The organism is Enterobacter sp. KB-221C9 (assembly GCF_041320715.1).
Taxonomy (GTDB): Bacteria; Pseudomonadota; Gammaproteobacteria; order Enterobacterales; family Enterobacteriaceae; genus Enterobacter; species Enterobacter asburiae_D.
Genome location: NZ_JBGIWG010000004.1, coordinates 56,109 through 112,514, shown reverse-complemented (window position 1 = coordinate 112,514; position 56,406 = coordinate 56,109). Strand labels below are relative to the sequence as shown.

Genomic DNA, 56,406 nt, shown 5'->3' with positions numbered 1-56,406 from the left:
TGCCGCTGTCACAGCTGGATGTGCTGATTACGCCGCTGGTGGCGTTTGATGAGCAGGGCCAGCGTTTAGGGATGGGCGGCGGCTTTTACGACAGGACGCTGCAAAACTGGCAGCAGTACGGGTTGCAGCCGGTGGGTTACGCGCATGATTGTCAGGGCGTGGAGGCGTTGCCGGTGGAGAAGTGGGATGTGCCGTTACCGGCGGTAGTGACGCCATCGAAGTTGTGGGAGTGGTGAAACAGGCGTGCAGCCTGATGCCCTCACCCCAGCCCTCTCCCACAGGGAGAGGGTGAAAACATAAAAAACGGTAACTATCGTTACCGTTTTGCATTTACCTCGCACCATCAGTACAGCAGACGCGCGCGAATCGTCCCCGCAATAGACTTCATGCTCAGCAACGCTTTCTCGGCCACATCGTCATCCGCTTCGATATCAATGACCACATAGCCCATCTGCGAGTTCGTTTGCAGATACTGCGCGGCAATGTTGACGCCCTGCTCGGCAAAGATCTGGTTGATCGCGGTCAGCACGCCCGGACGGTTTTCGTGGATGTGCAGCAGACGACGACCACCGTGCAGCGGTAGAGACACTTCCGGGAAGTTGACGGCAGAGAGCGTAGAACCGTTGTCGGAGTATTTACTCAGCTTACCCGCCACTTCCAGACCGATATTCTCCTGCGCTTCCTGGGTAGAACCGCCGATGTGTGGCGTCAGGATCACGTTGTCAAACTCGCACAGCGGAGAGGTAAACGGATCGCTGTTGGTGGCTGGCTCCGTCGGGAACACGTCGATGGCCGCGCCCGCCAGATGCTTACGCTTCAGCGCATCCGCCAGCGCCGGGATATCGACAACCGTGCCGCGCGCGGCGTTAATCAGCAGTGAACCCGGCTTCATCAGCGCCAGCTCTTCCGCGCCCATCATGTTTTTGGTGGACGCATTTTCCGGCACGTGCAGGCTCACCACGTCGCTCATGTTCAGCAGGTCAGACAGGTGTTGAACCTGGGTCGCATTGCCCAGCGGCAGCTTGCTTTCGATATCGTAGAAAAACACGTGCATACCCAGAGATTCCGCCAGAATACCGAGCTGCGTACCGATGTGACCGTAGCCGATAATCCCCAGTTTTTTACCACGTGCTTCGAAAGAGCCGGACGCCAGCTTGTTCCACACGCCGCGGTGCGCCTTGGCGTTCGCTTCTGGAATGCCGCGCAGCAGTAGCAGAAGTTCGCCAATCACCAGCTCCGCCACGGAACGGGTGTTGGAGAACGGGGCGTTGAAGACGGGAATACCGCGTTTGGCGGCGGCGTTCAGGTCAACCTGGTTGGTACCAATGCAGAAGCAGCCAATAGCCACCAGCTTTTCCGCCGCGGCAATAACGTCTTCAGTCAGATGAGTACGGGATCGCAGGCCAATGAAGTGGGCATCACGGATGGACGCTTTCAGCTCTTCGGTATCGAGCGCGCCTTTGTGAAATTCGATGTTGGTGTAACCTGCCGCACGAAGGCTATCGATTGCTTTTTGATGCACGCCCTCGACCAGCAGGAATTTAATCTTGTCTTTCTCCAGTGATACCTTTGCCATTTACCCGACCCTGTTTTTGTCTGAACTGATGTTGTGCTGGATATGAATCCGCTGTAGCCAACATATCAAAAAAAACTATTGCAGCAATATGAACGTTTGCGTCGGCACTCTGAAGAAAAGTCATCCAGGGCAAAATGTCAGAGGAAAATGCTATGGAAATTTACAAACTCGGCAGGATCGGCAAAAGAGGCGGAAAAACGTGACACAAGTCACCGAATTTAGCTTTTCAAAAATTTTTTAGCGGGGGGAGGAGTCCCCCCGTCAGATCATTTTACGATGGTTTTCACGCCGTCAGCGGTGCCGATCAGCGCCACATCCGCGCCACGGTTGGCGAATAGCCCTACGGTCACTACGCCTGGGATAGAGTTGATGGCATTTTCCAGCGCAATTGCGTCGAGAATTTCCAGACCGTGAACGTCGAGGATCACGTTACCGTTGTCGGTGACGACGCCCTGACGATATTCCGGACGACCGCCCAGCTTCACCAGCTGACGGGCAACCGCGCTACGCGCCATCGGGATCACTTCGACCGGCAGCGGGAAATTACCCAGAATGTCGACCTGCTTGGAGGCGTCCGCGATGCAGATTAACTTGTCCGCAACGGAGGCGATGATTTTTTCGCGCGTCAGCGCAGCGCCGCCGCCTTTGATCATCTGCATGTGGCCGTTGATTTCATCCGCACCATCAACGTAAATCCCCAGACGATCCACTTCGTTGAGATCGAAAACGGTAATGCCGAGGCTTTTCAGCTTTTCCGTGGAAGCATCAGAGCTGGAAACCGCGCCCTCGATTTGCCCCTTCATCGTGCCCAGCGCATCGATAAAGTGTGCCGCGGTTGATCCCGTACCGACACCGACAATGGTACCCGGCTGCACGTACTGGAGAGCGGCCCATCCTACTGCTTTTTTCAGTTCATCCTGCGTCATGATCGTTTTGCCTGTGGTGTGAAAACTCAGGGCGCATTATAGAACACGTCGAATGGAATTCGTCTGCCACAAAGGGAAAATTGTGTCATAGTGCAGAATAAGCAAAATTAAGGAGCCAGCCAGAGCAATGAAACGTCCGGACTACAGAACACTACAGGCACTTGATGCAGTTATTCGTGAACGCGGTTTTGAGCGCGCGGCGCAAAAGCTTTGCATCACCCAGTCCGCCGTATCACAGCGTATCAAACAGCTTGAAAACATGTTCGGCCAGCCGCTGCTGGTGCGTACCGTGCCGCCACGTCCAACCGAGCAGGGACAAAAGCTCCTCGCCCTGCTGCGCCAGGTTGAACTGCTGGAAGACGAGTGGCTGGGTGACGAACAAACGGGCTCTACCCCGCTGCTGCTCTCTCTGGCGGTCAACGCCGACAGTCTGGCGACCTGGCTGCTGCCGGCCCTTGCGCCGGTATTAGCGGATTCCCCTATTCGCCTGAACTTACAGGTTGAAGATGAAACCCGTACCCAGGAACGCCTGCGTCGCGGGGAAGTGGTTGGGGCGGTCAGTATCCAGCCTCAGGCGCTGCCAAGCTGTCTTGTCGATCAGCTGGGCGCCCTGGACTACCTGTTTGTGGGGTCAAAAGCCTTCGCCGAGCGCTACTTCCCGAACGGCGTCACCCGCGCCGCGCTGCTGAAAGCCCCCGCCGTCGCGTTCGACCATCTGGACGATATGCATCAGGCGTTCCTGCAGCAAAACTTCGATCTGCCGCCGGGCAGCGTGCCGTGCCATATCGTTAACTCGTCAGAAGCCTTTGTGCAGCTTGCGCGTCAGGGCACCACCTGCTGCATGATCCCGCATCTGCAGATTGAGAAAGAGTTGAAAAGCGGTGAGCTGATTGACCTAACGCCGGGGCTGTATCAGCGTCGGATGCTCTACTGGCACCGTTTTGCGCCGGAAAGCCGCATGATGCGCAACGTCACCGACGCGCTGCTGGCGTTTGGGCACAAGGTGTTGAGACAGGATTAAAAAATAAGCCGGGTGGCGGCTTCGCCTTACCCGGCCTACAGATTACTGAGCCGGTTTCGGCTGTGCTGCAACAGGCTCCAGCTGGAAGACCACATCCACCTGATCGTCGAACTGAATGGTTGGCTGCTCGTAAGTTTCCTGAGCGGACACCGGGGCTGCATCAGCCTTCATCATCCGTACCATCGGGCTTGGCTGGTAGTTAGAGACGTGGTAACGCACGCTGTAAACCGGGCCGAGCTTGCTCTTAAAGCCAGAAGCCAGCTGTTCCGCCTGGTGAATGGCATCATCAATCGCCGCTTTACGCGCTTCGTCTTTGTATTTCTCCGGTTGCGCAACGCCCAGCGACACGGAACGAATTTCGTTCAGACCCGCCTTCAGCGCGCCATCCAGCAGCGCGTTAAGCTTATCCAGCTGACGCACGGTCACTTCGACGGTACGCACGGCGCGGTAGCCTTTCAGGATGCTTTTACCATTCTGGTAGTCGTAATCGGGTTGAGTACGCAGGTTCGCGGAGTTGATATCTTTTTTACCAACACCGTTCTGCTCGAGGAAAGAGAGGTATTGCGCAACGCGATCGTCAGCCTGCTTCTTGGCAGATGCCGCATCCTTCGCAGCGACATTGACTTCAATTGCCAGCGTTGCAACATCGGGTACCGCGTCCACGCTTGCAGTGCCTGAAGTGACGATGTGCGGGCCATCCGGCAGTTCACTTGCCTGCACCGACACCGCACCAAAACTTACTAATGCCGCCAGGGCCATCACCTTAAACTTCACTGTTATTCCTCCATGTTGCGAAGAGTGCCCATTAACAGGGCGCATGCCAGCAAGCTTAGCGGGTCGTGTTCAGTTGTCCATAAGACAAGGATTAGTTGAACAATTCCTGAACGTGGTGAATCCCCTCTTTTGCCAGCTGAAAAGCAATAAACCACATCACCAGCCCCACCAGAGTGTTGATGATGCGCTGGGCTTTGGCCGTACGCAGACGAGGTGCCAGCCATGCCGCCAGAATGGCAAGACCGAAGAACCAGAGGAAAGAGGCGCTGACCGTGCCAAGCGCAAACCAGCGTTTCGGCTCAACGTCCAGCTGCCCGCCCAGGCTGCCCAGCACCACGAAGGTGTCCAGATAAACATGCGGATTAAGCCAGGTGACCGCCAGCATGGTGACGATAATCTTCCAGCGGCCCTGCTTCATGACTTCCGCGCTCGCCAGTTCGAGGTTGCTGCTCATCGCGGTTTTCAGGGCACCAAAACCGTACCAGAGCAGAAACGCCACGCCGCCCCAGGTGACCAGCGCCAGCAGCCAAGGAGACTGCATCAGCAATGCGCTGCCGCCAAAAATCCCGGCACAGATCAGCAGTAAATCGCTTACCGCGCACAGCAGGGCAATCATCAGATGATACTGGCGGCGGATGCCCTGGTTCATCACGAATGCATTTTGCGGGCCGAGGGGAAGGATCATAGCTGCACCTAAGGCAAGCCCTTGAAAGTAATAGGATAACATGACGAAATTCTCACAGTATTGTTCTGGAAGGTGACTATACTGCGCGAATCACATTAGAGGAAATGGATAATATTAATTGGGGATTAGCGGCGCTTATAAAAGTAAAGCCCGGTGGCGCTAGCGCTTACCGGGCCTGCGGGTGACGTTATTCTGCTTCTTTGACTTTTTTGACGTTTACGTCCATCTGCGGGTACGGGAAGCTGATGCCGTTGGCGTCGAAGTCGCGCTTAATGCGTTCCAGCACGTCCCAGTACACGTTTTGCAGATCGCTGCTCTTGCTCCAGATACGCACCACGAAGTTAATCGAGGACGCGCCCAGCTCGTTCAGGCGAACCGTCTGCTCTTTGTCTTTCAGAATGCGATCGTCTGAAGCAATGATGTTGCTAATCAGCGACTTCACCTGATCGATGTCGGAGTCGTACGCCACGCTGATAATCAGTTCGTTACGACGCACCGGTTCACGGGAGAAGTTAATGATGTTGCCCGCGATGATTTTCCCGTTCGGGACGACTACGATGCGGCCATCGACGGTACGCAGGGTCGTTGAGAAAATCTGCACCTGCAGCACGGTTCCGGCAATGCCGCCAAGGTCAACGTATTCGCCGGAACGGAACGGACGGAAGGTGACCAGCAGAACGCCTGCCGCCAGGTTTGAAAGCGAGCCCTGCAGCGCCAGACCAATAGCCAGACCGGCGGCACCGAGAACGGCAATGACGGAGGCGGTCTGCACGCCCACACGGCCCAGCGCCGCAATCAGCGTAAAGGCGATAATACCGTAGCGCACCAGTGCGGAGAGGAAGTCCGCCACCGTGGCGTCAATGTGACGGGCCAGCATCACGCGGTTTACCGCGTTCGATACAATTCGCGCCACGATCATCCCGACGATGATGATGGCAATCGCCGCGACGATGTTCACGGCATAGCTCAGCAGCAGCGCCTGGTTGCGCACCAGCCAGTTACCGGCGTTATTGATGCTGTCTACAACATCGAGTTGTTCCATTTATTCTTCCTTTTGTTAAACCAAAACACAAAATCCATCCCCCATGGAGACAGGCAGGTCCGTAAAGGGTAAACAAAAAGCGCAAGTATTGCCAAACAGATCACAAAAACCGGCCTGGCAGGGTATTGAAAAAGCATAAAAAAAGGCCCGCATTTGCGGGCCTTCTGATGCTGTCAGCAGCTCAAATTACAGAACGTCTACCGCGTTCAGCTCTTTGAATGCCTGCTCCAGACGAGTAATCATAGAAGTCTGGGCAGCGCGCAGCCATACGCGTGGATCGTAGTATTTCTTGTTCGGCTGGTCTTCGCCTTTCGGGTTGCCCAGCTGACCTTGCAGGTAAGCTTCGTTGGTTTTGTAGTACTGCAGGATACCGTCCCATGTTGCCCACTGGGTGTCGGTATCGATGTTCATTTTCACTACGCCGTAGCTTACGGAGTCTTTGATTTCCTGAGCAGAAGAACCGGAACCGCCGTGGAAGACGAAGTTCAGGCTGTTGTGCGGCAGGTTGTGTTTCTTAGAAACGTATTCCTGAGAATCACGCAGGATAGTCGGGGTCAGAACCACGTTACCTGGTTTGTAAACGCCGTGTACGTTACCGAAGGACGCTGCAATGGTGAAGCGTGGGCTGATTTTGCTCAGCTCGGTGTAAGCGTAATCAACGTCTTCTGGCTGGGTGTACAGTGCAGAAGCGTCCATGTGGCTGTTGTCCACGCCGTCTTCTTCACCGCCGGTGCAACCCAGTTCGATTTCCAGGGTCATGCCCATTTTGGCCATGCGCGCCAGGTATTTGGAGCAGATTTCGATGTTTTCGTGCAGTGACTCTTCAGACAGGTCGATCATGTGAGAAGAGAACAGTGGCTTACCGGTTGCCGCAAAGTGTTTTTCACCCGCGTCCAGCAGACCGTCGATCCACGGCAGCAGTTTCTTGGCGCAGTGGTCAGTATGCAGGATAACTGGAACACCGTAGTGTTCAGCCATCTGGTGTACGTGGTGCGCACCAGAGATAGCACCCAGGATTGCAGCACCCTGAGGAACGTCAGTTTTCACGCCTTTACCTGCGATGAACGCAGCGCCGCCGTTAGAGAACTGAACGATAACTGGAGCTTTAACTTTAGCAGCAGTCTCCAGTACGGCGTTGATGGAGTCGGTACCCACGCAGTTAACTGCTGGCAGAGCGAAGTTGTTTTCTTTAGCTACCTGGAACACTTTCTGTACGTCATCACCAGTGATAACGCCAGGTTTTACGAAATCAAAAATTTTAGACATGTTGCTTAGTCCTGTATCTTCGGCCGTTAGAAAAGGTGCGAGCTCTTATAAGCGCGCTGAAAATTGGGCAGGTTTCCCCTGCCCTTGAATGGCTTACTTCTTAGCGCGCTCTTCGAGCATTGCTACTGCTGGCAGTACTTTGCCTTCCACGAATTCGAGGAATGCGCCGCCACCAGTGGAGATGTAGGAGATTTTGTCAGCGATACCGAACAGGTCGATTGCTGCCAGGGTGTCACCACCGCCTGCGATAGAGAACGCTTCGCTGTCTGCGATAGCGTTAGCAACGATTTCAGTACCTTTGCGGAAGTTCGGGAATTCGAACACGCCAACAGGACCGTTCCACAGGATAGTTTTTGCGTTTTTGAGGATTTCAGCCAGTTTCTGTGCAGAAACGTCGCCCAGGTCCAGAATCTGCTCTTCATCTTTGATGTCGTTTACAGATTTCAGGGTCGCGGTTGCGGTTTCGGAGAACTCAGTCGCAACGCGAACGTCAGTTGGAACCGGGATATCACAGGTGGTCAGCAGGCGTTTGGCTTCGTCAACCAGGTCTGCTTCGTACAGGGATTTACCCACGTTGTGGCCCTGAGCGGCAACGAAGGTGTTCGCGATACCACCGCCAACGATCAGCTGGTCAGCGATTTTAGACAGGGAATCCAGAACGGTCAGTTTGGTAGAAACTTTAGAACCACCAACAATAGCCACCATTGGACGAGCAGGTTCTTTCAGTGCTTTACCCAGCGCTTCCAGTTCGTCAGCCAGCAGAGGACCGGCGCAAGCAACATCTGCGAATTTACCAATACCGTGGGTTGACGCCTGTGCACGGTGAGCCGTACCGAAGGCATCCATTACGAATACGTCGCACAGTGCAGCGTATTTTTTAGACAGGGTTTCGTCGTCTTTCTTTTCGCCTTTGTTGAAGCGAACGTTTTCCAGAACAACCAGTTCACCGGCAGCAACTTCAACGCCGTCCAGGTAATCTTTCACCAGGCGAACCGGGCTGGACAGTTTGTCTTTCAGGTAATTAACCACTGGCAGCAGAGAGAACTCTTCGTTGTACTCGCCTTCAGTTGGACGACCCAGGTGGGAGGTGACCATCACTTTCGCGCCCTGCTTCAGAGCCAGTTCGATGGTTGGCAGAGATGCACGGATACGCGCGTCGCTGGTCACTTTGCCATCTTTAACCGGTACGTTCAGATCGGCACGGATGAAAACGCGTTTACCAGCCAGATCCAGATCGGTCATCTTAATTACAGACATGGTGAATCCTCTCGTTGATTCTTAAAGTTTTGCAGACGCACAATGCGTCTTACCTGAAACCTTGAGCGGCCATTGCTAACGTGGTGTCGAGCATTCGGTTAGCAAAGCCCCATTCGTTATCACACCAGACCAGCGTCTTGATAAGGTGTGCGCCACTGACTCTCGTTTGCGTGCCATCGACAATGGCGCTGTGCGGGTCGTGGTTAAAATCTACTGAGACCAACGGTAATTCCGTATAGTCAACTATACCATGAAATGCTCCCTGTGCCGCTTTTTGCAGCAACAGGTTGACTTCACAGGCTTTTACCGGTTTTTTCACCGTCACGCTGAGGTCGATCGCGGTCACGTTAATCGTCGGAACACGCACGGCAATCGCTTCAAACCGGTCATTAAACTGCGGAAAAATTCGGGTGATCCCTGCCGCCAGTTTCGTATCCACCGGAATGATTGACTGGCTCGCCGCGCGAGTGCGTCGTAAATCCGGATGGTAGGCGTCGATAACCTGCTGATCGTGCATGGCGGAATGAATCGTGGTCACGGTGCCGGATTCAATGCCATACGCATCGTCTAACAGTTTGATGACCGGAATAATGCAGTTGGTGGTACAGGAGGCGTTGGAAACAATGCGGTGTTCGGCCTGCAGCTCATGCTGGTTGACGCCAAACACGACGGTCGCGTCGAGGTCGTTACTGCCGGGATGAGAAAACAGGACTTTTTTCGCGCCGGCAGCCAGATGCGCTTCGCCATGTTCGCGGTTGCCGTAGACACCGGTACAGTCAAGCACCACATCCACACCCAGTTCACGCCAGGGTAGCCCGGAGATGCTGTTCTCATGCAGCACACGAATAGCGTCGTCACCCACAAACAGCCGATCTCTTTCCTGGCGAACATCCCAGGCAAAGCGTCCGTGGCTGGTGTCATATTTCAACAAATGCGCCATGCCCGTAGCATCCGCCAGTTCATTGATTGCCACCACGGTTATTTCCGCCCGACGTCCGGATTCATACAAAGCACGAACCACATTACGTCCGATGCGACCGAAGCCATTAATCGCTACGCGTACGGTCATAGATCTCCTGCAAAGCAATCCCTGAGTTTGAGGTGGCTGAAAGAGTAATCCAGCTACGCCCGAAGGGGAATCCTTGCTGTCACAAACTGCGATTGATTGGTCAATTGTCGAACATTTAATCGACTGAAACGCTTCAGCAAGAATAAGCGAATCGGGGAATAAAAGGAATGTCTGTCCAGATGAATAAGCGAGCTATATGACTTGCGTCACATTTCTGGTGGAATAATTTACGCCGAGGTAAAAGCAAAACGGTAACCTCTCGGTTACCGTTTTTAGTGTTTGCACCCTCTCCCCGTGGGAGAGGGTCGGGGTGAGGGCATCAGCCCGCACCGTACAAACGATTACAGCAGTTCTTTCGCTTTCGCGACAACGTTCTCAACGGTGAAGCCGAACTCTTCGAACAGCAGCTCTGCCGGAGCAGACTCACCGAAGGTGGTCATACCGACGATGGCACCGTTCAGGCCCACGTATTTGAACCAGTAGTCAGCGATACCCGCTTCCACTGCCACGCGAGCGGAAACCGCTTTAGGCAGAACGGATTCACGGTAAGCGGCATCCTGCTTGTCGAACGCGTCGGTAGACGGCATGGAAACCACGCGCGCTTTCACGCCTTCGGCAGTCAGTTTTTCCCACGCTGCCACAGCCAGTTCAACTTCAGAACCGGTGGCGATGAAGATCAGCTCTGGCTGGCCCGCGCAATCTTTCAGCACGTAACCACCGCGAGCGATGTTCGCCAGCTGCTCTGGCGTACGCTCCTGCTGTGCCAGGTTCTGACGGGAGAGGATCAGCGCGGTTGGACCGTCCTGACGCTCAACGCCGTATTTCCACGCCACCGCGGATTCAACCTGGTCACATGGACGCCATGTGCTCATGTTCGGGGTCACGCGCAGGGAAGCCACCTGCTCTACCGGCTGGTGAGTTGGGCCATCTTCGCCCAGACCGATGGAGTCGTGGGTGTAGACCATCACCTGACGCTGTTTCATCAGCGCAGCCATACGCACGGCGTTACGTGCATATTCAACGAACATCAGGAAGGTAGAGGTGTACGGCAGGAAACCACCGTGCAGGGAGATACCGTTGGCAATCGCAGTCATACCGAATTCACGTACACCGTAATGGATGTAGTTACCGGCAGTGTCTTCGTTGATCGCTTTAGAACCGGACCAGATAGTCAGGTTAGAAGGCGCGAGGTCAGCGGAGCCGCCGAGGAATTCAGGCAGCAGAGGACCGAACGCTTCAATCGCATTCTGAGACGCTTTACGGCTCGCGATTTTAGACGGGTTCGCCTGCAGCTTAGCGATGAACTCGTTCGCTTTCGCGTCGAAGTCAGACGGCATGTCACCTTTCATACGACGGGTGAATTCAGCCGCTTCCTGCGGGAACGCTTTCGCATAGGCAGCGAACTTCTCGTTCCAGGCCGCTTCTTTCGCCTGGCCCACTTCTTTTGCATCCCACTGAGCGTAGATCTCAGATGGGATTTCGAATGCAGGGTGTTTCCAGCCCAGCGCTTCACGGGTCAGTGCGATTTCCGCATCGCCCAGCGGTGCGCCGTGGGAGTCGTGAGTACCCGCTTTGTTCGGTGAACCGAAGCCAATGATGGTTTTGCACATCAGCAGGGACGGTTTGTCCGTCACAGCGCGCGCTTCTTCCACTGCACGTTTAATCGAGTCAGCATCGTGGCCATCAACGCCACGCACAACGTGCCAGCCGTAGGCTTCGAAACGTGCTGCGGTGTCGTCGGTGAACCAGCCTTCAACGTGACCGTCGATGGAGATACCGTTGTCGTCATAGAACGCAACCAGTTTGCCCAGCTTCAGGGTACCAGCCAGGGAGCACACTTCGTGAGAAATGCCTTCCATCATGCAGCCGTCGCCCATGAACGCGTAGGTGAAGTGGTCTACGATATCGTGACCAGGGCGGTTGAACTGCGCCGCCAGCGTCTTCTCAGCAATCGCCATACCCACAGCGTTAGCAATACCCTGACCCAGCGGGCCGGTGGTGGTTTCTACGCCAGCGGTGTAACCCACTTCCGGGTGACCTGGAGTTTTAGAGTGCAGCTGACGGAAGTTTTTCAGCTCTTCAATTGGCAGATCGTAGCCGGTGAGGTGCAGCAGGCTATAGATCAGCATTGAGCCGTGGCCGTTGGACAGCACAAAGCGGTCGCGGTCAGCCCATGACGGGTTCTGCGGGTTGTGGTTCAGGAAGTCACGCCACAGGACTTCGGCGATATCAGCCATACCCATAGGGGCCCCTGGGTGGCCGGATTTGGCTTTCTGTACTGCATCCATGCTCAGCGCACGAATAGCATTAGCAAGCTCTTTACGTGAGGACATTTTAACTCCAGATCGGACTGTTAAAGGCCATGCCCTTGACGACAGCGCGTTTTGGGCTACGCCGGAAAAAAGTGCCAACAATGTAACCCAAGCCGCAAGTCATGTACATGGAGCATTCTTTTGCTTGTTAAGAAATCTCTGGATCATGCTCGCATGTTGCGCAATCTACTCGCCCGCCTCTGTCGATATTCCTTATACTTAGCCCGACACCGGCTTCGCTGACGGTGCATTTTTCGGATTTTATTCAGATTAACGAGTACGGAAGCAACCTCATGAAAATGCGTGCAATAGTGCTGGCCCTGGGTACAACGCTCCTGCTGAGCGGCTGTCAGAATATGGATTCTAACGGTCTGATGACGTCAGGCGCAGAGGCCTTTCAGGCCTATTCCCTGAGCGATGCGCAGGTGAAAGCGCTGAGCGACCAGGCCTGTAAAGATATGGACGGAAAAGCCACGCTTGCGCCGGCTAGCAGTACCTACACGCAGCGTCTGAATAAGATTGCTTCCGCGCTGGGCGACAACATCAACGGCCAGCCGGTGAACTACAAGGTGTACATGGCGAAAGACGTGAACGCCTTCGCGATGGCGAACGGCTGTATCCGCGTCTATAGCGGGCTGATGGACATGATGACCGACAACGAAGTGGAAGCGGTCATCGGCCATGAAATGGGCCACGTTGCCCTGGGCCACGTGAAGAAAGGGATGCAGGTTGCCCTGGGCACCAATGCCATCCGCGCAGCAGCGGCCTCAGCGGGCGGTATAGTTGGCAGCCTGTCGCAGTCACAGCTTGGCGACGTGGGTGAAAAGCTGGTTAACTCTCAGTTCTCACAGCGTCAGGAGTCCGAGGCGGATGACTACTCCTACGATCTGTTGCGCAAACGCGGCATTAATCCATCAGGTTTAGCCACCAGCTTTGAAAAACTGGCCAAGCTGGAAGCGGGACGCCAAAGCTCCATGTTTGACGATCACCCTGCCTCAGAAGAACGCGCACAGCATATTCGCGACCGCATGGCCGCAGACGGAATTAAATAATTTTACCGGGAGGCAGTTTTGCCTCCCTTTTATTTCGCATGAATTGTTAACTTAACAGCACGTATCGATAACACCCCTGAAAGCCCCGCCAAATCTGCCCTATCGCATTGAAATGTCTGGTCACATAATTATTGCAAAGGTTACTTTTTCCGGTAATTATCACCCCGCAGTTATTCAAATTAATATATCCAGACAGAGACGTTCCCTCCGTGAAAAAAGAATTATCATTAATTGCTTTAAGTTTATTTGCCGCATTACCAGCCGCTGCAAGCCAGCAATCCGACAGCCAGGGTTTTATTGACGACAGCCATCTGGATCTGTTTTTACGCAATGCGTATATCAGCCGCGACTACCATCAGGGCCAGCAGGACAAAGCCGAATGGGGTCAGGGGATCATCACCACGTTTGCATCCGGCTATACCGAAGGGCTGGTGGGCTTTGGTGTGGACGGTATTGCTCAATACGGCGTGCGCCTTGACGGCGGCCGTGGCAAAAGCGGCGCAGGCGGCATCGACTTCTTTAAGCAGGAAGACGACGGTCGGGCAAAATCCGATCTGGCAAAGTTTGGCGCAACCGCCAAAATGCGCATATCAAACACCGTACTGAGCTACGGAAATCAGCGTCCTGAGCTGCCTATCATCAATGCCGACAGCTCCCGCCTGCTGTTTGAAAGCTACACGGGCACCATGCTGACCTCGAAAGAGATCGACGGTCTGGAAGTCAACGCCGGTTACTTCACCGACGAGCAGCGTAAAAGCGATGACCGCCACGACAGCGGACTGAAGAGCCTCTCCTTCGGCGGCGCGAGCTATCAGTTTAACGACCAGTTCAGCGGCGCGCTGTACGCCTCTCATAATGAAGAGGTGATGAACAAGCAGTACCTGGGCATGAACTTCAAACAGCCGTTCAGCACCGGGCAGCAGCTGGTGCTCGACTTCAACGGCTATAACTCCCGTCTGGACCAGGGTTACGCGGACAGCCTCGACACGGGCCGCAGCAACACCATCTGGAGCCTGGCGGCGAGCTATATCTGGGACATTCACACGTTCAAAGTGGCGTACCAGCAGAGCAGCGGCAGCACCGGCTACAACTACGGCGGCTATCGCGACAAGGGTGGCGTGGGTGACGGCGGTAACACCATCTGGCTGGCGAACTCCTACTGGTCTGATTTTAACGGCGAAGATGAACGTTCCTGGCAGGCATCCTACGGTCTGGACTTTGGCGGCCTTGGCTTACCGGGCCTGAGCTGGACCACCGCCTACGTGCGCGGCGATAACATCAAAACCTCTGAAACCAGCAACGGCAAAGAGCACGAGTGGTTTAACCAGATCCAGTACCAGGTGCAGGATGGTCCGGCGAAGGATCTGAAGCTGAAACTGCGCTACTCCGTCCTGCGCGTCTCCAGCAACGCCAGCGAGTACAACGTGGGCGGGGACGAGATCCGCGCTTACGTGGAATACCCGTTTAACGTGTTCTAAAGGCAATAAAAAACCTCTCAAGAGAGAGGTTTTTTTCACGCCAGGCGAGGCTTACTCGCCTTTTTTAGCCGCCTGAATGTAGAGCATTTCCAGTGCCAGGGTCGCTGCGGCAAGAGCAGTGATCTCGGACTGATCGTACGCAGGCGCCACTTCCACCACGTCCATCCCGACAATGTTCAGATCCTTCAGACCACGCACCAGCTTGATGGCACGATCTGAGGTCAAACCGCCGATGACCGGCGTACCGGTGCCCGGTGCAAATGCCGGATCCAGGCAGTCGATGTCGAAGGTCAGATAGACAGGCATATCGCCCACGATCTGCTTCACCTGAGCGATGATGTCATCGACGCCGCGATCGTTAACCTGGCCCGCATCCAGCACGGTGAAGCCGTTGTCTTTGTCGAACTCGGTACGAATACCGATCTGCACGGAGTGGTTCGGATCGATCAGACCTTCGTTCGGCGCGGTGAAGAACATGGTGCCGTGGTCAAACTCACAGCCGTTCGCGTAGGTGTCGGTATGCGCATCGAAGTGCACCAGCGCCATTTTACCGAAGTGCTTGGCATGGGCGCGCAGCAGCGGCAGGGTCACGAAGTGGTCGCCGCCGAAGGAGAGCATGCGCTTACCGGCAGCCAGCAGCTTCTCGGCGTGCGCCTGCAGCTTTTCGCTCATCTCACGCGCGTCGCCGAAGGCGTACACCAGGTCACCGCAGTCCACCACGTTCAGGCGCTCGCGCATGTCGAAGTTCCACGGGAAGCGGTTATGCTCCCAGGCCAGGTTAGTGGAAACCTGACGAATCGCTGCCGGGCCGTGACGACCACCCGCGCGGCCAGATGTTGCCATGTCGAACGGCACGCCGGTGATCACCCAGTCAGCGTCACTGTCGTACGGCTGGAAGTTCATCGGAAGGCGTAAAAAACCAAACGCGTTAGATACCAGAGAGTTATCGTACTGATGACCTAAAGTGCTCATGTCCTGACCTCTTTTAAAGTCGATACATTAAAAACAGATGAAAAAAAATCCCCTCCGCGTCGTTAAACCCGACGAGGAAGGGATTGATTCGTAAATCGCTTATTGGGGCGAATTATCGCCGGTAATGCATACGGGTTCAAGTGAGTATAGCATTATGCCGGATGACGGCTTCGCCTTATCCGGCCTACATTCGTAGGCCCGGTAAGCGCAGCGCCACCGGGCATCAGCGGCTACTCGTCTTCCAGGTAGGTGTACCCGTACAGACCCGCTTCAAACTCTTCCAGGAACTGCTGCTGCAGCGCATCGTCCAGACCGGTGTTCTTCACCTGATCGCGGAACTGGGTGAGCAGTTTTTTCGGATCCAGCTGAACGTATTCCAGCATGTCAGCCACGGTGTCCCCTTCATCGGACAGCTCAATTTCAACGTTGCCGTCAGGGAACACGAACACGTCCACCGCTTCGGTATCACCGAACAGGTTGTGCATGTTGCCGAGGATCTCCTGATACGCACCGACCATAAAGAAGCCCAGCATCGGCGGGTTCTCCGGGTCGTACTCCGGCATTGGCATCGTCGTTGCGATACCGTCGCCGTCAACGTAGTGGTCGATAGCGCCGTCGGAATCACAGGTGATATCCAGCAGCACCGCACGGCGTTCCGGCGCGTGGTTCAGCCCTTCCAGCGGCAGAACCGGGAACAGCTGATCGATACCCCAGGCATCCGGCATCGACTGGAACAGCGAGAAGTTGACGTAAATCTTATCCGCCATACGCTCCTGCAGCTCGTCGATAATCGGACGGTGCGCGCGGTTGCTCGGGTCGAGCTGTTTCTGCACTTCATGGCACATGTTCAGGTAGAGCTGCTCCGCCCACGCGCGCTCCTGCAGGCTGAAGGTGCCTGAAGAATAACCCACGTGAATGTCATGCAGGTCCATCTGGCTGTCGTGCAGCCATTCGCGCAGGGAACGGCGCGTGCCCGGCTCGTGCATTTCCTGCCAGGTTTCCCACATGCTTTGCAGGGAACGCGGGGCATCGTCTGCCGGAGGCGTTGCCTCGGAGATTTCGCTACGCTCAACGCCGATGATGTTAGAGACCAGCACCGTATGGTGCGCGGTGACCGCGCGACCGGATTCGGTGATCACCGTCGGGTGCGGCAGGCCGTTCTCTTCACAGGCATCGCCGATCGCCCAGATGATATTGTTCGCGTATTCGTTCAGGCCGTAGTTCACCGAGCAGTCAGACTGCGAGCGCGTCCCTTCGTAGTCCACGCCGAGGCCCCCGCCCACGTCGAAGCACTGAATATTCACGCCCAGCTTGTGCAGCTCCACGTAGAACCGCGCGGATTCACGCACGCCGGTGGCGATGTCGCGAATGTTGGCCATCTGCGAGCCGAGGTGGAAGTGCAGCAGTTGAATGCTGTCCAGACGACCGCGCTCGCGCAGGATTTCCACCAGCTGCAGCACCTGGTTTGCCGCCAGGCCGAACTTGGATTTTTCACCGCCGGAGGACTGCCATTTACCGGAACCTTGTGACGCCAGACGCGCACGCACGCCAAGGCGCGGCACCACGTTCAGACGCTCAGCCTCTTCCAGCACGATGGCGATTTCGGTCATCTTTTCGATAACCAGATAGACCTTGTGGCCCATCTTCTCGCCAATCAGCGCCAGACGAATGTATTCACGGTCTTTATAGCCGTTACAGACGATCACCGAACGGGTCATGCCCGCATGCGCCAGAACCGCCATCAGCTCCGCTTTGGAGCCTGCTTCCAGGCCCAGCGGCTCGCCGGAGTGGATCAGGGATTCAATCACGCGGCGGTGCTGGTTCACCTTGATCGGGTAAACCAGGAAATAGTCGCCTTTATAGCCGTAGGACTCACGCGCGCGCTTGAAGGCGGCGTTAATAGAACGCAGGCGATGTTGCAGGATCTGCGGGAAGCAGAACAGTGCAGGCAAACGCTGGCCCTGAGCTTCACGGGCTTTCACCAGTTTGGCAAGGTCCACGCGCGCTTCAGGGACGTCCGGATCCGGGCAGACGCTAATGTGGCCCAGTTCGTTGACGTCGTAGTAGTTATTGCCCCACCAGGCAATATTGTAAGTGCGCAGCATCTTGCTGGCTTCCTCGGAGCTCATCGCAACCTCCTGCATAGAACGTAGTACACCCTGTTCGCCCGCTGACGAAGGCGAAAAAGAAGACATGTCGTCAGACATAGCGAACCTCAACTCTTTGTATTAAGTGTAAAACAGTTGACTACTATCGCAGCGTTATACGGCGATAACAACCCATAAACGGCTCCGTTTCCCAGCAGAGTATGCTGAAAACCAGACCGTGCGACCGGTTTCTTATTCATATCATTGTAAAACACGTATCCGAACTCTGTATGACAAGGTTCGGCGAAACCACGAGAAAACTCTTGTATTAACAAGAGCGCCCTTGTTCAGTTTTCACAGAGCGTAACCGGCCCTTGAATCCTGAGAAGCGCCGAGATGGGTATAACATCGGCAGGTTTGCAGACTAGAAATGCGGGTTGCGGGAATCAAATACGCGCCAGAACGGCTGCGCTGAATTAGCGGAAAACGATGGTTCATTATCTGTTATCACCTCCACGGCCGCCTCTGCTGAAACGGACCACAAGCCAAAGCTAAAAGTTCACTGCTTAACCCGGCTGGAAGTGGCGACACGATGAGTTCATCGAGCGCTTTTTTGAATGAGCCGCGCGCCGCGTTTTATACCGAGAACAGGGGTAAAAAGCAAAAGATAAATGTGCGTGTTGCCGGGGCCGTCAGGAATTATTGCCAGCCGCAATTTCAACTGAGTGAGAGGTTAGTCAAAAAAAACTGGAAATCGGGCGAAGAAGTGACCTAAAATAGCCATCCAGATGTTAATCCATCTATACTGATTAACACTCATACTGCCAGTGTCAAAAACCTGCAGGCCTTGGTAGAATTATCTCCTTTGGCTATTCCACACAGCAGCTTGAGCTAACCAAATTCCTCTTAGGTGAAATAAAACATGGCAAAACACCTGTTTACGTCCGAGTCTGTATCAGAAGGACATCCTGATAAAATTGCTGACCAAATCTCCGATGCGGTGCTGGATGCGATCCTGGCGCAGGATCCAAAAGCGCGCGTAGCGTGTGAAACCTATGTCAAAACCGGCATGGTACTGGTTGGCGGTGAGATCACCACCAGCGCATGGGTTGATATCGAAGAGATCACCCGTAACACGGTGCGTGAGATCGGCTATGTGCATTCTGATATGGGCTTTGATGCCAACTCCTGCGCGGTACTGAGCGCAATTGGCAAACAGTCTCCCGACATCAACCAGGGCGTTGACCGTGCCGATCCGCTGGAACAGGGCGCGGGCGACCAGGGTCTGATGTTCGGCTATGCAACCAACGAAACCGATGTGCTGATGCCAGCACCGGTCACCTACGCACACCGTCTGGTGCAGCGTCAGGCTGAAGTGCGTAAAAACGGCACCCTGCCGTGGCTGCGCCCGGATGCGAAAAGCCAGGTCACCTTCCAGTACGATGACGGCAAAATCGTCGGTATTGACGCGGTGGTTCTGTCTACCCAGCACTCCGAAGATATCGATCAGAAATCCCTGCAGGAAGCAGTGATGGAAGAGATCATCAAGCCGGTTCTGCCGACCGAATGGCTGAGCTCTGCGACCAAATTCTTCATCAACCCAACCGGACGCTTTGTTATCGGCGGCCCAATGGGTGACTGCGGTCTGACCGGTCGTAAAATCATCGTTGATACCTACGGCGGCATGGCGCGTCACGGTGGCGGTGCGTTCTCCGGTAAAGATCCGTCTAAAGTTGACCGTTCTGCGGCGTACGCTGCACGTTATGTGGCGAAAAACATCGTTGCTGCCGGTCTGGCTGACCGCTGTGAGATCCAGGTTTCCTACGCTATCGGCGTGGCTGAACCAACCTCCATCATGGTTGAAACCTTCGGTACTGAAAAAGTGCCTTCAGAACAGCTGACGCTGCTGGTGCGCGAGTTCTTCGACCTGCGTCCATACGGTCTGATTCAGATGCTGGATCTGCTGCACCCAATCTACAAAGAAACCGCTGCATACGGTCACTTTGGTCGTGAACATTTCCCATGGGAAAAAACCGACAAAGCCGCCCTGCTGCGTGAAGCTGCCGGTCTGAAGTAATCGACTGACAGCTGCTTTATAAAAGGCCAGCCTTCGGGCTGGCCTTTTGCATTTGTTCAATCATCTTTGCCCGGCGGCGCTTCGCTTGCACGGGCCTACGGGTTTTGCGGTGTTGGTAGGCCGGGTAAGGCGCAGCCGCCACCCGGCAATGTTTGAAACCGCTTACACCATGCCAAATATATCCCGCTTTCAGAATAATCTCTTTGCCTGATCGCCTTTCTTCTGCCGTTACATTTCATTTCAGTTAAGTCCGAAATTCAAACAAACGCGATGCGTATCACCTCGTTTACCTCTATATTTTCAAAGCTTTAATTATTTTTACGGTTTCACGCTAGTGTAACCGATTACACCTATGTGATTAATCTCACATATTTTTACGGGTCACTCACCTACCCTTTACATCAATAAAACTGATAACCCAACTGGAGGGCAGAATGCCTGACAATAAAAAACAGGGGCGTACGTCCAACAAGGCGATGACATTCTTCGTCTGTTTCCTCGCCGCCCTGGCAGGATTACTTTTTGGCCTGGATATCGGCGTGATTGCCGGTGCATTACCTTTCATCACTGACGAGTTCCAGATCAGCGCTCACACCCAGGAGTGGGTGGTCAGCTCAATGATGTTTGGCGCGGCCGTCGGGGCCGTCGGCAGCGGCTGGCTCTCCTTCAAGCTCGGGCGTAAAAAGAGCCTGATGATCGGCGCGATCCTGTTCGTTGCCGGTTCACTCTTCTCTGCCGCAGCGCCTAACGTTGAGGTCCTGCTGGTTTCCCGCGTGCTGCTCGGCCTGGCCGTGGGCGTGGCATCCTATACCGCCCCGCTTTACCTGTCTGAAATCGCACCGGAGAAAATCCGTGGCAGTATGATTTCGATGTATCAGCTCATGATCACCATCGGTATTTTGGGCGCGTACCTTTCAGATACCGCGTTTAGCTACAGCGGCGCATGGCGCTGGATGCTCGGCGTGATCATCATCCCGGCCATTCTGCTGCTGATTGGGGTCTTCTTCCTGCCGGACAGCCCGCGCTGGTTTGCCGCGAAGCGTCGATTCCACGATGCCGAACGCGTACTGATGCGCCTGCGCGACACCAGCGCCGAAGCGAAAAACGAGCTGGAAGAGATCCGCGAAAGCCTGAAGGTCAAACAGTCCGGCTGGGCGCTGTTTAAAGAGAACAGCAACTTCCGCCGCGCGGTGTTCCTCGGCGTACTGCTTCAGGTGATGCAGCAGTTCACCGGGATGAACGTCATCATGTATTACGCGCCAAAAATCTTTGAGCTGGCGGGCTATACCAACACCACCGAGCAGATGTGGGGGACCGTCATCGTGGGTCTGACCAACGTGCTGGCGACCTTTATCGCTATCGGTCTGGTGGACCGCTGGGGACGTAAGCCAACCCTGACGCTGGGCTTCCTGGTGATGGCGGTCGGTATGGGTGTCCTCGGTACCATGATGCATGTGGGTATTCACTCACCAACCGCCCAGTACTTTGCGGTGGGCATGCTGCTGATGTTTATCGTCGGTTTTGCGATGAGCGCCGGCCCGCTGATTTGGGTGCTGTGCTCTGAGATCCAGCCGCTGAAAGGGCGTGATTTTGGTATCACCTGCTCTACCGCAACCAACTGGATTGCCAACATGATCGTCGGCGCAACGTTCCTGACCATGCTCAATACCCTGGGCAACGCGAACACCTTCTGGGTCTACGCCGGTCTGAATATCTTCTTTATTGTGCTGACTATCTGGCTGGTTCCAGAAACCAAACACGTTTCTCTGGAACATATTGAACGTAACCTGATGAAAGGTCGTCCTCTGCGCGAAATCGGCGCCCACGACTGATCCTCATGCGGGAGGCGCCTCTTGCGCCTCCCCGCTTCGCGCTTTATGCTCTGCCCCTATGAAAGCACCCCGTCTCCCCATCGCCCTTCAGCAAGCCGTTATGCGCTGCCTGCGGGAAAAACTCGCCCAGGCGAACCTGAAGCTCGGTCGCAATTACCCTGAACCTAAAATCGTTTATCAGCAGCGCGGCACCGCGGCCGGCACCGCCTGGCTCGAGTCGTATGAGATCCGCCTTAACCCGGTGCTGATGATGGAAAACCAGCAGGCGTTTATCGAAGAAGTGGTGCCGCACGAGCTGGCGCATCTGCTGGTGTGGAAACACTTCGGACGCGTCGCGCCCCACGGGAAAGAGTGGAAGTGGATGATGGAAGCGGTGCTCGGCGTTCCGGCACGCCGTACCCATCAGTTCGAGCTGGAATCGGTGCGCCGCAATACCTTCCCCTACCGCTGCCAGTGTCAGCAGCACCAGCTTACCGTCCGCCGCCATAATCGCGTGGTGCGCGGCGAGGCGACTTACCGCTGCGTCAAATGCGGCGAGCCGCTGGTTGCGGAATAATCATCTGAACTTTCAGGAACTTTCCTGATCTGACTGATTGCATACAGGAACAACATTCGTTACGTTGCGGGCTCGTTTTGACACGGAGTGTAAGATGTCCCGTAATTTTTCTCTCGCGGTCGCCTTTCTGACGACGGCGCTCTCAGGCCATGCGCTGGCCGACGGTATCAACAGTTTTTCCCAGGCCAAGGCAGCAGGCGTGAAGGTGAACGCCGATGTGCCGGGCGATTTCTACTGCGGCTGTAAAATTAACTGGCAGGGTAAAAAAGGGGTCGTTGACCTTGAGTCCTGCGGCTATAAGGTGCGTAAAAACGAAAACCGCGCCAGCCGCATCGAATGGGAGCATGTCGTTCCGGCCTGGCAGTTTGGCCACCAGCGCCAGTGCTGGCAGGATGGCGGACGTAAAAACTGTTCCAAAGATCCGGTTTACCGCCAGATGGAAAGCGATATGCATAACCTGCAGCCTGCCGTAGGTGAAGTGAACGGCGACCGCGGTAATTTCATGTACAGCCAGTGGAACGGTGGCGAAGGCCAGTACGGCCAGTGCGGTATGAAGGTTGATTTTAAAGAGAAAGTCGCCGAGCCCCCTGCCCGCGCGCGCGGCAGTATCGCCCGCACCTACTTCTATATGCGTGACCGTTACGACCTCAACCTTTCCCGCCAGCAGACGCAGCTGTTCAACGCCTGGGACAAGCAGTACCCGGTGACGGAGTGGGAATGCCAGCGCGACGAACGTATCGCCAGAGTCCAGGGGAATCACAACCCTTACGTCCAGCGGGCTTGCCAGGCGCAAAAGAGCTAACCTACACTACGGCCATTCGCTTATATCGCATGACACATGGAATTTCTGACTATGCGCATTCCCCGCATTTACCATCCTGAACTGATTACCACAGGCCGCGAAATCGCCCTGTCTGATGACGCCGCCAACCACGTTGGCCGCGTGCTGCGCATGGGCGCAGGTCAGGCAATACAGCTGTTCGACGGCTCGAACCAGGTTTTCGACGCGGAAATCACGCGGTCTGATAAAAAAAGCGTGCACGTTAACGTGCTGCGTGGCGAAGTGGATGACCGGGAATCACCGCTGCACATCCATCTGGGCCAGGTGATGTCGCGCGGTGAGAAAATGGAGTTCACCATTCAGAAATCCATTGAACTGGGTGTAAGCCTCATTACGCCACTTTTTTCTGAACGCTGTGGCGTTAAACTGGATGCGGAACGTCTGAACAAAAAGATCCAGCAGTGGCAGAAAATTGCCATTGCGGCTTGCGAACAGAGTGGCCGCAACCGTATTCCGGAGATCCGCCCGGCGATGGATCTGGAGGAGTGGTGTGCAGAAGAGGACAGTGGGCTGAAGCTCAATCTTCATCCGCGCGCCAGCGCCAGCATCAATACGCTGCCCCTGCCCGTTGAGCGCGTACGCCTGCTGATTGGCCCCGAAGGCGGCCTGTCGGCGGACGAAATTGCGATGACGGCACGTTACCAGTTTACTGATATTCTGTTGGGACCTCGCGTTCTGCGCACTGAGACAACGGCACTCACGGCCATTACCGCGCTACAGGTACGGTTTGGCGATCTGGGTTGAAGCATTAACGGAGAAGAACATGATCAAGCTCGGCATCGTGATGGACCCCATCGCAAACATTAACATCAAGAAAGATTCCAGCTTCGCCATGCTGCTGGAAGCGCAGCGTCGCGGCTATGAACTCCACTATATGGAGATGAACGATCTTTACCTGATCAACGGTGAAGCCCGCGCGCGCACCCGCATCGTTAACGTCGAGCAGAACTACGACAAATGGTACGAGTTAGGCACCGAGCAGGACATTGCCCTGGCCGATCTCAACGTCATCCTGATGCGTAAAGATCCCCCGTTCGATACCGAATACATCTACTGCACCTATATTCTCGAACGCGCTGAAGAGAAAGGAACGCTGATCGTCAACAAGCCGCAGAGCCTGCGCGACTGCAACGAGAAGCTCTACACCGCCTGGTTCTCTGACCTGACGCCGGAAACCCTGGTGACCCGCAGCAAAGCCCAGTTGAAGGAGTTCTGGCAGAAGCACGGCGATATCATCATGAAGCCGCTGGACGGCATGGGCGGCGCGTCAATTTTCCGCGTGAAAGAGAGCGATCCGAACATTGGCGTGATTGCCGAAACGCTGACCGAGCTGGGCACGCGTTACTGCATGGCGCAGAACTATATTCCGGCGATCAAAGACGGCGACAAACGCGTTCTGGTGGTGGATGGCGAACCGGTTCCTTACTGCCTGGCACGTATCCCGCAGGGCGGCGAAACCCGAGGTAATCTGGCCGCCGGTGGCCGTGGCGAACCCCGTCCGCTGACCGAAAGCGACTGGGAAATTGCCCGCCGCGTTGGCCCGACGCTGAAAGCCAAAGGCCTGATCTTCGTTGGCCTGGATATCATCGGCGATCGCCTGACCGAAGTGAACGTCACCAGCCCGACCTGCATTCGTGAAATTGAAGCGGAATTCCCGATTTCGATCACCGGAATGCTGATGGACGCTATCGAAAAACGTTTACAGAAATAACCTAACAATACTATTAGTGACAGCGCCTGTGTTTGTCCCCATACTGGGCGCTGTCGCTTTTTAAACCAGGAAACAGTACCTCTGACAATGAATTTACAGCATCACTTTCTTATTGCCATGCCTGCTCTCCAGGACCCGATTTTTCGCCGCGCCGTGGTGTATATTTGTGAATACAATGAAGACGGCGCGATGGGCATTATCATCAATAAACCGCTGGAAAATCTTCAGGTTGAAGGGATTCTGGACAAGCTGAAAATCCCGGCTGAAGCGCGACTGCCGGAAATCCGGCTTGATAAACCCGTGATGCTGGGTGGACCTCTTGCAGAAGATCGCGGCTTTATCCTGCATACGCCGCCGGTATTCTCTTCCAGCATTCGTATCTCCGACAACACCGTTATCACCACCTCGCGTGACGTGCTCGAAACGCTGGGCACCGCAGAGCAGCCTTCTGAAGTGCTGGTAGCGCTGGGCTATTCGTCGTGGGAGAAAGGCCAGCTTGAGCAAGAGATCCTCGATAACGCCTGGCTTACCGCGCCTGCGGACATGAATATCCTGTTTAAAACCCCTATCGCCGATCGCTGGCGTGACGCGGCGAAATTAATCGGTATTGATATCCTGACCATGCCTGGCGTAGCGGGGCATGCCTGATGAGCGGAACGCTTCTGGCCTTCGATTTTGGCACCAAAAGCATTGGCGTCGCCGTGGGTCAACGCATCACCGGTACCGCGCGTCCGCTCACGGCCCTGAAGGCTAATGACGGCACGCCTGACTGGAATCTTATCGAGCGTCTGCTCAAAGAGTGGCAGCCGGATGACGTGATTGTTGGGCTGCCGCTGAACATGGATGGCACCGAACAGCCGCTTACCGCCCGGGCGCGTAAGTTCGCCAATAAAATCCATGGCCGCTTTGGCGTCTCCGTGAAGCTTCACGACGAGCGTCTTAGCACCGTCGAAGCGCGTGCGGGCCTGTTTGAGCACGGCGGCTTCCGGGCGCTCAACAAAGGCAGCGTGGACTCCGCTTCAGCAGTCATCATCCTCGAAAGCTATTTCGAACAGGGCTTTTAAACGCAGGGGCCTACAGCCGCCCCTGCGCCCGTCTCTCCGCCAGGCTCTGGTCAAAGTTCTGCATTCCTGCCTGTTGACCGGTTTGGATGATGCCGGGCAGTTGCCACGTTTTCCCTTCACGAATAAGATTCGCCGCCGCTGCGGTGTTCACCAGCAGTTCATACAGCGCGACGCGCCCGCCCTGTAGATCGGGAAGCAGCTTTTGCGCCAGCACCGCCCGCAGGCTGCCGGCCAGCTGGTTACGCACCGGATCTTTCTCCTGCGCCGGGAACGTATCGACCAGCCGTTCGATCGCCTGCGACGCCCCGCGCGTATGCAGCGTCGCCAACACCAGATGTCCGGTCTCCGCTGCCGTTAGCGCCAGGCGGATCGTTTCGCTGTCGCGCAGCTCTCCCAGCAGAATAACGTCCGGATCCTGGCGCAAGGCACTGCGCAGCGCTTCGGCAAATGACGGACTGTGCTGGCCTATCTCCCGCTGCTGGATCAGGCAACGTTCACTCTGGTAGATAAACTCCACCGGATCTTCAAGCGTGAGGATATGGCCATCAGCATGACGATTAAGAAAATCGACCATCGCCGCCAGCGTAGTGGATTTGCCGCTGCCGGTTGCCCCTGTCACCAGAATCAGCCCGGCATCATTGGATAACAGTTCCGGGATTGCCCGCGGCGCGCCCAGCGAAGCGAGCTGCGGGCAGGTACGCGGCAACAGCCGCAGCGTCACAGAGATACCGCTCATCTGCTTAAAGGCACTGCCGCGCAGACGCTGGCCTCCCGTTACCGTCGCGGCAAAGTCCACCTGCCCGTTCGCCCACCAGGTTCCCTGCTGCTCATCGTTGAGCCACGCTTTTAATAACGCCCCAACGTCGGGAGGCGGAAAGGGAGCAGGCTCAAGCCGGCCTAATCTGCGCCAGCGCGGCGGTGAATCACTGCACAGGTGTAGATCGGAGACGTTATGCTTTACACTAAGGGCCACAATTTCTTCCACATCCATAGACTACTCCTCGGAAAATGAACGACATTGCGCATAACCTGGCACAGGTCCGGGACAAAATCTCAGCCGCTGCAACGCGTTGCGGCCGGGCTTCAGAAGAAATTACGCTGCTTGCAGTCAGCAAAACCAAGCCTGCGAGCGCCATCGCAGAAGCCATTGATGCAGGCCAGCGGGCGTTTGGTGAAAACTACGTGCAGGAAGGCGTGGATAAAATTCGCTACTTCCGGGAACAGGGGAAGACGAGTCTGCAATGGCACTTTATTGGCCCGCTGCAGTCGAACAAAAGCCGTCTTGTGGCAGAGCACTTCGACTGGTGCCATACCATCGACCGTCTGCGCATTGCTACCCGTCTGAATGACCAGCGTCCGGCAGACATGCCGGCACTCAACGTGCTTATTCAGGTCAACATCAGCGACGAAAACAGCAAGTCCGGCATTGCGCTGAGCGAGCTGGACGCGCTGGCCGCAGAGGTGGCCGAACTGCCGCGCTTAACCCTGCGCGGGCTGATGGCCATTCCGGCACCTGAGTCAAGTTATGAAAGGCAGTTTGCCGTGGCACAGCAAATGGCTGTAGCATTTGAGGCGCTTAAAGCGCGCTATAACACGGTAGACACGCTTTCTCTGGGCATGTCGGATGATATGGAAGCCGCCATCGCGGCAGGCAGCACTATGGTGCGCATCGGCACGGCAATTTTCGGTGCGCGCGACTACTCAAAATAATAAGGAAACCTGAGGAACGCCATGAAGACGTTGACTTTCCTGCTCTCAACTGTGCTTGAGCTGTATACGATGGCGCTTTTGCTGCGCGTCTGGATGCAGTGGGCCCGCTGTGATTTTTACAATCCGTTCTCGCAGTTTGTCGTGAAAATCACGCAACCTATTGTCGGACCATTGCGCCGTATTATCCCGGCGATGGGTCCCATCGACAGTTCGTCTCTGCTGGTGGCGTTTATTCTGAGCGTTATCAAAGCAATCGTGCTGTTTATGGTCATTACCTTCCAGCCGATTATCTGGATTGCTGCGGTCCTGATTCTGGTCAAAACCGTCGGCCTGCTGATTTTCTGGGTGCTGCTGGTCATGGCCATCATGAGCTGGGTAAGCCAGGGGCGTAGCCCGGTGGAGTATGCCTTGATTCAGCTGGCCGAGCCGCTGCTGCGTCCGATCCGTAACCTGCTTCCGTCTATGGGCGGCATCGACTTTTCCCCGATGATCCTGGTTCTGCTGCTCTATGTGGCCAATATGGGGATTGCCGAGCTGTTACAGGCCACTGGCAACATGCTGCTGCCGGGGCTGTGGATGGCGCTATGAGTGCCGTAAGCACCTGCGCTGACGGGCTGGTTTTGCGGCTGTATATTCAGCCCAAAGCCAGCCGTGACAGTATTGTTGGGCTGCATGGCGACGAGTTAAAAGTCGCCATCACCGCCCCGCCGGTTGACGGCCAGGCGAACGCGCATCTGACCAAATATCTGGCAAAACAGTTTCGCGTCGCCAAAAGCCAGGTCATCATTGAAAAAGGTGAACTTGGGCGACATAAACAGGTAAAAATCCTTAATCCGCAATCTATCCCGACGGAAGTCGCGGCTCTGAAAGAACAGGACTAAACCATGCAGAAAGTTGTTCTCGCGACCGGCAACGCCGGTAAAGTGCGCGAGCTGGCCTCGCTATTAAATGACTTTGGGCTGGACGTGGTCGCCCAGACCGATCTTGGCGTGGAGTCCGCCGAAGAGACGGGGCTGACGTTTATCGAAAACGCGATCCTGAAAGCACGCCACGCTGCGCAGATTACGGGCCTGCCCGCGATTGCCGACGACTCCGGCCTGGCCGTGGATTTTCTCGGCGGTGCGCCGGGGATTTACTCCGCGCGCTATTCCGGCGTTGACGCCACCGACCAGCAGAATCTGGAAAAGCTGCTTGTCGCCCTGAAAGACGTACCGGACGAACAGCGCACCGCCCAGTTCCACTGCGTGCTGGTCTATATGCGTCACGCGGAAGACCCTACGCCGATCGTCTGCCACGGCAGCTGGCCGGGCGTGATAACCCGTGAAGCAGCTGGCAGCGGCGGCTTTGGCTACGACCCGATTTTCTTTGTCCCGACCGAGGGCAAAACCGCTGCGGAACTGACCCGCGAAGAGAAAAGCGCGATTTCCCACCGTGGACGCGCGCTGAAACTGTTACTGGAAGCACTGCGTAATGGCTAATTTGCCGCCTCTGAGTCTTTATATTCACATCCCGTGGTGCGTGCAGAAATGTCCGTACTGCGATTTCAACTCGCACGCGCTGAAGGGCGAAGTGCCGCACGATGACTACGTTGCGCATCTGCTGGCCGACCTGGACGCCGATGTCGCTTACGCACAGGGACGTGAAGTTAAGACCATTTTCATTGGTGGCGGTACGCCGAGCCTGCTGTCCGGCCCGGCGATGCAGACGCTGCTGGACGGCGTGCGTGCGCGCCTGAACCTGGCGGCGGATGCTGAAATTACGATGGAAGCCAACCCCGGCACCGTTGAAGCCGACCGTTTTGTCGACTATCAGCGCGCGGGCGTGAACCGCATCTCCATCGGCGTGCAGAGCTTTAGCGAGCCGAAGCTAAAACGTCTTGGGCGCATTCACGGCCCGGAAGAGGCGAAGCGCGCGGCACACCTGGCAACCGGGCTTAATCTTCGCAGCTTTAACCTGGATCTGATGCACGGCCTGCCGGACCAGTCGCTGGAAGAGGCGCTGGACGACCTGCGCCAGGCGATCGAACTGAACCCGCCGCATCTGTCGTGGTACCAGCTCACCATCGAGCCAAACACGCTGTTCGGTTCCCGCCCGCCGGTGCTGCCGGACGACGACGAGCTGTGGGATATCTTCGAGCAGGGCCATAGGCTTCTAACCGCTGCGGGCTATCAGCAGTATGAAACGTCCGCGTACGCGAAGCCGGGCTATCAGTGTCAGCACAACCTGAACTACTGGCGCTTTGGCGACTATCTGGGGATTGGCTGCGGCGCGCACGGCAAGGTGACCTTTCCGGACGGGCGCATTCTGCGCACGGCCAAAACCCGCCATCCGCGCGGGTATATGGAAGGCCGCTACCTGGAGCGTCAGCACGACGTTGAGGCGGCGGATAAGCCGTTTGAGTACTTTATGAACCGCTTCCGTCTGCTGGAAGCCGCGCCGCGCGCGGAATTTTCGCGTTACACCGGGCTGCCGGAGTCGGTGATTCGCCCACAGATCGACGAGGCGCTGGCCCAGGGGTATCTGACCGAGAGCGAGGAATACTGGCAGATAACCGAGCACGGCAAACTGTTCTTAAACTCCCTTCTTGAGCTGTTCCTCGCCGAAGAATCCTGAAGGCTGATTCAGGATTTTGCATCCCGTTCTGCCAGCTGAGGGAAAGGCTGGCAGAGTGTGGGGATGGAAATTACTCGTTCTTATGCAAAACAGCTCAGACGTGAGCTGACAAAAGAAGAAAGGCGGCTTTGGTATCTACTGCGCAGCCGCCGTTTTGAAAATCATAAATTTCGCCGACAGCATCCGGTAGGAAACTACATTCTGGATTTCGCCTGCTGCGCGGCTCGTCTGGCTGTTGAGCTGGATGGCGGGCAACATGATGAAAAACAGAAATACGATCGTCAAAGAACGTGCTGGCTTAACGAGAAAGGTTGGCATGTCATTCGATTCTGGAATAACGAACTCTGGGATAACGAAGAGGCGGTGTTAGAAAAGATCCTTGAAACACTGCAAATGCTGCAACCCTCACCCCGGCCCTCTCCCTGAAAGGGAGAGGGAGCAAACCATCCCCTCGCCCCTTTGGGGAGAGGGTTAGGGTGAGGGGCCCAGCGCGCAGAGATCTTACTTAAGCGTCCCCACCAGCGCCTTCCGGCTATCTTCCAGCGACACCACGCGTTTACACACGTCTTTGCCGAACTGCTGGAAATCATCTTCCTGGTTCTTCCACTCGTTCTGAATGGAGGTCTGCAAGCCGCCCAGACTGCCCAGCACGCCCTGCAGCGGGTTACCGCCGCCTTTCAGCACGGCTTTGGCGCCCATCTCGTTGATGCTGTCCTGCAGGATGCCGCCCATCGCCTGATTCACCAGCTGCTGCCCGTCGGCACGCACTTCATCAATCGCCTTGTAGTGGAACGTCAGGCCGTCGGTGCGCGTCTCGATAATGCGGTTCATCTGCTCTTTAAGCTGCTTATCGAGCTTCGTCAGGCGGGTGCGCATGTTGCTGCTCTCACCCACCTCTTTGGTGATGATCTTATCCAGCGCGATGCGGCTTTTCTCAACGCGGGTCAGCGCGCCTTCATTAATCCATGGCAGCGCGGTACGCAAATCGGCCTGATAGTCTTTCGCCTGCTCACGCTGTGCGGCAGTCAGGTTGTACTGCTTGCCGTTAAAAGTGACGTTCCCCTGCGGCGTAATCACCAGATTGCCGTTCTCGCCTTTGACCTGCACGGTTTGCGGGCTTAACACCACGTCATCACGCGGGGTGACGCTACATTGATAATCCGCATGGGCGGTGGATCCGATTGCCAGTAAAGCAACCGCCAGCAACGTTTTGCGCATCTTAAACACTCCCTCAGACAAAATGGGCCAGCTAATGCTGGCCCCGTACTTGCTTTATTAGTCCCACCAAACGTCGAAAAGTTCGCTGACGCGGACATCTTCCAGCTTGTGGTCCTCAAGCCATTTACGAACCAGCGCCTGATGTTCTTCGGTGCATTTACCCACTTCCTGGGTGCAGATCAGACCTTCCCATGCCAGGTAGCCGCTACCGTCGAAGGCCAGCTTGTTTGGCTCAATCACGTCGTTGATGAACGCATCCACGTCCTGATCGATCTGTTCTACACTGGTGCCTTCCGGGAAACGCCACGCAACGGAGAAGCCCACTTCCTGGAATTCTTCGATGTGCATCTTTTTACGCAGACGACGGCTACGATTCTTTGCCATTATTTCACCCTCTCGAACATTAAGTCCCATACACCGTGACCAAGACGATGGCCACGCTGTTCAAATTTCGTTACCGGACGCGATTCCGGACGCGGTACATAGTCGTTGCTCGCTGACTGGTTTTTATAGCCATCCAGCGACGACATCACTTCCAGCATATGTTCCGCATACGGTTCCCAGTCGGTCGCCATATGGAAGACACCGCCCAGCTTCAGCTTACTTTTCACCAGCTCGGCAAACGGCGCCTGAACGATACGGCGTTTATTATGACGTGCTTTGTGCCACGGGTCAGGGAAAAAGAGCTGAACCATGGTTAAAGAATTGTCAGGAATCATTTTATGCAGCACTTCCACCGCGTCGTGACACATCACGCGCAGGTTCTCAACGCCCTCTTCATGGGCCGTTGCCAGGCATGCCCCCACGCCCGGGGAGTGGACTTCGATACCGAGGAAGTTCTGCTCCGGGCGGGCTTTCGCCATGGTCACCAGCGAGGTGCCCATACCAAAGCCGATCTCCAGCGTGACGGGTGCTTCGCGGCCAAACAGTTCAGTAAAGTCCAGAGGCTGCTCGCTGAACTCAACGCCCATCACCGGCCAGTAGTTGTCCAGCGCATGTTGCTGCCCTTTTGTCAGGCGGCCCTGACGGCGGACAAAGCTGCGAATACGGCGCAGCGGGCGACCGTTTTCATCAAATTCCGGTGAAATGACGTCGTTTTTCATAAAAGAGTTGTCTGCTTGTGAGATTGTTCGGGAAACGGGCATTATCCAAAGTTAAGGCTTCTATGCAAGCATGGGAAAGATCCGGTTTACAGCAGATTGACGCTGTGCTGCAATCTGCGTCCCTGATTATGCGAATCGATGACCATGCAAGCCTCTCAATTTTCAGCCCAGGTGCTGGACTGGTACGACAAATACGGGCGTAAAACCCTGCCCTGGCAAATTGAAAAAACGCCTTACAAAGTATGGCTCTCCGAGGTGATGTTGCAACAAACGCAGGTCGCCACGGTGATCCCTTACTTTGAGCGTTTTATGGCGCGCTTCCCGACGGTGACCGATCTGGCCAACGCGCCGCTGGACGAGGTGCTGCACCTGTGGACCGGGCTTGGCTACTATGCCCGCGCGCGTAACCTTCACAAAGCCGCACAGCAGGTCGCCACGCGCCACAACGGGACATTCCCGGAAACCTTCGATGAGGTGGCCGATCTCCCCGGCGTCGGACGTTCAACCGCAGGCGCTATTCTCTCCCTGTCTTTAGGCAAGCATTTCCCGATCCTCGACGGCAACGTGAAGCGCGTGCTGGCACGCTGCTATGCCGTCGACGGCTGGCCGGGGAAGAAGGACGTTGAAAAACGTCTTTGGGAAATAAGTGAAGAGGTCACCCCGGCCAACGGCGTCGAGCGTTTCAACCAGGCGATGATGGATCTCGGCGCGATGGTCTGCACGCGCTCAAAACCAAAATGCGAACTCTGCCCGGTGAATAATATCTGCGTGGCGTATGCCAACCATTCATGGGCGCAATATCCGGGCAAGAAACCCAAACAGACGCTGCCGGAGCGCACCGGCTATATGCTGCTGATGCAGCACGGCGACGACGTGTTCCTTGCCCAGCGTCCGCCGAGCGGTCTGTGGGGTGGTCTATACTGCTTCCCACAGTTTGAAAATGAAGACTTGCTGCGTGAATGGCTTAAACAGCGCGGGATTGCTGCCGATAACCTGACGCAGCTGACCGCGTTTCGCCATACCTTCAGCCATTTCCACCTGGATATTGTCCCCATGTGGCTTCCCGTGTCGTCATTTGCCTCGTGCATGGATGAAGGCACCGCTCTCTGGTATAACTTAGCGCAACCGCCATCAGTCGGACTGGCGGCTCCCGTGGAGCGCCTGTTACAGCAATTACGTGCCGGTGCAATGGTTTAGCATCGACAAGAAAAAGAGGAATGAGTATGGCCAGAACGATTTTTTGTACTTTCCTGCAGCGTGACGCTGAGGGCCAGGATTTCCAGCTTTATCCGGGCGACCTGGGTAAACGCATCTACAATGAAATCTCCAAAGAAGCCTGGGGACAGTGGCAGAAAAAGCAGACCATGCTGATCAACGAGAAAAAACTCAGCATGATGAACCCGGAACACCGCAAGCTGCTGGAGCAGGAGATGGTGAGCTTCCTGTTTGAAGGCAAAGACGTGCACATCGAAGGCTATACGCCACCGGAAAAATAATATCGAGCGGCTGTTGCCGGGTGGCGCTGCGCTTACCCGGCCTACAAAACCGTAGGCCCGTGCAAGCGTAGCGCCGCCGGGCAATAGCAACGACTAAGCAAACACAACACGCACTCCCGGAATGATGAAAAAACTATTAGCGCTAGCCCTTGTTGCGCCGTTGCTTGTCTCGTGTTCGTCAAAAAAAGGCGAAGATTACAACGAAGCCTGGATCAAGGACACCAACGGTTTTGACATTTTGATGGGGCAGTTTGCCCACAACATCGAGAATATATGGGGATTTAACGAAGTTCTTATTGCCGGACCTAAGGACTACGTTAAGTACACCGATGCCTATCAGACCCGTAGCCACATCAACTTTGATGAGGGTACGATCACGATTGAGACCATTGCAGGCACCGACCCTGCGGCACGACTCCGTCAGGCGATTATCAAAACCCTGCTGATGGGTGACGATCCGGGATCTATCGATCTCTACTCCGATGCCGACGATATCACTATCTCGAAAGAGCCGTTCCTGTACGGCCAGGTTGTCGATCAGACCGGTCAACCGATCCGTTGGGAAGGTCGCGCCACGAAATTTGCCGACTATCTGCTGCAGACGCGCCTGAAAAGCCGCTCTAACGGCCTGAAGATTATCTACAGCGTCACCATCAACCTCGTCCCGAACCACCTCGACAAGCGTGCGCATAAGTACATTGGGATGGTGCGTCAGGCCTCGCGTAAGTACGGCGTGGATGAGTCGCTGATCCTGGCGATTATGCAGACCGAATCCTCGTTCAACCCGTACGCGGTAAGCCGTTCCGACGCCCTGGGACTGATGCAGGTTGTGCAGCACAGCGCCGGTAAAGACGTCTTCCGCGCGCAGGGCAAATCCGGCACGCCGAGCCGCAGCTATCTGTTCGATCCGCAGAGCAACATTGATACCGGCACGGCCTACCTGGCGATGCTGAACAATGTGTACCTGGGCGGCATTGATAACCCAACGTCGCGCCGCTATGCGGTGATCACCGCCTATAACGGCGGTGCGGGCAGCGTGCTGCGCGTCTTCTCCAATGACAAGGTGCAGGCCGCAAACATCATCAACAGCATGGCGCCGGGGGATGTCTACTCAACCCTCACCACCCGCCACCCGTCTGCGGAATCACGCCGCTATCTGTATAAGGTGAATACGGCGCAGAAGAACTATCGTCGTCGATAATCAACACACCTTCTCCTGCAAAGAGAAGGTGTTCTGCTTTCCCTCTCCCCGTGGGAGAGGGTCAGGGTGAGGGCATCAGGCCGCACTCACTCACCCCACCCATACGAAAATGTTATTTGCATCACAATCCAAACTGCAAATTAATGTGGATTGCATTTTTTTGCGGGAGGTAACAAAACATATCGTTGCCAACTGATAGAATTGCATCAAATAACAACCCTGAATGTTCCTATAACAACATATCTCCCGCTCACTTGTGAGGAAAGTAACATGAACCTTAAGCTGCAGCTTAAAATATTGTCGTTTCTGCAGTTCTGCCTGTGGGGTAGCTGGCTGACCACGCTCGGCTCCTATATGTTTGTAACGCTCAAGTTCGACGGAGCGTCAATCGGTGCCGTATACAGCTCGCTCGGTATTGCGGCTGTCTTCATGCCAACGCTGCTGGGCATCGTGGCGGATAAATGGTTGAGTGCGAAATGGCTGTACATGCTTTGCCATCTGGTGGGCGCGGGGACGCTGTTTATGGCAGCCCAGGTGACCACGCCGGGGGCAATGTTCATGGTGATCCTGCTTAACTCGCTGGCCTATATGCCAACGCTTGGCCTGATCAACACCATCTCCTACCACCGCATCAAGTCTGCGGGCATGGACATCGTGACCGACTTCCCGCCGATCCGTATCTGGGGCACCATCGGCTTTATCATGGCGATGTGGGGCGTGAGCTTCGCGGGCTTTGAACTGAGCCATATGCAGCTCTATATCGGTGCGGCGCTCTCCGTGGTGCTGGCCGTATTTACCCTGACGCTGCCGCACATTCCGGTTTCTAACCAGCAGAAAAACCAGAGCTGGAGCGCCATGCTCGGCCTGGACGCGTTCGCGCTGTTCAAAAACAAGCGCATGGCGATCTTCTTTATCTTCTCCATGCTGCTGGGCGCTGAGCTGCAAATCACCAACATGTTCGGCAACACCTTCCTGCACAGCTTCGATAACAACCCGCTGTTTGCCGGAAGCTTTATCGTCGAGCACGCGTCGGTAATGATGTCCATCTCTCAGATCTCTGAGACGCTGTTCATCCTGACCATTCCGTTCTTCCTGAGCCGCTACGGCATCAAAAACGTCATGCTGATCAGTATCGCGGCATGGATGTTGCGCTTCGGCCTGTTCGCCTACGGTGACCCGAGCGCGTTCGGCACCGTGCTGCTGGTGCTGTCGATGATCGTTTACGGCTGCGCCTTCGACTTCTTCAACATCTCCGGTTCGGTGTTTGTGGAAAAAGAGGTGAAGCCTGAAATCCGCGCCAGCGCGCAGGGTATGTTCCTGATGATGACCAACGGCTTCGGCTGTATTCTGGGCGGAGTGGTGAGCGGTAAAGTGGTAGAGATGTACACCACTAACGGCATCACTAACTGGCAGCCCGTGTGGCTGATCTTCGCGGCGTACTCGCTGGTGCTGTTCTTCGCGTTCATCGCGCTGTTCAAGTACAAGCACGTGCGTGAACCACACGGTGCGCAGCCGATAGCGCATTAATCCTTGATGTCTTTTGCCCGGTGGCGGCTTCGCCTTACCGGGCCTACAAAAGCACGGAGAGTAGGCCGGGTAAGCGTTAGCGCCACCCGGCTTTTTATTTTATTGCAGACAGCACCCACCCCACCGACAGCAAATCCGCACTGCCGCCCGGGCTCAGGTTCCGTTCAATCAATGCCTTATCCATCTTAAGTAACGCCTCGCGATCCCAGCCGTTAGCCAGTAATTCCCGCGCGTAGCCCTGAACGTAGCGCAACCCTTCCATTCCGCCGCGCGACACGAGATTGCTGTCCTGATTAACCGCCATCAGGCGCAGCAGCAGCCCGTGAAGAGACTGTCCGTTCCACTGCGCCAGCGCCCTACGCGCCGTCGCAAAGCCGCTTTCCGCCTCACCGCGCGCGCCGGTTAAGCCATACTGCTGAAACTGCCGCTCGCCCGCCGTCGCAAGCCCGCTGCGTGCGGCCAGCTCACGCGACACCAGCCCGCGGCAGATGTTACTCACCTCACAGCAGAGGCTGTCTGCGGAGATATTTTTCACACGTCCGGCGGCGAAGCACAGTAAACCGAGGGCAAAAATCCCGCCCTTATGGGTGTTCACTCCGTTCGTCGCGGCATACATCGCCTGCTCGCAGGCCATCCCCATCGGGCGGATAATTCGCAGCTGTACGTCAGCGGGTTTATCCGCATGCGCACTACCCAGTTCGGCAAAGCGCGAAAACCACGGCGTAATCGCCGCAATGCTGCGAACGAACAGGGCGTGGTCCATATCGCGATGGGAACCGTTATTGAGCTTGTCCACGAGCCCCGGCTTGGGCGTCAGCTCCAGCTCATGCCACAGCGCCGCTTCGGCAAGCGCGGGCACGTCAGCCGGGCGCGGTTTAGTCGCGAGCAAACCAGTCATCGATCGTCTTCTCCACGCGGGAAACCACCTGCTCAACGGGATGATTGCGCGAGCGAGAGCAGGCGTGCGCGGGCTCGTCGCAGATCAGGCAGCGTCGAAGATTTGTCCCTAGCGACTGACGCCCGACGTGGCCGTGCTGAGGGCAGATCACGTCCAGATCCCATAGCCTGCCGAGCGGGTGCGTCTGCTCAAGATCCGCACAGTGCGCTTTGATTTCCGCCGCCGGATGGGCCACACACCACAGGGCTTCTGGCCCGGTCGGGAGCCACAGCACCTGGCGGTCCAGCACCTGCCAGCGGTTTTCCCACAGCAGCTGGTCGCACATTTGCAGCGCCACGCCCATGGTATTGCGATAGCGCAGGCTGTCTTTGATTTCTCCCGGCGTGACCAGCGTGAGGGAAATCACCGGTTGTTGATAGTGCTCAAGCATGTCAGCCTGGCGCGCTGCGCGGCGATCTTTCGCCGCCAGCAGTTCGTCCAGGCTGACACCCGCCCGCACGGGTGTCGCTGTTGTCATAACTACTCCTTTACCTGTCGCACGGTGTCGATCACGCTGCCGTCGCGGTAGCGGATCACCCCGACGATTTTGTCGGTAAACTCAATCGGTTTCGGTACGCCCGTCAGGGAAATCGCCCGCTCGTAAAGCGCGCTGATATCCACAACTTTAAGCCCGGCTTCCAGCAGCCGCTCGCGGATCTCCGGGCGCGCCGGATTGACCGCAATGCCGTGGTCGGTGACCAGCACGTCGATGCTTTCGCCCGGCGTGAGGCGCGTGGTAACCCGCTTCACGACCGTCGGAATACGGCTGCGCAGCAGCGGCGCGACCACAATGGTCAGATTCGCCGCGGCGGCCACGTCGCAGTGTCCGCCGGATGCGCCGCGCATCACCCCATCGGAGCCGGTGATCACGTTGACGTTGAAATCGACGTCGATTTCCAGCGCGCTGAGGATCACCACGTCAAGCTGGTCGCAGCTTGCCGCCTTGCTGCCGGGGTTGGCGTAAACGTTGGTGGAGATCTCCACGTGGTTCGGGTTGCGCGCCAGCGAGGCCGCCGCCTGGCCGTCAAAGCACTGGGTGTCGAGCAGCTTTTCGATGAGCCCCTTCTCGTGCAAATCCACCAGGCTGCCGGTGATGCCGCCGAGCGCAAAGCGCGCCTTCACGCCGCTGCGCTCCATCTTCTCTTCCATAAAACGGGTGCAGGCGGTTGCCGCCGCGCCGGAGCCGGTCTGCATCGAGAAGCCCGGTTTGAAGTAGCCGGAGTGTTCAATGACGTCCGCCGCATAGCGGGCGATCATCAGCTCGCGCGGGTTGCTGGTGACGCGCGCCGCGCCGACGCTGATTTTCGCCGGGTCGCCTACGCTTTCAACCTGCACGATGTAGTCCACCTGGTCCTGCACCAGGCTGGCGGGCATATTGGGGAACGGCACCAGTTCTTCCGTCAGCAGCACCACCTTGCGGGCAAAGTGCGCGTCCACCATCGCGTAGCCCAGGGACCCGCAGCACGATTTACCGTGCGTCCCGTTAGCGTTGCCAAACTCATCGCTGCACGGCACGCCGAGAAACGCCACGTCGATGTTCAGCTCCCCGTCCTGGAGCAGCTTCACGCGCCCGCCGTGGGAGTGAATTTGCACCGGCTCGTCCATCAGCCCGTGGGAGATGGCGTCCGCCAGCCTGCCGCGCATCCCGGAAGTGTAAATCCGGGTGATGACGCCGCTTTCAATATGCTCGATCAGCGCGTCGTTGCAGGTCATCAGCGAGCTGGAGGCCAGCGTCAGGTTTTTAAAGCCCATCCGCGCCAGCAGCGCCACGACGGTGTTAATCACCCGGTCGCCTTCGCGAAACGCATGGTGGAAGGAGATGGTCATCCCGTCCTGCAGGCCGCAGCGCTTAACCGCCTCTTCAACAGAGGCGCAGAGCTTGCGGCTGTGCTTCGCGTCGCTGTCAGCCAGCCACGGCGTGGCGCTGTGGGCGGTATCGAAGGGTTTTAAGTCCCGCAGATGGGGAAAATTCACGTGAAGAAGTTCTGTCTGATTCATCATCTCATCCTTACCGACGCACGCCGGAGGCCGCCGCGCGCTCCAGCACCACCTGCGCGTGGTTAATAATCGGTGCATCCACCATTTTGCCGTTGAGCGACACCACGCCCAGGCCGTTACGCTCGCCCTCTTCTGCCGCCTCAATCACCCTTTTGGCGTTATCCACCTCTTCCTGCGTCGGGGCGTAGGCGTTATGCAGCAGGTCAATCTGGCGCGGGTTAATCAGCGATTTGCCGTTAAAGCCCATCTTGCGGATCAGATCGACCTCGCGCAGGAACCCGGCCTCGTCGTTAACGTCTGACCACACCACGTCGAAGGCGTCGATGCCCGCCGCGCGGGCGGCGTGCAGCACGGCGCAGCGGGCGTAGAACAGCTCGGTGCCGTCGCCGCGCTCGGTCTGCATGTCCATCACGTAGTCAAAGGCGGCCAGCGCGATGCCGATGAGGCGCGGAGAGCTGCGGGCAATCGCCACGGCGTTGATAACGCCAATGGCCGACTCAATCGCCGCCATCACGCGGGTGGAGCCGACCTCGCGGCCGCACTCCTGCTCGATACGCTCAAGGTGGCCTTCCAGCTCGTAGATATCGTCCGGCGTGTCGGTTTTCGGCAGGCGGATCACGTCCACGCCGGCCCGTACGGCGGCCTCCAGATCCAGCAGGCCAAACGGCGTGCTGAGCGGGTTAATGCGCACCACGGTTTCGATATCCTGATACATCGGGTGCTGCAGCGCGTGGAACACCAGCATGCGCGCGGTATCCTTCTCGCGCAGGGCGACGGCGTCCTCAAGGTCAAACATGATGGAGTCGGGACGGTAAATAAAGGCGGTTGAGAGCATGGCGGCGTTGGCGCCCGGCAGGAACAACATGCTGCGGCGGAGTTTGCTCATTTCAGCGCCCCCCAGTTGATGCCCTGTTCATCGGCGGCACGCATCAGCGCGCTTTGCAGGCGGGCGCGGATAACACAGTCCAGCGCCCCTTTGTCTTCAATAATGATAAGTCCCTGGTGCACGTTCATGGCGCGCAACGTGTCGTTGACCACCTGGCGAATTTGCTCGCCAAACTGCTTAATCACTTCACTGTGGATGACTATCTCCAGCTCGCCGTGAGCGGGAACGATTTTCACCATCAGGTCGCTGGACTCCTGCGTTCCGGCCAGCGCCTCCCTTACAATTTTCATGATAAATTCCTGGTAGTTAAGCGACTTCCGCACTCGCACGGTAATGCGTTTCGAGATGCGCGAAGGTGGAGTCCGGGACAATCTCCCGGATCCGGGAAAACTGCTGTGTCTTCAGTAAGCGGCGCACTTCGGACGCCGAAATGGCGTTGCCGGTGGCCTTGATGCGCGGCATTTCCACCACCTCGATATGCGAGGCCAGCAGGTCGTGAAGCGTCTGGTTGTACTGGCGGGTGATATCGCAAAACGGCTCGGAGCCGATGAAGCGGTGCGTGATGCCGAGCGCCGGGGCGATGAAGTCCCGGAAGATTAGCACGTCGATTTCGCTCCACGCCTGCTGCACTTTGCCGGTCTCCTTCAGGAAGTAGGCCGGGAAGGTGGCGCGGGAGATGATGTACTGCGAGCCTTCATGCACCACCACGTTCGGCAGATGCGCCACGCCCGCGCGCACCATCTCAAGGCGCGCGCTGAACGGGAAGAACGAGGCGTCTTCACGCACCACGAACAGATGCAGGGCGTCGCACCGCGTCGCCGCCTGCTCCACCAGATGGCGATGGCCGAGGGTGAACGGATTGGCGTTCATCACTATCGCGCCAATGTTCTCCCCGCACCTTCGCTTCGCGCGCAGGGAACGGCAGTAGCGTTCGATCCCCTGCGGGGTGTTCTCCATCAGCACCGCGTTGTTACCGCTTTGGGCAATCGGCCAGAAGCCGCTGCGGGCAAAACGCTCCCGGTTGCACGGCCGGGTGCAGAGGAAGAGGTGAAAATGGCCGCGCTCCAGCGCCGCATTTTCCACCTCAGCCAGCAGCCGCGCGCTGAGGTTCTCGCCGCGAAGCTGTTCGTTGACCGCCACGCATTTGATGACGTTGGCAGCAAGCCCTGCGCAACCCACCAGCTGCGGGCCGGACCAGGCTTCGACAAACAGCGTGATGTCGTTGTCCAGGCCAAGGCCGCTGTCTGCCAGCAGGTAGCGGATCTGGCTTAAGCGTTCCGGGTGTTTCGCCACCAGCGTGTGGCGAAAATCAATGGGTTGCGAGTGCATGCTGCCGCCTTACCTAATGTGCTGCCGCAAGCCCGACGGCTGGCGCTTCCACGATCACGTTGCTCAGATGACCGATATGCTCGATCTCCACCTCAATGCGATCGCCCTCTTTCATAAACAGCGGCGGGTTACGCTTTTTACCCACCCCGCCCGGAGATCCGGTGATGATCACGTCGCCCGGACTGAGGCGGGTGAAGGTGCTGATGTACTCGATCAGCTCCGCAACCTTGTGGATCATGCTGCTGGTGTTGTCTTCCTGCACCATGCGACCGTTCAGCCAGGTGCGGATCGCCAGCTGATGCGGATCCGGGATCTCGTCCGCCGTCGCCATCCACGGGCCAAACGCGCCGGTCTGACGCCAGTTTTTACCGGCGGTAAACCAGGTGTGCTGCCAGTCGCGGGCGGAGCCGTCCATGTAGCAGCTGTAGCCCGCCACGTGGCGCAGGGCGTCGTCGCGGCTGATGTTCTCCCCGCCTTTGCCGATGATCACCGCCAGCTCGCCTTCGTAGTCGAATTCGCTGGAATGGCGCGGCTTCAGCACCGGCTCGTTGTGGCCGGTCTGTGAATCCGGGAAGCGAACAAACAGCGTCGGGGCCGGGTTATGCTGGTCAAACTCCTTGCGCTTGTCGGCGTAGTTCATGCCCACGCAGAGGATTTTTTCCGGCTGCACAATCACCGGCAAGAAGGTGATGGCGCTCAGCGGCACGTCCACGGCGTCGTTCAGGTAGCGGGTAGCCTGCGCCAGCCCGTTGCCCTGCAGCAGCGCCTTGAGGTCGCCGTAGCGGTCGCCGAGACGGCGGCCTAAATCAATCACGCCGTCGGCCTGGACGATGCCGTAGCTGCGTTTTCCCTGGTATAAAAAGCTTGCGAGTTTCATTGTTCTTTCCTGAAAACTTAAACGAGGAAGTTGCCCAGAATCAGCAGTGAGATAGAGACGTTAATCGCCCCGCCGATACGGGTAGCAATCTGGGCGAACGGCATCAGGCTCATGCGGTTGCCTGCGGTCAGGATCGCCACGTCGCCGGTACCGCCCTGGCCGCTCTGGCAGCAGGAGACGATGGCGACGTCAATCGGGTGCATACCAATCTTTTTGCCGACGAAGAAGCCGGTCGCCACCAGTGCGGAAACGGTGCTGACAATCACCAGCAGGTTGCTGACGGTGAACGCCGCTACCAGCTCATGCCACGGGGTGATGGCCACGCCGACGGCGAAGAGGATTGGGTAGGTCACGGAGGTCTGGAAGAATTTGTACACCACCTGCGAGCCTTCCAGCAGGCGCGGAGAGGCGCCGTTGCAGAGCTTCACCAGCACCGCCATAAACAGCATGCCGACCGGGGCAGGCAGGCCAATCAGCTTGTGGCCGAGCATGCCCAGCATGTAGAGCAGCACCGCCAGCAGCGCGCCGGAGGCGATAGTGGTGACGTCCGCCTTGCCGGAAAACGCAGGCTGAGAGACGGTAGCATCGGCATTCGCGCGGTTAGGCATCAGCTGGCCTTCGCCGGTCAGGTGCGGATAGCGTTTACCGAGCTGGTTCAGGCAGCCGGAGATGATGATTGCCGTCAGACCGCCGAGCATGACCATCGGCAGCACGCGGCCGAGCGCTACGCCCTGGTCCATGTGCAGCAGGGTGGCATAGCCGATGGAAAGCGGGATTGCCCCTTCCCCGACGCCGCCCGCCATAATCGGCAGAATGATAAAGAAGAAGATCTGGAACGGCTCAAGGCCCAGCGCCAGGCCCACGCCCATCCCCACCAGCATGCCGACGATTTCGCCGCACAGCATCGGGAAGAAGATGCGCAGGAAGCCCTGAATCAGCACCGTGCGGTTCATGCTCATGATGCTGCCGACGATAATGCAGCAGATATAGAGATAGAGAATGTTGGTGGATTTGTAGAACTTGGTGGTGGACTCAACCACTACGTCCGGCAGCAGGCCGTAATAGACCAGCGCGGAAGGGATAAAGGTGGCGCAAATCGCCGCCGCGCCGAGCTTGCCGACAATCGGCAGGCGTTTGCCGAACTCGCCGCAGGCAAAGCCGAAGAAGGCCAGCGTGGCCACCATTACCACGATATCGCTCGGCAGTTTCCCGCCCAGGCAATCAATCGCAATCAGCGCGCCCGCCAGAACGAACAGCGGCAGAGGAATAATCCCAATTTTCCAGGTATCCATAATATGCCACCAGCGCTCTTTGAGCGAAGGCCGCTGAATTTCAATCGGGTCGTGGGTAACAGAGAAAGAATCGTCAGTTGTGCTCATAATAAGCCCCTTGGTTATTTTGTGCGTTCAGCTTAGAGTCACAAAGGCTTACTTTATGTGAGGAATGGCATATTAAAAGCGAAGTTTTAATGGCAGCTATGGTTTTAATGGTTTCTTTTATTTAATGTGATTTATACCTTATTTATTGGCGTGGTTTTTATGGTTTCTTTTCCGAATTGAACAAACAAATAACATTTGTTCGCGTAGCCAAAAGCCCATTAGCCTTTAAGATAACTCTTTTACAGCGCCCGCTGTGCAAGGGATCACAAGTTTTCGGCAAAGCGGGCGTCCGCGCGAAAAAAGATGATATATTGGCGATCTTTGCTGCTACCTCGCGTGATAGTTATGAAAGTTTCTTTCCAGATCAAGCTGTTTATTTCGCTGGTTGCCTTTTTCTCAGTGCTTTTTGCGCTACTGGGCGGATATTATTATGTCGATGTCGGGAAACAGCTTTATCAGGAAATGAGTACGCGAGCCAAAATACAGGCTGAAGAGATTGCGCTTATTCCGACATTGCGTAATGAAGTTGAACAAAAGAATATCTACGCCATCCATGATTTTATGCAGAAGATTTCTGCGCACAGCGACGCCAGCTTTATTGTGATTGGTGATAATAAAGGGCAGCATCTTTTTCACTCCGTCTTTGCCGACAGAGTGGGCACAACCCTGGTTGGCGGAGACAATGAAGCCGTATTGCAGGGTAAAAGCACCACCACCATCCGCAAAGGCGGGCTGGGCATTTCGCTGCGCAGTAAAGCCCCCATCTTCAACGCTGCCGGACAGGTGGTCGGCATTGTTTCGGTCGGCTATCTCACCAGCTACCTGGACACCATTACCGTCAGTAAGGTGGTCAATATCCTGATTGCCGCCGTGCTGCTGCTGATCGCTCTCTTTATCTTCTCCTGGTTCTTTACCCGCAGCATCAAGAAGCAGATCTTCTCCCTTGAACCGCGAGAGATCGGCCTGCTGGTGCGCCAGCAGAAGGCGATGATGGAGTCTATTTATGAAGGGGTGATTGCCATTGACGATCGGCGGCGGATTGAAGTGATCAACCAGGCGGCGCGCAAACTGCTGGGTCTGAGCCAGCCGGCCCGCGAGCTGCGCGGGCAGCTGATAAGCCAGGTGATCGATCCGGTCCCGTTCTTCGACACGCAGACGATGCTGGCGAAAGATACCCATGACGAGATTTGCCGTTTTAACGATCTCACGGTGATTGCCAGCCGGGTGCACATCATGCTTGAAGGGTCGCTGCAGGGCTGGGTGATCACCTTCCGCGATCGCAACGAGATCGACTCGCTGAGCGCCCAGCTCAGCCAGGTAAAACGCTATGTCGATAACCTGCGCATTATGCGTCATGAGCAGTTAAACAGGATGACGACCTTGTCCGGCCTGCTGCATATGGGCCGCTATGAGGAAGCCATTGGCTACATTCAGGCGCAGTCGGAGCATGCTCAGGAGCTGCTGGACTTTATCTCTTCGCGCTTCTGCTCCCCGACCCTGTGCGGCCTGCTGCTTGGGAAAGCCGCCCGCGCGCGGGAGAAAGGCGTCGAGCTCAGTTTCGACCCGGCCTGTCGGCTGGACAGACCGTTCCTGCCCCTTGGAGAGCAAGAGCTGATTTCAATTATTGGCAACCTGCTGGATAACGCCATCGAAGCGACGCAGCGATCGCCGCTTCCCCACGCGCCGGTAGAAGTGCTGATCAAACTCAGCGAACAGGAGCTGATTATTGAAGTGGCCGACCAGGGCGTTGGCATTACACCGGCGATCCGTGACCGGATCTTTGAACGCGGCATCACCACCAAAACACGCGGCGATCATGGGATTGGTCTGTATCTGATCGAAAGCTATGTCATACAGGCTGGCGGCGCGATAGAAGTTGCCGATAATACCCCGCGCGGCGCCATTTTCTCCTTGTTTATCCCGGCTACGGGAACCGCCCGGCAACTGGAAGACACCGACTATGCAACATGAACTTATCGACGTACTGATTGTTGAAGACGAGAACGAACTGGCGCAACTGCACGCGGAGCTGATAGGCAAACATCCGCGTCTGAGGCTGGTAGGCATTGCCTCGTCGCTGGCTGCGGCCCAGGCAGAGCTTGAAAGCAAACAGCCGCAGCTGATGCTGCTGGATAACTATCTGCCGGACGGCAAAGGTATCTCGCTTATCAATAACCCCATGCTGGCCCGCGCCAACTGCTCGGTGATTTTTATTACTGCCGCCAGCGATATGGACACCTGCAGCCAGGCGATTCGCAACGGCGCATTCGACTACATCCTCAAACCCGTCTCCTGGAAGCGGCTCAGCCAGTCTCTGGAGCGGTTTGTGCAGTTTGCCGAACAGCAGCGGGTCTGGAAGATTGTCGACCAGCAGAACGTGGATTCGCTGTATCAGCTGCAGGCGAAAAACTACCGCCTGGACAACGGCAGCAAAGGCATTGAGGAAAATACGCTGGCGCGGGTACAGACGCTGTTCAACGACAAGGCAACGCACTGCTTTACCGTGGATGAGGTGGTGAGCGAAACGGGATTAAGCAAAACCACCACCCGGCGCTATCTGGAACACTGCGTAGAGGCGGGCTTTCTGACGGTGGAGATGCTGTACGGCAAGATTGGGCATCCGAGGAGGATGTACAAGCGTAGTGCGGCTTAACTCCCCTCACCCCGGCCCTCTCCCCAAAGGGGCGAGGGTGAAAAGACGGCTCCGTGCAATCCCCTCTCCCCTTTGGGGAGAGGGTTAGGGTGAGGGGGTCTACCTTAATACATACCCATACAGCCGCTTAATCCCGTCGGCATCCTTCTCGCTGTAAACTCCCTGCAGCTCCGGCGAGAAGCCCGGCAGCAGGTTAATGCCCTCCTCCAGCGCCAGGAAGTAACGCTGTACCGCCCCGCCCCAGACTTCACCCGGCACCACGCACAGCACGCCCGGCGGATAGGGCAGCGCCCCTTCGGCAGCAATGTGCCCTGCGGCATCCCGAATGCGAACCAGCTCCACCTCTCCGCGAATATAGGCCCGGTTTGCATCCTGCGGGTTCATTACCACCTCCGGCAGGCTCTCCTTACGGAACATCGCCTTCTGCAAATCTTTCACGTCAAAGCTGACGTAGAGATCGTGCATCTCCTGGCACAGCTGGCGAAGGGTGTAATCCCGGTAGCGCACCGGGTATTTCTGGAAGATCGTCGGCAGCACGTCCGCCAGCGGCGTGTCGTCTTCTATATGCTGTTCAAACTGGCCCAGCATCGCCACCAGCTGCGCCAGCTTCTCGCTGCTTTCGGCAGGCGTCAGCAGGAACAGGATCGAATTGAGGTCGCATTTCTCCGGCACGATGCCGTTTTCGCGCAGGTAGTGCGCCAGAATCGTCGCCGGGATCCCGAAATCCGTGTACTCCCCGGTTTCGGCATCGATACCCGGCGTGGTCAGCAGAAGCTTGCACGGGTCGACAAAGTACTGCTCGCGGGCATAGCCCTCAAACCCGTGCCATTTAGCCCCCGGCTCAAAGCTGAAGAAGCGCAGCTCGCTGGCGATGGCATGCGTCGGATGATCCTGCCACGGCCGCCCCGCCACCACCGGTGGGATAAACGGTTTGATCATATGACAGTTGGCAATGATCGCCTTGCGCGCCTCAATCCCCAGCTCGACGCACTCCGCCCACAGCCTGCGTCCGCTTTCACCTTCGTGGATCTTGGCATTCACGTCCAGCGCGGCGAACAGCGGATAAAACGGGCTGGTGGAGGCATGCAGCATAAACGCGTTGTTCAGCCGCTTGTGCGGGCAGAAGCGCGCCTGACCGCGGATGTGGTTATCCTTTTTATGGATCTGCGACGTTTGCGAGAACCCGGCCTGCTGTTTGTGCACCGACTGGGTCACGAAAATCCCAGGATCGTTCTCGTTCAGCTCCAGCAACAGCGGGGACGTTTCCGCCATCATCGGAATAAACTGCTCGTAGCCCACCCAGGCGGAGTCAAAGAGGATGTAGTCGCAAAGGTGGCCGATCTTGTCGATCACCTGACGGGCGTTGTAGATCGTCCCATCGTAGGTGCCAAGCTGAATGATCGCCAGGCGGAACGGACGCGCCTCGTCGGCCTTCTCCGGCGCCGTCTCGCGGATCAGCTCCCGCAGATACGCATCGTCAAAGCAGCGATCGTCAATCCCGCCAATAAAGCCAAACGGGTTACGCGCGGCCTCAAGATAAACCGGCGTGGCGCCCGCCTGGATCAGCGCTCCGTGGTGGTTAGATTTATGGTTATTGCGGTCGAACAGCACCAGGTCGCCGCGGGTCAGCAGCGCGTTGGTCACCACCTTGTTGGCCGCTGACGTGCCGTTCAGCACGAAGTAGGTTTTGTCCGCGTTGAACACTTTCGCCGCGAACTTTTGCGCGTGCTTGGCGGACCCTTCGTGGATCAGCAGATCGCCCAGCTTCACGTCGGCATTGCACATGTCGGCGCGAAACACGTTCTCACCGAAGAAATCATAGAACTGTCGCCCTGCCGGGTGTTTTTTGAAAAACGCCCCGTGCTGGTGGCCCGGACAGGCGAAAGTGCTGTTGCCCATCTCCACATACTGGCTCAGGGTGTCAAAAAAGGGCGGCAGCAGGTTCTCTTCGTAACGGCTGGCAGCGCTCTCCAGTTCCAGAAACTCCTGAGCTTTGCCCGAGATAACCGCGGTGGCGCCGTCAGGAACGTCCGTTGGCTCCTGCGAGAAAATAAACACCGGTAGCTGAAAGCCCGTGCGTTTCAGCAGTGCAAGAATGCCGCTGCGACTTTCAGCTGTTGTGATGACGACGGCTGCCACATCGGTAAAATCAGTGCTGTCCAGCGTCACCTTTTCGCGGTGCGTAGACACGGTGGAGGCCAGCTCGCGGCTGACGGCAATTTTCATGGTTTTCATAGGCGCAGTTACCCTCACCGGGCGGTGAGACAGGGAGGAGAAAATTCGCGCAATAATGTCACCTTTTATTTTGAGGTGCAAGAAGGAATCAGTATGCACGAAACCACCCAAAGCTAACGCCCGCGCAGCCCTGGCGTGCCATAATAATGCAATATCAATGATTAAATAACAGGAGTTAACTTTGGTTATCGGGCCATTTATTAACGCAGGCGCCGTATTGCTGGGCGGCGTACTCGGTGCCGTGCTGAGCCAGCGGCTGCCGGAGCGTATTCGCACCTCCATGCCCTCGATATTCGGCCTGGCATCATTAGGGATCGGTATTCTTTTAGTCATCAAATGCGCCAACCTGCCGGTGATGGTGCTGGCCACCCTGCTCGGCGCGCTGATTGGCGAGTTCTGCTATCTGGAAAAAGGCATCAACAGCGCGGTGAGTAAAGCCAAAAACCTGATTGCCCGACCGGGCGGCAAGGCGAAACACGGCACGCACGAATCGTTTATTCAAAACTATGTCGCCATCATCATTCTATTTTGTGCCAGCGGCACAGGGATTTTCGGTTCGATGCAGGAGGGGATGACGGGCGACCCAAGCATTTTGATTGCGAAAGCGTTTCTTGATTTCTTTACGGCCACTATTTTTGCCACCACGCTCGGCGTTGCCGTTGCCGCGATTTGCGTGCCGATGCTGCTAATTCAGCTGGCGCTTGCCACCTGCGCCACCTTGATTCTCCCGCTGACCACGCCGGCGATGATGGCAGACTTTACCGCCGTCGGCGGCCTGCTGCTGCTGGCTACCGGGCTGCGCATCTGTGGAATTAAGATGTTTGCCGTGGTGAACATGCTGCCCGCACTGCTGCTCGCCATGCCGCTCTCCGCGCTCTGGACGCACTTTTTCGCTTAAGGATGCGGCGAAATGGTGAGAGATTGCGCAGTCTGTAACGAAAACAACATTTTTCGTTGACGGCAGGGGGCAGATCGGGTTTAATGCGCCCCGTTGCCCGGATAGCTCAGTCGGTAGAGCAGGGGATTGAAAATCCCCGTGTCCTTGGTTCGATTCCGAGTCCGGGCACCACTATTTAAAGAACCCGCCCAAAAGGCGGGTTTTTGCTATATAGCTACGGCCGATTTCTGGGCGCTGATAAGCGTGGCTTTAATGCAGGCACGCTTACGCTAATAGCCCGGTAAGTTAATACAGGCGGTGGCTCTTTTTTATCACTTAATTTTGCCGGATAAATTGCTGACCTGATTTGAAAGGTTGTCGTTGCTCCGCTTCATGTCATCAAGGCTTCTTTGCAATCGCTCGATCTTACTCTCCTGCTCAGAACTCTTTCTCTCAAGCTGTAAAACCTTCTGAGTTAGCTCATCGACTTTGCGGTTGTCGGACTTCATCTTCCTCAGGCTATCCTGCATCTCCTTTAGATCCGACGCCCTGAAATCAGAAGACTCGATTTCATCTGCATTAGAAATTACCGGGATATATCCTCTACTAGAGATGTGGGGTTCGATACTAACCTGAACTTTATTTGGACCCGCAGAGTGCGCGTAACCTATTGAAGAAAAATAAAAAAAAGAAACAACACACAGACCAGACAGATATTTATTCATTTCTAACGTCCTTTTAAATTTTTCAATCACTTCCAGGAGCCTCCTTCTGGTATCACCCGCTCAGGATAAAACACATGGCTTAGCCTCTGGCAGTTCATAAACGGGGTTAAAGAGCAGAAGATACTATTCGTTTTTCATTAACCCTAACGAAAACCCTATGGAAACCGTCGAACTCAGGTATGAGATTGAAATGCTCCTGGAAGGTCCATTCTTTCTTTGCCGGAGATTTACGGTCACTGTAATTCTCAGTGAGGTAATCTAACAATTCTTGCTCATCATATAGCATCAGAAAAATTTCCAACCAGTCTCTTCAACCGTATCCATTACAACGTCCTTTCTGTCGTTTTGAACCAGAGTAAATCGATAGCTAAAACAAGGATGTTGTCCGCTTCCAGTTTTCTTAGAACTCAGAATACCGCCCGCAAGTCAGTTTTATGCTTTTGGATTCTCCCCAACCTAGGGATCGTTCCCACCTGCGTCCAGCAGTTTGTTTTTAAAGATAAACAAACACGCCTCGTTGAAGTTCTCCGCCCCCAGACGTTCCGAGAGCGCCGTGCGTTTGCGATAGAGGCTTTTCACCGACGTATTCAGCTCATCGGCAATGGCTTCCATCGACATCCCTGCCCTCAGCAGCCGCAGCATGATCGCTTCGTGCGTGCTAAGCCGTAAATTAAGCAGCCACTTCGTGGTCAGGCGCCTGCCCTTCATATTGAGAACCAGATTAAACAGCGAGGCCATATCCGGCGCGGTGAGCGACGTGTTCATAAATAACTTCATACTGAGCAGATTCTCCTCGCGGTGTCGCATATCAAGCATAACGCAGCAGATTGTTTTTTTCGTTCTGGCCGGATGGCGTATCAGGTAATCATATAAACGGAGCGGAGAACGACTATCAATCAATACAGAATATTCATCTGCACCGTTATCAAATATGTTTCTGTCAATCGAGTCGAGCAGGATAATATCCGGAAAAAATATCCGCATCCCCCTGACAAGGTAGCGATCCTGAGTCACTAACACTATTGAAGTTGCCACTAACCATCCCTTTTAGATTAAAGCAAGAACGATCCCTCGGAAAGAAGGCCGCCTTCGTTTTATAGCGCTGTTATATTAACGATAAATGTATTCTGGCTTTGGACATCCCTCAATACAGACATTGATGAGTAAGACTTCCTGTAGACTATCATTCAATGGCTGCCATTAATTATAAATAAAAAACAATCGCAGAAAAGTCACTTCTCTAAACATTAAGAATTTTTGTCATGAAACTTCCCAAACATGCACCAGAAAGTTCTTTAATTGACGCAGATAAGCAGCATTAAAAATATATACAAAATTGTCGCAGTAAAAATAAAATGCATTAAATTCAATGATTTATAAATATCCCATCAATTCAAAATAATCATCACAAACCGCTCAATACAGAATTATCTCAAAACGATACACCCGCTTTTCAACATATTTATCCGGCAACATATCAGGTGTACATTAGCTTTCACCCAGTCCACTGAGATAAGGATCCATAATTACCTTTAGGTAAGTACCCCGTAACATAACTGCATTCAGATTTAATGTTCTCATTTATGGCCTTTAACGCTGAGTTTAAAGGCGGCCGTGTTATGCAATGGATTCATGATAAACAAATGGCAAATAGATATGGAAAGATCGCTTCGCTTCAATACGTTATTCTTTTATCGCGCCCCAACATTATTGTTTCTGTTATTCCTCTTTCCTGTTCTGGCTCAGGCGACTGAATCCGTTTATGAGCAACAGATTCAACAGGCGCGTAACGGTAATTACACGCCGTTTCTCGATTATCTTCAGCGTTATCAGCAGCAGCATGCCCTGACGCCTGAACAAGTTGCGGACTGGTTACAGGTTGCAGCCTGGGCGGGTCATGATGACGAGGTTATTCAGGTCTGGCAGCGTTACGGCATTTATATGCCGCTGCCCGCCCGTGGCGTTGCTGCCGTCGCGCAATCCAGGCGAAATCAAAAGGCGTGGCAGCCGGCCCTGGCGCTCTGGAAAGAGGCGCGTAGCCTTGCGCCGGATAACGACGATTATCGTATCGGCTATATCAAAACCCTGGCCGATGCCCGCATGGATACGCTTGCCCTGCAGGAAGCCCGACGGCTGGTGGCGGAAAATCCCTCTCAGGCGCATCTTCAGACGCTCTCGTATGTCTGGTTAAGTCAGGGAAAAAGCTGGGATCGGCTGCTGGCAGACACCCGAGCGCTGAATATCGCACCGGAGAATAAAGCGCTCCTCAGCGAACTGATCGACGCGCTTACGGATAACCGGGTGAATACCCCCGCGCTCCAGCTTTCACAAAGCGTGACGCTGTCTCCCGCTGAGCGTCGCCGTCTTGAGCGTAATGCCGCCGCCGAACGGGTTCGCCTTGCCGATGTGCCTGGCAGAACAGAAAAGGAGCGCCTGCAGCTTGCGCAATCTGCGCTGAATCGTTACGACGCTCTGCTTGCTCGCTGGCACAACGAGCCGCAGGCGGCGGAAGACGTCGTCCTTGCGCGTATCGACAGGCTTGGCGCGCTGTACGCCCATGCTGATTACCCAAAGGTGATTAGCGAATATCAAGATCTTACGGCAGCGCAGCATCCGGTGCCGGGCTGGGCAATCGGCTGGGTCATCTCCGCGTATCTGCAGGAGAAAAACGCGGCCGCCGCCTTCGCGCTTCTGCAACGCTATCCGCAATACGCTTCCGACCCGCAGGACGAGGAGCACGCGCTTTTCTACGCCTGGCTGGACACGGGACAGTACCAGTCCGCCCGCCAGTACGTTGAGCGCCAGACCCGCAACGTCCCCTGGATCCGCTACGATTTCGGCTCCCCTACCCCTCAGCCGAACGATCGGTGGCTTACCGGGCAGTCGCTCCGCTTTAACTATTTGCTGGCGACAAATGCCCTGCCGGAAGCCGAAACGCTGGCGCACCGTCTGGCGACAACGGCGCCGGGCAATCAGGGGTTACAGATTGACTACGCCACCCTGCTTCAGGCTCGGGGCCTGCCGCGCGCGGCCGAGCAAAAGCTGAAAACGGCGGAGGCGCTGGAGCCATCGAATCTGGAACTCGAGCAGCAGCAGGCCTACGTCGCGATGGATCTACAGGAGTGGCGACAGATGGATTTACTGGCCGACGACGTGCTGGCTCGCGCGCCCGTCGATCGCAGCGCCAGGCGTCTCGACAGGCTCCGAACGGTCCACCACATGTCCGAACTGCGCCTCAACGCAAGCAAGGGTTTGCACTCCGATAGCCCCGTCAGCGGGACGCACGACCTGAGCTGGGACGCCACGCTCTATGGCCCACCCGTAGCGGACAGCTGGCGGCTGTTTGCGGGAACCCGCTACGCGCAGAGTAATTTCGATGAGGGCAAAGGCACCAGCCGTCACCTTTTGGGCGGCGTCGAATGGCGGCCACGCGACCTCCAGCTCGAAGCCGAGCTCTCCAGCAACCGCTATCACGGAGCAAACAAGCCGGGCGCTCGCCTCTCAACAACGTACTTTGTGACCGATAGCTGGCAGGTCAGCGGCAGCCTTGAACGCCTGTCGCGCACGACGCCCCTTCGGGCCTTACGCAACGGAATTAGCGCCAACCGGGGTGAAGCCGGGGTGCGCTTGTATCAAAACGAGCAGCGGGAGTACCAGTTCAGCGCCGCCCTCAGCCGCTTCTCCGATCGTAACCGCCGCCAGGAATACACCCTCACGGGCAAGGAGCGTCTCTGGCAGACCCCGTCCCTGACGCTGGATCTCGAACCGGGGATCGCCGCCAGTAAAAACAGCCTGCGGGACACGCTCTATTACAACCCGGCGCGGGATCTGTCCGTGACGGCTGCCCTGGCCGTTGACCATGAAATGGTCCGCCATTACGACACCCTCTGGAGCCAGCAGTTCGTGGCGGGAGGGGGCAGCTACTGGCAGAAAAATCAGTCCGCGGGCGCCATCGCCCTGCTGGGTTACGGACAACGCGTTCAGTGGAACAACGTTATTGATACCGGCGTGATGCTGAACTGGGATAAACGCCCTTACGACGGCAAACGCGAGAGCAACCTCTCCGTCACGTTTGACGCGACTTTACGCTTTTAAGGATGAATATGCTGAACACACGTTTTTCCGTGAGCCTGATACTCCTCGGCTGGCTCTGCCTCGGCGCGAGCGTCTACGCGCAGGCGATCTCGTTCATTGCGCCCAAAGCGCGGCCGCAGCTGGAGGCGAGTAAACCCTGGCCGGAGAACCAGTTTCTGGTCCTGGCCTACCACGACGTCGAAGACGATGCCGCCGATCAGCGCTACCTCTCCGTTCGCACCAGCGCGTTAAACGAGCAGATAAGCTGGCTTCTGCACAACGGCTATCACGCCGTCAGCGTGCAGGACATTCTCGATGCCCATGACGGGAAAAAAACGCTGCCGCCAAAAGCCGTTCTGCTCAGCTTTGACGACGGCTACAGCAGCTTTTATACCCGCGTCTGGCCGCTGCTTCAGGCGTGGAACGTTCCTGCGCTGTGGGCGCCGGTGGGCAGCTGGGTGGATACGTCGGCAAATCAAAAAGTTAACTTCGGCGGCCTGATGACGCCCCGCGATCGCTTCGCGACGTGGGACATGGTGCGCGAGCTCAGCCAGTCCCCGCTGATTGAGATCGGATCGCATACCTGGGCTTCGCATTACGGCATTCCGGCCAACCCGCAGGGCAGCCGGGAACCGGCGATCGCCAACCGCTTTTATGACAAAGCCACGGGCCGCTATGAAACCGACCAGCAGTTCAGCCAGCGGATCGGCGATGACGTTCGCAAAGTGACTGAAAAAATCACGCAGGTGACGGGCAAAGCGCCGCGCGCCTGGGTCTGGCCCTACGGCGCCGCCAACGGTACGTCGCTCGCTATCGCCAGACAGCAGGGTTATCAGCTGGCCTTCACCCTTGAGGACGGGCTGGGGAATGTACAGGATCTGGGCAACATCCCCCGTCTGCTGATCGCCGGAAATCCCTCGCTCAAGGCGTTTGCCAGTACGGTAAGCCAGGTTCAGGAGCGCGATCCCGTGCGCGTCATGCACGTCGATCTCGACTACGTTTACGATCCCGATCCGGCCCAGCAGATCCAAAACATCAACAGGCTGATCCAGCGGGTCTATGACATGAAAATCAGCCACGTTTTCCTGCAGGCGTTTGCCGACCCGCAGGGCGACGGCAGGATCAAGGCGCTCTATTTCCCCAACCGTCGTCTGCCGGTCCGGGCCGATCTCTTTAATTTTGTCGCCTGGCAGCTACAAACCCGCGCGGGGGTAAAAGTCTTCGCGTGGATGCCGGTGCTCTCGTTCGATCTCGATCCTTCCCTGCCGCGCGTGCAGCGCCGGGATCGTCAAACCGGCCAGCAGCGCGAAGCCACCGACCCCTATATCCGGCTCTCCCCGTGGGACCCGCAGGTGCACCAGCAGGTAACGGATATCTATGAAGATCTGGCCCGCTATGCCAGCTTCAATGGGATTTTGTTCCATGACGATGCGGTGCTAACGGACGTGGACGATGCCGGACAGGACACCACGCGCCAGAAAAGCCAACGGCTTATGGGGTTTACCCACGCCCTGAGCCTGGCGGTGAAGCATATCCGTGGCCCGCAGATAAAAACCGCCCGCAACATGTTCGCCTTACCCATTCTGCAGCCCGAAAGCGAGGCGTGGTTCGCGCAGAATCTTGATGATTTTCTGGCGGAGTATGACTGGACGGTACCGATGGCCATGCCGCTGATGGAGTCCGTTCCGGCAGACGAGAGCGATGCCTGGCTGACGCGCCTGGTTAACGCGGTCGCCACGCGCCCCGGCGCGCTCGATAAAACTATTTTCGAGCTGCAGGCCAGGGACTGGGATCAGAAACCGCAGCGCGCCGTGTCCGATAGCCAGCTTGCGCAGTGGATGCGCGTGCTCCAGCTGAACGGCGTCAAAAACTACGGTTACTACCCCGACGACTTCCTCAACAACCAACCTGATATCTCACGCATCAGGCCTGAATTTTCTTCGTACTGGTACCCTGACAATGACTGATCG

The 56,406-nt window shown here is 56.4% G+C and carries 56 protein-coding genes and 1 tRNA gene (2 of these 57 running past the window's edge); 30 read left to right on the top strand and 27 right to left on the bottom strand.

The window, feature by feature from the left end:
* Positions 1 to 236, top strand: partial view of a 5-formyltetrahydrofolate cyclo-ligase gene (locus AB8846_RS06720; RefSeq protein WP_024906570.1) — the final stretch only. Its footprint begins 361 nt before the window's first position; only the last 236 of its 597 coding nucleotides appear in the window; the start codon falls outside the window, past its left edge; it ends in the stop codon at positions 234 to 236.
* A gap of 107 nt (positions 237 to 343) precedes the next feature.
* Here the strand turns inward: AB8846_RS06720 and serA are convergent, their stop codons facing one another.
* Entirely contained in the window at positions 344 to 1,576 is a 1,233-nt protein-coding gene (gene serA, locus AB8846_RS06715; protein ID WP_063144926.1) for a phosphoglycerate dehydrogenase, read from the bottom strand.
* A 266-nt stretch (positions 1,577 to 1,842) separates the two neighbouring features.
* Positions 1,843 to 2,502 carry a ribose-5-phosphate isomerase RpiA gene (rpiA, locus tag AB8846_RS06710; RefSeq protein ID WP_370732355.1) on the bottom strand — a complete coding sequence of 220 codons (660 nt, stop codon included), beginning with the start codon at positions 2,500 to 2,502 and terminating at the stop codon, positions 1,843 to 1,845.
* Positions 2,503 to 2,629: 127 nt separating this feature from the next.
* Here rpiA and argP point away from each other — a divergent pair, with 127 nt between their 5' ends.
* Positions 2,630 to 3,523: a DNA-binding transcriptional regulator ArgP gene (gene argP, locus AB8846_RS06705; protein WP_003860089.1), complete on the top strand. Its 894-nt coding sequence runs from the start codon at positions 2,630 to 2,632 to the stop codon at positions 3,521 to 3,523.
* A gap of 42 nt (positions 3,524 to 3,565) precedes the next feature.
* On the opposite strand, the gene AB8846_RS06700 is transcribed toward argP, so the two are convergent.
* From AB8846_RS06700 to tkt, 7 genes are all read right to left on the bottom strand, one after another.
* Positions 3,566 to 4,297 carry an oxidative stress defense protein gene (locus tag AB8846_RS06700; protein WP_063144925.1) on the bottom strand — a complete coding sequence of 244 codons (732 nt, stop codon included), beginning with the start codon at positions 4,295 to 4,297 and terminating at the stop codon, positions 3,566 to 3,568.
* A gap of 91 nt (positions 4,298 to 4,388) precedes the next feature.
* The gene (argO, locus tag AB8846_RS06695) at positions 4,389 to 5,024 is read right to left on the bottom strand and encodes an arginine exporter ArgO (protein ID WP_021242063.1); all 636 of its coding nucleotides are present in this window, start codon (positions 5,022 to 5,024) and stop codon (positions 4,389 to 4,391) included.
* Between the two features lie 145 nt (positions 5,025 to 5,169).
* Positions 5,170 to 6,024 (bottom strand): small-conductance mechanosensitive channel MscS, encoded by an 855-nt coding sequence (gene mscS / locus AB8846_RS06690; RefSeq protein WP_023333322.1) that lies wholly within the window; start codon positions 6,022 to 6,024, stop codon positions 5,170 to 5,172.
* A gap of 186 nt (positions 6,025 to 6,210) precedes the next feature.
* The gene (fbaA, locus tag AB8846_RS06685; RefSeq protein ID WP_063144924.1) at positions 6,211 to 7,290 is read right to left on the bottom strand and encodes a class II fructose-bisphosphate aldolase; all 1,080 of its coding nucleotides are present in this window, start codon (positions 7,288 to 7,290) and stop codon (positions 6,211 to 6,213) included.
* Positions 7,291 to 7,383: 93 nt separating this feature from the next.
* Positions 7,384 to 8,547 (bottom strand): phosphoglycerate kinase, encoded by a 1,164-nt coding sequence (pgk, locus tag AB8846_RS06680; RefSeq protein ID WP_032660073.1) that lies wholly within the window; start codon positions 8,545 to 8,547, stop codon positions 7,384 to 7,386.
* Between the two features lie 49 nt (positions 8,548 to 8,596).
* Positions 8,597 to 9,616 (bottom strand): erythrose-4-phosphate dehydrogenase, encoded by a 1,020-nt coding sequence (gene epd / locus AB8846_RS06675; protein ID WP_032660071.1) that lies wholly within the window; start codon positions 9,614 to 9,616, stop codon positions 8,597 to 8,599.
* Positions 9,617 to 9,957: 341 nt separating this feature from the next.
* Positions 9,958 to 11,949 carry a transketolase gene (gene tkt / locus AB8846_RS06670; RefSeq protein ID WP_010435385.1) on the bottom strand — a complete coding sequence of 664 codons (1,992 nt, stop codon included), beginning with the start codon at positions 11,947 to 11,949 and terminating at the stop codon, positions 9,958 to 9,960.
* A 272-nt stretch (positions 11,950 to 12,221) separates the two neighbouring features.
* Between tkt and AB8846_RS06665 the strand changes: the two genes are divergently transcribed.
* On the top strand, positions 12,222 to 12,980 hold the full coding sequence (locus AB8846_RS06665) for a M48 family metallopeptidase (protein WP_370732354.1): 759 nt from the start codon (positions 12,222 to 12,224) through the stop codon (positions 12,978 to 12,980).
* A gap of 209 nt (positions 12,981 to 13,189) precedes the next feature.
* Positions 13,190 to 14,458, top strand: coding sequence for an OprD family outer membrane porin (locus AB8846_RS06660; protein WP_370732353.1), 1,269 nt, complete (start codon positions 13,190 to 13,192; stop codon positions 14,456 to 14,458).
* 51 nt (positions 14,459 to 14,509) lie between these two features.
* Here the strand turns inward: AB8846_RS06660 and speB are convergent, their stop codons facing one another.
* The 3 genes from speB to yqgB all read right to left on the bottom strand — a co-directional run bounded on the left by speB (position 14,510) and on the right by yqgB (position 17,777).
* The gene (gene speB, locus AB8846_RS06655) at positions 14,510 to 15,430 is read right to left on the bottom strand and encodes an agmatinase (protein WP_014071686.1); all 921 of its coding nucleotides are present in this window, start codon (positions 15,428 to 15,430) and stop codon (positions 14,510 to 14,512) included.
* A gap of 230 nt (positions 15,431 to 15,660) precedes the next feature.
* Positions 15,661 to 17,637, bottom strand: coding sequence for a biosynthetic arginine decarboxylase (gene speA, locus AB8846_RS06650; protein ID WP_023309121.1), 1,977 nt, complete (start codon positions 17,635 to 17,637; stop codon positions 15,661 to 15,663).
* A gap of 8 nt (positions 17,638 to 17,645) precedes the next feature.
* Positions 17,646 to 17,777, bottom strand: a complete 132-nt coding sequence (gene yqgB / locus AB8846_RS06645) for an acid stress response protein YqgB (RefSeq protein WP_127312443.1) — start codon at positions 17,775 to 17,777, stop codon at positions 17,646 to 17,648.
* A gap of 332 nt (positions 17,778 to 18,109) precedes the next feature.
* On the opposite strand from yqgB, the gene AB8846_RS06640 reads away from it, so the two are divergent.
* The 9 genes from AB8846_RS06640 to ruvX all read left to right on the top strand — a co-directional run bounded on the left by AB8846_RS06640 (position 18,110) and on the right by ruvX (position 25,598).
* Positions 18,110 to 18,292, top strand: coding sequence for a hypothetical protein (locus AB8846_RS06640; protein ID WP_370732352.1), 183 nt, complete (start codon positions 18,110 to 18,112; stop codon positions 18,290 to 18,292).
* Positions 18,293 to 18,439: 147 nt separating this feature from the next.
* The gene (metK, locus tag AB8846_RS06635) at positions 18,440 to 19,594 is read left to right on the top strand and encodes a methionine adenosyltransferase (RefSeq protein ID WP_010435443.1); all 1,155 of its coding nucleotides are present in this window, start codon (positions 18,440 to 18,442) and stop codon (positions 19,592 to 19,594) included.
* Between the two features lie 434 nt (positions 19,595 to 20,028).
* Positions 20,029 to 21,426, top strand: a complete 1,398-nt coding sequence (gene galP, locus AB8846_RS06630; RefSeq protein WP_063144921.1) for a galactose/proton symporter — start codon at positions 20,029 to 20,031, stop codon at positions 21,424 to 21,426.
* A gap of 58 nt (positions 21,427 to 21,484) precedes the next feature.
* Positions 21,485 to 21,982: a SprT family zinc-dependent metalloprotease gene (locus AB8846_RS06625; protein WP_063144920.1), complete on the top strand. Its 498-nt coding sequence runs from the start codon at positions 21,485 to 21,487 to the stop codon at positions 21,980 to 21,982.
* 94 nt (positions 21,983 to 22,076) lie between these two features.
* On the top strand, positions 22,077 to 22,784 hold the full coding sequence (gene endA / locus AB8846_RS06620; protein ID WP_121424609.1) for a deoxyribonuclease I: 708 nt from the start codon (positions 22,077 to 22,079) through the stop codon (positions 22,782 to 22,784).
* 51 nt (positions 22,785 to 22,835) lie between these two features.
* Entirely contained in the window at positions 22,836 to 23,567 is a 732-nt protein-coding gene (gene rsmE, locus AB8846_RS06615; RefSeq protein ID WP_370732351.1) for a 16S rRNA (uracil(1498)-N(3))-methyltransferase, read from the top strand.
* 19 nt (positions 23,568 to 23,586) lie between these two features.
* A complete protein-coding gene (gene gshB / locus AB8846_RS06610) occupies positions 23,587 to 24,534 on the top strand; it encodes a glutathione synthase (RefSeq protein WP_370732350.1) in 948 nt (315 codons plus the stop codon).
* Between the two features lie 87 nt (positions 24,535 to 24,621).
* Entirely contained in the window at positions 24,622 to 25,182 is a 561-nt protein-coding gene (locus AB8846_RS06605) for a YqgE/AlgH family protein (protein WP_008499752.1), read from the top strand.
* On the top strand, positions 25,182 to 25,598 hold the full coding sequence (gene ruvX, locus AB8846_RS06600) for a Holliday junction resolvase RuvX (RefSeq protein ID WP_021242076.1): 417 nt from the start codon (positions 25,182 to 25,184) through the stop codon (positions 25,596 to 25,598). The genes AB8846_RS06605 and ruvX overlap by 1 nt, the downstream gene beginning before the upstream one ends.
* A 10-nt stretch (positions 25,599 to 25,608) precedes the next feature.
* Here ruvX and AB8846_RS06595 read toward each other — a convergent pair whose 3' ends face one another.
* On the bottom strand, positions 25,609 to 26,589 hold the full coding sequence (locus AB8846_RS06595; RefSeq protein WP_063144918.1) for a type IV pilus twitching motility protein PilT: 981 nt from the start codon (positions 26,587 to 26,589) through the stop codon (positions 25,609 to 25,611).
* Positions 26,590 to 26,606: 17 nt separating this feature from the next.
* On the opposite strand from AB8846_RS06595, the gene AB8846_RS06590 reads away from it, so the two are divergent.
* The 6 genes from AB8846_RS06590 to AB8846_RS06565 all read left to right on the top strand — a co-directional run bounded on the left by AB8846_RS06590 (position 26,607) and on the right by AB8846_RS06565 (position 30,347).
* Entirely contained in the window at positions 26,607 to 27,308 is a 702-nt protein-coding gene (locus AB8846_RS06590; protein WP_331411279.1) for a YggS family pyridoxal phosphate-dependent enzyme, read from the top strand.
* 21 nt (positions 27,309 to 27,329) lie between these two features.
* On the top strand, positions 27,330 to 27,896 hold the full coding sequence (locus AB8846_RS06585; protein WP_063144916.1) for a YggT family protein: 567 nt from the start codon (positions 27,330 to 27,332) through the stop codon (positions 27,894 to 27,896).
* Positions 27,893 to 28,189, top strand: a complete 297-nt coding sequence (yggU, locus tag AB8846_RS06580; RefSeq protein WP_023333349.1) for a DUF167 family protein YggU — start codon at positions 27,893 to 27,895, stop codon at positions 28,187 to 28,189. The genes AB8846_RS06585 and yggU overlap by 4 nt, the downstream gene beginning before the upstream one ends.
* A gap of 3 nt (positions 28,190 to 28,192) precedes the next feature.
* The gene (locus AB8846_RS06575) at positions 28,193 to 28,786 is read left to right on the top strand and encodes an XTP/dITP diphosphatase (protein ID WP_032660047.1); all 594 of its coding nucleotides are present in this window, start codon (positions 28,193 to 28,195) and stop codon (positions 28,784 to 28,786) included.
* Positions 28,779 to 29,921: a radical SAM family heme chaperone HemW gene (gene hemW / locus AB8846_RS06570; RefSeq protein ID WP_370732348.1), complete on the top strand. Its 1,143-nt coding sequence runs from the start codon at positions 28,779 to 28,781 to the stop codon at positions 29,919 to 29,921. Before AB8846_RS06575 ends, hemW begins: the two co-directional genes overlap by 8 nt.
* A 63-nt stretch (positions 29,922 to 29,984) precedes the next feature.
* Positions 29,985 to 30,347 (top strand): endonuclease domain-containing protein, encoded by a 363-nt coding sequence (locus AB8846_RS06565; protein ID WP_074147313.1) that lies wholly within the window; start codon positions 29,985 to 29,987, stop codon positions 30,345 to 30,347.
* A 75-nt stretch (positions 30,348 to 30,422) separates the two neighbouring features.
* On the opposite strand, the gene AB8846_RS06560 is transcribed toward AB8846_RS06565, so the two are convergent.
* The 3 genes from AB8846_RS06560 to trmB are packed head-to-tail and all read right to left on the bottom strand — an operon-like array spanning position 30,423 to position 32,242.
* Positions 30,423 to 31,139: a DUF2884 domain-containing protein gene (locus tag AB8846_RS06560; protein ID WP_370732347.1), complete on the bottom strand. Its 717-nt coding sequence runs from the start codon at positions 31,137 to 31,139 to the stop codon at positions 30,423 to 30,425.
* A gap of 57 nt (positions 31,140 to 31,196) precedes the next feature.
* Positions 31,197 to 31,523: a YggL family protein gene (locus tag AB8846_RS06555; protein ID WP_014885198.1), complete on the bottom strand. Its 327-nt coding sequence runs from the start codon at positions 31,521 to 31,523 to the stop codon at positions 31,197 to 31,199.
* Positions 31,523 to 32,242 carry a tRNA (guanosine(46)-N7)-methyltransferase TrmB gene (trmB, locus tag AB8846_RS06550; protein WP_023333355.1) on the bottom strand — a complete coding sequence of 240 codons (720 nt, stop codon included), beginning with the start codon at positions 32,240 to 32,242 and terminating at the stop codon, positions 31,523 to 31,525. The genes AB8846_RS06555 and trmB overlap by 1 nt, the downstream gene beginning before the upstream one ends.
* A gap of 138 nt (positions 32,243 to 32,380) precedes the next feature.
* Between trmB and mutY the strand changes: the two genes are divergently transcribed.
* From mutY to AB8846_RS06530, 4 genes are all read left to right on the top strand, one after another.
* Entirely contained in the window at positions 32,381 to 33,439 is a 1,059-nt protein-coding gene (mutY, locus tag AB8846_RS06545) for an A/G-specific adenine glycosylase (RefSeq protein ID WP_370732346.1), read from the top strand.
* A gap of 26 nt (positions 33,440 to 33,465) precedes the next feature.
* Positions 33,466 to 33,738: an oxidative damage protection protein gene (locus AB8846_RS06540; protein WP_023309138.1), complete on the top strand. Its 273-nt coding sequence runs from the start codon at positions 33,466 to 33,468 to the stop codon at positions 33,736 to 33,738.
* A gap of 124 nt (positions 33,739 to 33,862) precedes the next feature.
* Positions 33,863 to 34,939, top strand: coding sequence for a membrane-bound lytic murein transglycosylase MltC (gene mltC / locus AB8846_RS06535; RefSeq protein WP_032660036.1), 1,077 nt, complete (start codon positions 33,863 to 33,865; stop codon positions 34,937 to 34,939).
* Between the two features lie 270 nt (positions 34,940 to 35,209).
* A complete protein-coding gene (locus AB8846_RS06530; RefSeq protein ID WP_063144910.1) occupies positions 35,210 to 36,466 on the top strand; it encodes a nucleoside permease in 1,257 nt (418 codons plus the stop codon).
* A gap of 94 nt (positions 36,467 to 36,560) precedes the next feature.
* Here AB8846_RS06530 and citG read toward each other — a convergent pair whose 3' ends face one another.
* Genes citG through AB8846_RS06490 form a run of 8 tightly spaced genes read right to left on the bottom strand, consistent with a single transcriptional unit; the run spans position 36,561 to position 43,872 of the window.
* Positions 36,561 to 37,364, bottom strand: coding sequence for a triphosphoribosyl-dephospho-CoA synthase CitG (citG, locus tag AB8846_RS06525; protein WP_370732345.1), 804 nt, complete (start codon positions 37,362 to 37,364; stop codon positions 36,561 to 36,563).
* Positions 37,342 to 37,881: a citrate lyase holo-[acyl-carrier protein] synthase gene (gene citX, locus AB8846_RS06520; RefSeq protein WP_370732344.1), complete on the bottom strand. Its 540-nt coding sequence runs from the start codon at positions 37,879 to 37,881 to the stop codon at positions 37,342 to 37,344. The genes citG and citX overlap by 23 nt, the downstream gene beginning before the upstream one ends.
* Positions 37,882 to 37,883: 2 nt before the next feature.
* Positions 37,884 to 39,401 carry a citrate lyase subunit alpha gene (gene citF, locus AB8846_RS06515; RefSeq protein ID WP_126785797.1) on the bottom strand — a complete coding sequence of 506 codons (1,518 nt, stop codon included), beginning with the start codon at positions 39,399 to 39,401 and terminating at the stop codon, positions 37,884 to 37,886.
* 10 nt (positions 39,402 to 39,411) lie between these two features.
* Positions 39,412 to 40,287 (bottom strand): citrate (pro-3S)-lyase subunit beta, encoded by an 876-nt coding sequence (citE, locus tag AB8846_RS06510; RefSeq protein ID WP_370732343.1) that lies wholly within the window; start codon positions 40,285 to 40,287, stop codon positions 39,412 to 39,414.
* The gene (gene citD, locus AB8846_RS06505) at positions 40,284 to 40,577 is read right to left on the bottom strand and encodes a citrate lyase acyl carrier protein (protein WP_370732342.1); all 294 of its coding nucleotides are present in this window, start codon (positions 40,575 to 40,577) and stop codon (positions 40,284 to 40,286) included. Before citD ends, citE begins: the two co-directional genes overlap by 4 nt.
* A gap of 16 nt (positions 40,578 to 40,593) precedes the next feature.
* A complete protein-coding gene (gene citC / locus AB8846_RS06500; protein WP_121424623.1) occupies positions 40,594 to 41,616 on the bottom strand; it encodes a [citrate (pro-3S)-lyase] ligase in 1,023 nt (340 codons plus the stop codon).
* Positions 41,617 to 41,629: 13 nt separating this feature from the next.
* Complete coding sequence (locus tag AB8846_RS06495; protein WP_047347888.1) at positions 41,630 to 42,493, bottom strand: fumarylacetoacetate hydrolase family protein; 864 nt, start codon at positions 42,491 to 42,493, stop codon at positions 41,630 to 41,632.
* A gap of 17 nt (positions 42,494 to 42,510) precedes the next feature.
* Positions 42,511 to 43,872: a 2-hydroxycarboxylate transporter family protein gene (locus tag AB8846_RS06490; protein WP_023333366.1), complete on the bottom strand. Its 1,362-nt coding sequence runs from the start codon at positions 43,870 to 43,872 to the stop codon at positions 42,511 to 42,513.
* Positions 43,873 to 44,217: 345 nt separating this feature from the next.
* On the opposite strand from AB8846_RS06490, the gene AB8846_RS06485 reads away from it, so the two are divergent.
* Positions 44,218 to 45,843 carry an ATP-binding protein gene (locus AB8846_RS06485; protein ID WP_370732341.1) on the top strand — a complete coding sequence of 542 codons (1,626 nt, stop codon included), beginning with the start codon at positions 44,218 to 44,220 and terminating at the stop codon, positions 45,841 to 45,843.
* The gene (locus tag AB8846_RS06480; protein ID WP_063144903.1) at positions 45,833 to 46,525 is read left to right on the top strand and encodes a response regulator; all 693 of its coding nucleotides are present in this window, start codon (positions 45,833 to 45,835) and stop codon (positions 46,523 to 46,525) included. The genes AB8846_RS06485 and AB8846_RS06480 overlap by 11 nt, the downstream gene beginning before the upstream one ends.
* Positions 46,526 to 46,624: 99 nt before the next feature.
* On the opposite strand, the gene AB8846_RS06475 is transcribed toward AB8846_RS06480, so the two are convergent.
* Positions 46,625 to 48,760 (bottom strand): ornithine decarboxylase, encoded by a 2,136-nt coding sequence (locus tag AB8846_RS06475; protein WP_370732340.1) that lies wholly within the window; start codon positions 48,758 to 48,760, stop codon positions 46,625 to 46,627.
* 181 nt (positions 48,761 to 48,941) lie between these two features.
* Here AB8846_RS06475 and AB8846_RS06470 point away from each other — a divergent pair, with 181 nt between their 5' ends.
* Entirely contained in the window at positions 48,942 to 49,658 is a 717-nt protein-coding gene (locus AB8846_RS06470) for a DUF554 domain-containing protein (RefSeq protein WP_094935400.1), read from the top strand.
* Between the two features lie 95 nt (positions 49,659 to 49,753).
* Positions 49,754 to 49,829, top strand: a tRNA-Phe gene (locus AB8846_RS06465).
* Positions 49,830 to 49,969: 140 nt separating this feature from the next.
* On the opposite strand, the gene AB8846_RS06460 is transcribed toward AB8846_RS06465, so the two are convergent.
* Both AB8846_RS06460 and AB8846_RS06455 read right to left on the bottom strand, forming a co-directional pair.
* Entirely contained in the window at positions 49,970 to 50,392 is a 423-nt protein-coding gene (locus AB8846_RS06460) for a hypothetical protein (protein WP_370732339.1), read from the bottom strand.
* Positions 50,393 to 50,818: 426 nt separating this feature from the next.
* On the bottom strand, positions 50,819 to 51,346 hold the full coding sequence (locus tag AB8846_RS06455) for a helix-turn-helix domain-containing protein (RefSeq protein WP_063930490.1): 528 nt from the start codon (positions 51,344 to 51,346) through the stop codon (positions 50,819 to 50,821).
* A 672-nt stretch (positions 51,347 to 52,018) separates the two neighbouring features.
* Here AB8846_RS06455 and pgaA point away from each other — a divergent pair.
* The 3 genes in view from pgaA to pgaC are tightly spaced (at most 8 nt apart) and all read left to right on the top strand, a layout consistent with a single transcriptional unit that may run on beyond the window.
* A complete protein-coding gene (gene pgaA / locus AB8846_RS06450; RefSeq protein WP_370732338.1) occupies positions 52,019 to 54,457 on the top strand; it encodes a poly-beta-1,6 N-acetyl-D-glucosamine export porin PgaA in 2,439 nt (812 codons plus the stop codon).
* Between the two features lie 8 nt (positions 54,458 to 54,465).
* On the top strand, positions 54,466 to 56,403 hold the full coding sequence (pgaB, locus tag AB8846_RS06445; protein WP_370732337.1) for a poly-beta-1,6-N-acetyl-D-glucosamine N-deacetylase PgaB: 1,938 nt from the start codon (positions 54,466 to 54,468) through the stop codon (positions 56,401 to 56,403).
* Positions 56,396 to 56,406 carry the 5' portion of a poly-beta-1,6-N-acetyl-D-glucosamine synthase gene (gene pgaC / locus AB8846_RS06440; protein ID WP_063930487.1) on the top strand. Its footprint extends 1,321 nt past the window's final position, so the window shows 11 of its 1,332 coding nt (coding positions 1-11); its start codon is at positions 56,396 to 56,398; its stop codon lies beyond the right edge, outside the window. The genes pgaB and pgaC overlap by 8 nt, the downstream gene beginning before the upstream one ends.

Coding starts and splice junctions, on each gene's coding strand:
- argP (WP_003860089.1), top strand. CDS start 2,630: ATGAAACGTCCGGACTACAGAACACTACAGGCACTTGATGCAGTTATT.
- galP (WP_063144921.1), top strand. CDS start 20,029: ATGCCTGACAATAAAAAACAGGGGCGTACGTCCAACAAGGCGATGACA.
- AB8846_RS06490 (WP_023333366.1), bottom strand. CDS start 43,872: ATGAGCACAACTGACGATTCTTTCTCTGTTACCCACGACCCGATTGAA.
- mscS (WP_023333322.1), bottom strand. CDS start 6,024: ATGGAACAACTCGATGTTGTAGACAGCATCAATAACGCCGGTAACTGG.
- ruvX (WP_021242076.1), top strand. CDS start 25,182: ATGAGCGGAACGCTTCTGGCCTTCGATTTTGGCACCAAAAGCATTGGC.
- yqgB (WP_127312443.1), bottom strand. CDS start 17,777: ATGAATAAGAAACCGGTCGCACGGTCTGGTTTTCAGCATACTCTGCTG.
- fbaA (WP_063144924.1), bottom strand. CDS start 7,290: ATGTCTAAAATTTTTGATTTCGTAAAACCTGGCGTTATCACTGGTGAT.
- AB8846_RS06540 (WP_023309138.1), top strand. CDS start 33,466: ATGGCCAGAACGATTTTTTGTACTTTCCTGCAGCGTGACGCTGAGGGC.
- serA (WP_063144926.1), bottom strand. CDS start 1,576: ATGGCAAAGGTATCACTGGAGAAAGACAAGATTAAATTCCTGCTGGTC.
- tkt (WP_010435385.1), bottom strand. CDS start 11,949: ATGTCCTCACGTAAAGAGCTTGCTAATGCTATTCGTGCGCTGAGCATG.
- AB8846_RS06640 (WP_370732352.1), top strand. CDS start 18,110: ATGAGTTCATCGAGCGCTTTTTTGAATGAGCCGCGCGCCGCGTTTTAT.
- AB8846_RS06595 (WP_063144918.1), bottom strand. CDS start 26,589: ATGGATGTGGAAGAAATTGTGGCCCTTAGTGTAAAGCATAACGTCTCC.
- citG (WP_370732345.1), bottom strand. CDS start 37,364: ATGACTGGTTTGCTCGCGACTAAACCGCGCCCGGCTGACGTGCCCGCG.
- AB8846_RS06625 (WP_063144920.1), top strand. CDS start 21,485: ATGAAAGCACCCCGTCTCCCCATCGCCCTTCAGCAAGCCGTTATGCGC.
- AB8846_RS06530 (WP_063144910.1), top strand. CDS start 35,210: ATGAACCTTAAGCTGCAGCTTAAAATATTGTCGTTTCTGCAGTTCTGC.
- AB8846_RS06555 (WP_014885198.1), bottom strand. CDS start 31,523: ATGGCAAAGAATCGTAGCCGTCGTCTGCGTAAAAAGATGCACATCGAA.
- endA (WP_121424609.1), top strand. CDS start 22,077: ATGTCCCGTAATTTTTCTCTCGCGGTCGCCTTTCTGACGACGGCGCTC.
- AB8846_RS06480 (WP_063144903.1), top strand. CDS start 45,833: ATGCAACATGAACTTATCGACGTACTGATTGTTGAAGACGAGAACGAA.
- mltC (WP_032660036.1), top strand. CDS start 33,863: ATGAAAAAACTATTAGCGCTAGCCCTTGTTGCGCCGTTGCTTGTCTCG.
- trmB (WP_023333355.1), bottom strand. CDS start 32,242: ATGAAAAACGACGTCATTTCACCGGAATTTGATGAAAACGGTCGCCCG.
- AB8846_RS06665 (WP_370732354.1), top strand. CDS start 12,222: ATGAAAATGCGTGCAATAGTGCTGGCCCTGGGTACAACGCTCCTGCTG.
- pgaA (WP_370732338.1), top strand. CDS start 52,019: ATGGAAAGATCGCTTCGCTTCAATACGTTATTCTTTTATCGCGCCCCA.
- yggU (WP_023333349.1), top strand. CDS start 27,893: ATGAGTGCCGTAAGCACCTGCGCTGACGGGCTGGTTTTGCGGCTGTAT.
- AB8846_RS06565 (WP_074147313.1), top strand. CDS start 29,985: ATGGAAATTACTCGTTCTTATGCAAAACAGCTCAGACGTGAGCTGACA.
- AB8846_RS06475 (WP_370732340.1), bottom strand. CDS start 48,760: ATGAAAACCATGAAAATTGCCGTCAGCCGCGAGCTGGCCTCCACCGTG.
- rpiA (WP_370732355.1), bottom strand. CDS start 2,502: ATGACGCAGGATGAACTGAAAAAAGCAGTAGGATGGGCCGCTCTCCAG.
- AB8846_RS06585 (WP_063144916.1), top strand. CDS start 27,330: ATGAAGACGTTGACTTTCCTGCTCTCAACTGTGCTTGAGCTGTATACG.
- speA (WP_023309121.1), bottom strand. CDS start 17,637: ATGTCTGACGACATGTCTTCTTTTTCGCCTTCGTCAGCGGGCGAACAG.
- speB (WP_014071686.1), bottom strand. CDS start 15,430: ATGAGCACTTTAGGTCATCAGTACGATAACTCTCTGGTATCTAACGCG.
- pgaB (WP_370732337.1), top strand. CDS start 54,466: ATGCTGAACACACGTTTTTCCGTGAGCCTGATACTCCTCGGCTGGCTC.
- AB8846_RS06495 (WP_047347888.1), bottom strand. CDS start 42,493: ATGAAACTCGCAAGCTTTTTATACCAGGGAAAACGCAGCTACGGCATC.
- rsmE (WP_370732351.1), top strand. CDS start 22,836: ATGCGCATTCCCCGCATTTACCATCCTGAACTGATTACCACAGGCCGC.
- AB8846_RS06605 (WP_008499752.1), top strand. CDS start 24,622: ATGAATTTACAGCATCACTTTCTTATTGCCATGCCTGCTCTCCAGGAC.
- citC (WP_121424623.1), bottom strand. CDS start 41,616: ATGCACTCGCAACCCATTGATTTTCGCCACACGCTGGTGGCGAAACAC.
- mutY (WP_370732346.1), top strand. CDS start 32,381: ATGACCATGCAAGCCTCTCAATTTTCAGCCCAGGTGCTGGACTGGTAC.
- AB8846_RS06590 (WP_331411279.1), top strand. CDS start 26,607: ATGAACGACATTGCGCATAACCTGGCACAGGTCCGGGACAAAATCTCA.
- gshB (WP_370732350.1), top strand. CDS start 23,587: ATGATCAAGCTCGGCATCGTGATGGACCCCATCGCAAACATTAACATC.
- AB8846_RS06575 (WP_032660047.1), top strand. CDS start 28,193: ATGCAGAAAGTTGTTCTCGCGACCGGCAACGCCGGTAAAGTGCGCGAG.
- citX (WP_370732344.1), bottom strand. CDS start 37,881: ATGACAACAGCGACACCCGTGCGGGCGGGTGTCAGCCTGGACGAACTG.
- hemW (WP_370732348.1), top strand. CDS start 28,779: ATGGCTAATTTGCCGCCTCTGAGTCTTTATATTCACATCCCGTGGTGC.
- AB8846_RS06560 (WP_370732347.1), bottom strand. CDS start 31,139: ATGCGCAAAACGTTGCTGGCGGTTGCTTTACTGGCAATCGGATCCACC.
- citE (WP_370732343.1), bottom strand. CDS start 40,287: ATGAGCAAACTCCGCCGCAGCATGTTGTTCCTGCCGGGCGCCAACGCC.
- AB8846_RS06485 (WP_370732341.1), top strand. CDS start 44,218: ATGAAAGTTTCTTTCCAGATCAAGCTGTTTATTTCGCTGGTTGCCTTT.
- AB8846_RS06455 (WP_063930490.1), bottom strand. CDS start 51,346: ATGCGGATATTTTTTCCGGATATTATCCTGCTCGACTCGATTGACAGA.
- citD (WP_370732342.1), bottom strand. CDS start 40,577: ATGAAAATTGTAAGGGAGGCGCTGGCCGGAACGCAGGAGTCCAGCGAC.
- citF (WP_126785797.1), bottom strand. CDS start 39,401: ATGAATCAGACAGAACTTCTTCACGTGAATTTTCCCCATCTGCGGGAC.
- epd (WP_032660071.1), bottom strand. CDS start 9,616: ATGACCGTACGCGTAGCGATTAATGGCTTCGGTCGCATCGGACGTAAT.
- argO (WP_021242063.1), bottom strand. CDS start 5,024: ATGTTATCCTATTACTTTCAAGGGCTTGCCTTAGGTGCAGCTATGATC.
- pgk (WP_032660073.1), bottom strand. CDS start 8,547: ATGTCTGTAATTAAGATGACCGATCTGGATCTGGCTGGTAAACGCGTT.
- metK (WP_010435443.1), top strand. CDS start 18,440: ATGGCAAAACACCTGTTTACGTCCGAGTCTGTATCAGAAGGACATCCT.